Source organism: Gordonia prachuapensis, assembly GCF_036350515.1.
GTDB lineage: Bacteria > Actinomycetota > Actinomycetes > Mycobacteriales > Mycobacteriaceae > Gordonia > Gordonia prachuapensis.
The window spans coordinates 1-56230 of record NZ_JAZDUE010000015.1; the positions used below are offsets into that span (position 1 = coordinate 1).

Below are 56230 nucleotides of genomic sequence, written 5' to 3' on the forward strand. Positions count from 1 at the left end.
GACATCAAGAACTGGATCGCCGGATGGAACGCCAACCCCAAACCATTCATCTGGACCAAAACCGCCGAAGACATCCTCGGCTCCATCGGCAGACTTATTCAACGAATTAACGGCGCAGGACACTAGCCGAGGACGTATCGAGATCCGGTGACGCGATCTCGATACGGCCACTCGCGGCCGCTCGCCCCCTACTCGATCAGCGGGACCAGGGCGAGCTTGCGAGCATCACGAAGGGTCGCCCACCACCGACGCGAGGAAATGCATGGCCGCAACGGTCGACAACAACCGCACGTTGGCGCGATCACCGGGGAAGTAGCGCGTCCACGTCGACGTCGGTCGGCCCGCGACGGCCACCCCGAAGCACACCGTGCCCACCGGTTTCGCGTCGGAACCGCCGCCGGGGCCGGCAATTCCGGTGGTGGACAACGCGACATCGGCGCCGAGCCTTGCCACGGCACCTTCGGCCATCGCCGCCGCGACCTGTTCGCTGACCGCGCCGTGTGCCGCGATGAGTTCGGCGGGAACGTCGAGTTGGCCGATCTTGGTCTCGTTCGCGTAGGCGACAACACCGCCCATAATGTACGCCGACGATCCGGCCCGATCGGTGAGTCGGGCCGCGACCATTCCGCCGGTACAGGATTCGGCGGTGGCCACGGTGCGTCCCGCGAGCGCGGCCACGACCTGATCGTCGATGGTGGACCCGTCGGTCGAGAAGATGTGGCGCTGATGGCGATTGGCGATTGCGGCGGCCAACGTGGAGTACGCGGAGGAGGCGCCGTCGGGGAAACGGGTGACCATCTCGACTTCGCCGTTGCGCAGGCACGTGGTGATCTCGAGGTCGTCGAAACCAGCCACGTCGTGTTCGGCGTCGCGCAGTGTCTCGGCCAGGTCGGCCTCGGACAATCCGTATGCGCGGATGATCTCCTGCCGGAAGTCGTCGCGCCCCGCCAATGCGGCGGTGACCTCGGAGGTGGCGATCGCGGTCGGCCACATCGCCTGCAGCTCGCGCGGGGGTCCGGGCAGCACCAGTATGGTCGGGCTGCCGGATTCCACATCGGCCGGGATGGCCACTCCGGGTGCGGTGCCGGTGGGTGGAATCGGTTGTGCGCCTTCGGGAACAAGCGCCTGCTTGCGGATTCCGGCACGCAGTGGTCCCGGGTCCGGGTCGGCGTTGCGGCGCTTCATCCACCGGCCGATGATGTCGGCGATGTGTGCCTCGAGGTTGGTGTCGAGGTGCAGCGCGCGTCCGGTGAACTCGGCAACGGTGGCGACCGTCAGGTCGTCGGCCGTGGGTCCGAGTCCGCCGGTGGTGACGATGAGGTCGACGCCCTCGGCGGCGAGGAAGCGTAGTTGCGCTCGGAGGTCGTCGGGTCGATCGCCACACACGGTGATGTGTGCGACGCCGACCCCGAGGTCGAGCAGTCGGCCGGCCACCCATGGCCCGTTGCGGTCTGCAACTCGCCCGGTCAGCACTTCGGTGCCGGTGACCACGATGCCCGCGCGCGCACTCATCTGACCGAGTCTATCGACGGCGACGGCGGGCCGAGGCGACGCAGGGGTCTCGATACGCCGGCTCGCAAGCTCGCGCGGCTACTCGACCAACGGGGGATGCCGGCTCGCAGGCTCGCGCGGCTACTCGACCGGCGGTTGGGGTTGCGTCGGTTCGCGCGACGCAGGGGTCTCGATACGCCGGCTCGCGGGCTCGCGCGGCTACTCGACCAACGGGGGCACGCCGGGTCTCGCGGCTACGGCACCACGACCGCTCGTCCGCGCAATTCGTTGGCGGCCAGCTTGCGGTAGGCATCGACGCCGTCGTCGAGGCTGAACTTCTCGACGGCCACGTCGAGGACGCCGTCGCGCGCGAGGTTGATGACCTCGATCAGCTCGCTGCGTGAACCCCAGTACGGAGCCCGCACCGACACCTCTTGCGGCTGGGCGAACATGCCCACCTTGGCGGCCGCCTCGCCATCGCCGAGTCCGACGATGACGACGTCGCCCAGTGTCCCAACGACACCCATCGCGATGTCGATGGTCGGCTGGAAGCCGACGAAGTCGAACACCGCGGTGGCGCCGTCACTTCCGGTGATCTCGCGGACATTGTCGATGGCGTCGTCGTTGCTCAGCACCACCTCGTCCGCGCCGACTTCCTTCGCGAACGCCAGCTTCTCCTCGGTGACGTCGAGCGCGATGATCCGGGACGGGGTCAGGCGCTTCAGCAGTTCGATGCCGATGTGCCCGAGACCACCGGCGCCGATGACCACGGCCGTGGTGCCACCGACGAGCTTCGGCAACGACGGCTTGATTGCGTGATAAGGCGTGAGTCCGGCGTCGGTCAGTGGTGCGGCGCGCACCGGGTCCAGGTCGCCGATGGGGACGAGATGCCGCGGGTCGTCGACGATCATGAACTCCGCCATCGCACCGTCGACACCCAGTCCGGGCGGGGTGATCTGCAGATCCTGTGCGCGACTGCAGTAGTTCTCCATCCCGCGCGAACAGAACTCGCACACACCACAACCCCACGGGCCGTACACGGCGACGGCTGTGCCCTCGGAGATGCTGTCCACGCCACTACCGGTTTGCTCGACGACGCCGACCCCCTCGTGCCCGAGCGTCATCGGGAGTGGGTACGGAAAATTGTCCGCGGGTGTGTTCAGAACGAAATCGTCGGAGTGGCATGCACCCGCCGCGGTGACCCTCAGCAACACCTGGCCCGGCCCGGGCGTCGGCTTCTCCACCTCGCGGAGTTCGGGCTCGGCCCCAGGCTTGACGATCTGGATGGCCTTCATGCGATCACAACCTCTCGGTTCGTCAGTAGGTCATCCCCCTCTTTCCGTCCTACGCTCTTATGGCCGATGACGCATGTGAGGGTGGGAAATGCCACTTCGTCGAACGCGGCAGCGAACTACAGAGCTAGATCGGCGCAGCCGAATCCGCGATGATCAGCAGCGCCTCTGCGGGCCTGTTGTCCACCAGCAGCCATCGGTGACGCAGTGGCGAGGGATGCGTGATGAGGTCGCCGGGACCGACACGATAGGTGCCTGCGCCCTCGACGGTGATGTCGAGTTCTCCGTCCATCACATAGAGCGCGAGGACTCCAGGTGTCTGAAACCATTCGCCGATGTACTGGTCGGCGGCGATCTTGTACTCGATGACCTGCAGTAGCGACTGCGGATTCATGAGCAGCACGCGACCGAACGCCGCGTCGGCGCGGTCGGCCACCGGCAGCACGCGGCCTTCGCCGTTGCGCACGATCTCGACCTGACTGTCGGTGCTGGCCGGCAGCAGATCTCCAGGTGTCACATCGAGCGCTTCCGCCAACCGATACACGGTGATCATCGACGGCATGTTCTGCCCGCGTTCGATCTGACTGAGAAACGGTTGGCTGATCCCGGCACGGGCAGCCGCCTCGCGCATCGATAGTCCTGACTTCTCACGCAGGGCACGAATCGCGCCGCCAGCACGAACCGCCAGAGCTTGTTCGTCTAGTGAAATGCCCGCACCATCCGATCCGTGGGCGATCCCGGACCTGCACCGAGTCGCGATAGCGATAACTGTGGCTTATACTCTAGCAGGAACGCGCCTGACCCTGGACGTGGAAGTGGAGTATGACGACATCGGAATTCGAAGTACCCGCGATCGACATCTCGCCATATGTCGCCGACGGTTCGCCCGAGGCGCGTCGCGCAGTGGCAGCGGCCGTCGACGATGCCTGCAGCCGTGTGGGTTTCATGCAGATACTCGGCCACGGTATCGCCGACTCGGTCGGTGATGGACTCGGCGCCGCGATCGACGACTTCTTCGGCCTCGCACTCGAGTCCAAGAAGACCTACCGCGTTGACGGGGCCAACCGTGGGTACAGCCCGCCGAAGAGCGAGTCGCTGAGCCTCAGCCTCGGCGTCGAATCGGCCACCCGGATGAACGACTTCTTCGAAGCCTTCAACGTCGGCGTCGAGGCGCGGTCGTTCACCGAGCTCGACCTCGACGAGGCCGACTACGGGATCAACGTCTGGCCCGACGCGGTGCGCGGCTTCGAGGACCGTGTCGGAGCGTATTTCGACGAGGCGAGCCGCGTCGCACGCACCCTGACGTCCATCTTCGCCGATGCCCTGAGTCTGCCCGCGGGGTATTTCGATGCGATCACCGATCACTCGATCGACGTGCTGCGGATGAACAACTACGCGCTGCCCGAGGGCACCGTCACCCTCGACGGCGACCTGACGGGGATGGGTGAACACACCGACTTCGGGATCGTGACCGTCCTGTGGGCGGATCAGGTTGCCGGACTGCAGATCCTGGGAACCGATGGGCACTGGCATGATGTGTCGCCCATCGACGGCGCATTGCTGGTGAACCTGGGTGACCTCACCGCCCGGATCACCAACGACCGCTGGATGTCGACCCTGCACCGTGTGAAGCCGCCGATCATCGACGGCACCATAGCGCGACGCCGATCCGCGGCATTCTTCCACGACGGCAACGTCGATGCCGTGATCGAAACCGCAGCAGACTACCTCGGCAGCGACAACGGCCTGGCCTACGAGCCGATCACCGTGCGAGCCCACATCGCCGCCAAACTGGCCGGGTCACGTCAAGGCAAGGCGAACGTCCATGCGGTGCGGGAGGCGGCGCGGGTGCTCGCGGCGAAAGGTTGACCGGTCGGCCTGGCTGCGATCAGCTCGGTACCCCATCGGGATACCCGGCGAGCATCAGCGACGACACCGCGGTGAGGGCCTCGGTCCACGCCGCACTCATCTCGGGTGTCCAATCGTCACCACCGATCTCGGCCATCGCGGCTATCATGCATTCGCCCACGGCCGCGTACATGGGCGCGGTGACTCCCAGGTCGGCGTGACGTCGACCGAGGGAACCCAGGTTCGACGACAACCATTCTCCATCGTCGAGATTGTCGATGACCGACACGATGGCGGTGCGCAGCATCTCCGCCTGGAGCTTGGTGTCCCGGCGGAACATCGGTTGCACAGCCGGGTATCGCTCGAACAGGATCTCGTAGAACCGCACTGTCAGGCCGTCTTCGGGCAGGTCGACCGCTGTCAGACTCCGCTCGAGCAGCTGCTTGTCCATCTCGTACCTCTCAGGTCACTGGTGCTGCGTCGAGAGCCCGGCGAGGAACTGCTGCGCCCAATCCACGGCGCTCACCCCGGGCTGCACTTCGAACGCGGCGTAGTTGGTGTGCACTCCGGACTGCAGGAACCGGTTGAACACGATGATCTGTTGGCGTGCACGCTGATTGCTGACCTCGCGGCCGAGCGCTCCGATCCCACCCTTGGCGAGGAGTTCGTCGAGGATCGCGCTGGCCTCGGCGTGATATTGGTGCATCTGGCTGGGATTGGGATCGCTGGTCTCGGCGAGGTAGCCGACGATCCGGGTCACGTACGAATCGCGCGGGGTGTTGCAGTACAGGTCTCGCGGTGCGCAGATGCTGAACGTCTTGTGACTCAACCAGCCCATGCCCGTCAGGCGAGGGCCGCCGCTGCCCTGTCCATCCAACTGGTAGCCGACGAGATTGTCTTTCCGTGATCGGCGCGGATCGGAGAGCAAGACCACTCCTGCCACCTGCTGCGGTCTGATCGCCGCCCGGCCGCTGCCGATCTCGGCAGCCACATCGCCTGCCGCATCCGCGCCCTGGCTGTACCCGGTCAACGCGAGTTGCGTACGGGGACAACGGCGGAGCATCGTCGTCGCCAGTCCCACCGTGTTCGCGACGGCCTGGGCCTTGGACTTGCCGTAAATGGCCTTCTCCCAGGGGAAGGCGGTTGCGGAGTAGCCGACGAAGTGGACCAGCGTCCGCGGCCCGAGGCCACTCGTCACGTCGCGGAGGATGCCCGGTTCAGCGATGTCGGCCCATGTTCCCGGGATGGCGAGGACGTACAGTTCCGGGCAGTGTGGACGGTTGAAGGTCGACGGTGACGCCGCCGCCGTGGCCGGTGCGACGAGCCCGGCCACGACGGCGATGAGCACCACGAACCACTTGCGCATGGTCATGCTCGATTCCCCGACATTCGTGTTGGCGCAAGTGCAGCGGATCAGTTGTAGCGCGGGTTGTTCAACACCGGGATGGTGATGTTGATCGGCATGCGCAGTTCCGACATGTAGAAGAGCACGAACTGCCGCAGGAACTCGTCGAACAGCCAGTACGCCTCCTTCGGCATACCCAGGTCCAGCACCCCTTCGCGGACGATGACATAAGGGCCCCAGGCGGTTTCGAGGAGCGGACTCCATACTGGTTCCCGCGGGATCTGATACCAGTCGGCCATCTGGTCGCCCAGCATGAAGCGGGTGAGAGCGCCGAGCACCCCTCGTGACAGCAGACTGAGGTCCAGGTTCATCCCCAGATCGAGGAGGGTGTCCGCGAGCTTCTTACCCTCTGGTGTGGGGGAGAGGATCGGGTCCAGCACCTGCTGGGCCTGGGCATCCGCCTGTCCCCACGTCGCTGGGATGTACTCGTCCTTCACACCCAGCATGTAGGCGCTGACCTGCCATGAGTGCAGGAAGCCCTCGGACTCGTCCGGTGCGATGCGGACGTTCCACTTGTTGAGCATCCGCATGACCGTGGTCGGCAGGCTGTGCCAGGTCACCATGATGTCGGCCTGGCTGATCGGCTTGCTCTCGTCCGCCGAGTGGGTCCACCACGGCGACTGGGGTAGCAGATGCCGCACGGCAGCGTGCGCCAGACGCGTCTTGACACAGGTCACGATCATCTCGCCATCGGGACGGTACGCGTTGAGCGAACCGATGTCGTAGCCGAGCTTCGCGGTCTTGGTGATGCGGTCCTTCATGTCCGCACCGCCCTTGGAGTAATAGACGGCGCGGGCCTCGCGGGGGATGACCGTGCTCATCATGCCGCTGGCGAAGCCGTACAGTACGCCCAGATAGGTGCCGCGCTTCTGGTTGAACCGGACCGCGGTCTCGAGTTTGGAGCGGTCGGTCCACGGTGGCAGCTGGCGCGCGTACTCGATGAAGTCCCGCAGATCCTTGGGTAGCCCGGCCGGCAGCGGCTGGCCGTTCTTGGTCCAGCCGCGCAGCAGTTCGTTGACCCTCGGGACCTCGCCACGGTCGAGCAGCGACGCGACCACCGGATCGGCTTCCACGTCCCACACCGTGAGCGGGTTCGCGCCGGTGCCGCGACCGGGCACCGATCCGGCCGGCGACCACGTCCACGGCGTCGCCTGCCCGACAGTCGCCAGCGCGCCGACTGCTCCGACGGTTCCGCTGGCCTTCAACAGATTCCGCCTGCTCACATTGTCCATCTTCTTCACTCCCGTCTATCGCCACCCGACTCGATGACGCGATGTAACAAAGGCTGTAACTCTGTTACATAGACTTAGCACAGTGTGACACCACTCACAAGCTGGCATTTCACCAGCTGAACTCACCCTCGGGCAGTCGGGTGGATGAGCTCACAAAAGGGTGGCGGCAACCGGTCTGTACTCGCGGTATGCTTCGCCCACGACCGGCGGAGGAGTACCAGTGAAACCAGGCCAAGCCGCCGCGACGCCGGAAACGCAGTCGCCGGACTCGAGGTCCCAGTCCCTACTGCAGCGAGCTTACGTCGCGGTGGTCGGCGGTGACTTCGCCGAAACCGACGACCCGACCAGGACCAGGCTGCTCGACGCGGCGTTCGACCAGTTCTGCCGGATGGGCATTCAACGATCCTCCATGGAGGAGGTCGCACGTCGCGCCGGCCTCTCCCGGATCACCATCTATCGCAAGTTCGACACCAAGGACGCGCTGGTCGAACAGGTGCTCCTGCGTGAATTCCGCCGCTACTTCCTCCGCTTCCTCGCCGACATCAGGGAAGCGGACACCGCCGCCGAACGTGTCGAGCTCGGGTTTGTCAGCTCGTTGCGGTCGATTCTCGGCAACCCGCTCATCGGCGGTCTCATCGAAACCGAACCGACATTGCTCGCCGGTTCGATCGGCGCCGACGACGGCAGGATGCTTGCCGCGGTCCGTCAGTTCGTCGCCGCGCAGCTCCGCAAGGAACAGATCGCGGGCAACATCGCCGCCGAACTCGACACCGAACTGACCGCAGAGGTGATGGTCCGGGTGTCGAATTCATTTCTCACGGTGCCGAGCCAACTCATCGACGTGCACGACGACGAACAGCTCGCCGCGGTCGCGCGGCAGTATCTCGTCCCGATGCTCGAGCCGCGCCCGACCTGACCTGTCGTGCACGCGTATGGATTTCGAAGTGAACAGTCGGCCTGACCGGGCCGGCGCAATCAAAGGGGGAATCAGAATGACCAACGCATATGACTTCACCGCGAAGGACATCGACGGCAACCCGGTGCCGTTGTCCACCTACGCGGGTCTGCCGCTGCTGATCGTCAACACCGCCTCGAAATGTGGCTTCACCCCGCAGTATCAGGGTCTCGAGGCGCTGAGTCGCGAATACGGAGACCAGGGACTACGCGTGCTCGGATTTCCGTGCGACCAGTTCGCGCACCAGGAACCCGGAAACGCCGAGGAGATCAAGAACTTCTGTTCGCTGACCTACGACGTCACGTTCCCGATGTTCGCGAAGGTCGATGTCAACGGCCCCGATGCGCACCCGCTCTACGAGTGGCTTCGCTCGCAGAAGCGGGGCCTGCTCGGTGGCCGAATCCAGTGGAACTTCACCAAATTCCTGATCGGCCGTGACGGTACCGTCGTCGACCGCTTCGCTCCGGCAACCAAGCCGGAGAAGCTGACCGGTGCCATCGGCAAGGTTCTCTGACGGCGACATGAAACGCGCACGCTCCAACCAAACGCGCAGTGTGCCACCTGCGCGGGTGGTTGGAACCTGAGCGTCCGTATTCGGCCGTCGCCAAAGGGCAGAACGTGTCAGGGTGATTCGAGGAAGCCAGGCACGGAAGGCGGGCGATGAACGGACGCACGATCGCGACAGCGGCACTGGGGCAGTTCAAGAAGGCGCGCGTCGCGTACCTCAAGATGCGCGGCCAGACGCCCGACAGCGTCGCCGAACAGCGCGTCGTGACCGGGGCGTCGTGGGAGGAGTTCTGCGACACCCTCAAGTCGGCGGGCGCGGCCGTCGTGTTCCCGGGCACACCCACCGACCCGCTCACCCAGGCCGAAGGCTATCGGTATCTGAGCCGGCTCACCCGAGCCGGGCTCGAGGCGTTCGTCGAGTACGCAGATCCGCGAGCGCCCGTGCTGCGGCGCATGATCCACGAGACCGCGAAGATGGGCTCGGACAACCCCGACAACCACTACATGAACGCCACCCTCGACGGTTCGCTGGAGTACCGCATCATCGGGACACGCGGCACCGTCGACTACCTCGGGTTCGGTACGCAGGAGGGCAACTACGGCGAGGGTGGGCAGATGCCGACGACCGGCTACGTCGAGGCCGCCGACCTCGAGATCGGCCCCGACGGACGATTCGAGATCATCGTCAGCGCAACCGAACACGACGGCAACTGGCTGCCGATGACGTCCGCGACCGGCCTGCTCATCGTCCGGCAGACCTTCGCCGATCGCACCAGTGAGGTGCCGGCGGAACTGCGAATCGAATTGCTCGACGGGGCCACGTCCCCGGAACCGTTGACGCCGGCCGCGCTCGACACCGGTCTCGGCAAGGCGAGCCTGCTCGTCGCCGGTGCATCGATGCTGTTCGCGAAGTGGGCCCGCGACTTCCAGAAACACACCAACGAGCTACCCATGTTCGACCCGGAACGATCGACCAAGGCGGGCGGCGATCCGAACATCATCTATTACCACAGCTATTGGCGCCTCGAACCCGACGAGGCCCTCGTGATCGAGAGCGAGATCCCCGATTGCGACGGATGGAACTTCCAGCTCGACAACCACTGGCTCGAATCGCTGGACTACCGCTATCACACCGTGCACGTCAACAAGCACACCGCGACGTACCGGTCAGACGGCAGTGTCCGAATCGTCGTCGCCCATCAGGACCCGGGCCTGCCGAACTGGATCAACACGACAGGACACGAGTGCGGTGCGATGACGTTCCGCTGGATTCGCGCGGCAACCCACCCACAACCCACGACGCGGGTGGTCTCGACGGCCGAACTGCCGCAACTGATCTGACGGTTGTCGGATATGGCAGCGTCCTTCGTCCCGTTCCAGCGGCGTCCGATCCGCGTGGTCAACCGAATCGGGGAGATGCTGGACTCGCGCGGTATCCGGAAGGTCGATCTGTCGGCCGCCACCTTGCGTCGGCGGGCGGAGAAGGCCACCGGGTTGGTGTGGGCCGCTGACCCGCTCACCGACGAAGCCCTTGATGTGCTGTGCACCTCGATCGTCGACGAGGCGCAGCTGTCGACGTTCGGCTCCTTGGTCATCCGCGCGCGGATGCACGGCATCCTCACCACCCGTCTGCGGGTCGCCGAGCTCATGCGGCGCCGTCCCGACATCGCCGACATCGAGATCACGCCACCGATCGTCATCGCCGGTCTGCAACGTAGCGGCACGACGATGCTGCACCGGCTCATCGGCGCCGACCCGCGAATGCGCTCCGTCGGCTCCTGGGAGGTCATCCATGTGCTGCCAGGAAAACGTGAACGACCGGGCCGCCCGACGGTGCGCGTCGCGCAGACCAAGGTGGCCGAAGTCGCGCTGCGCTACCTGAACCCGCAGTTCTTCGCGATCCACGCGGTCGAGGCCGACGGTCCCGAAGAAGACGTGCTGCTGCAGGAGTATTCATTGCTGTCCCAGGTGCCGGAGGCGATGCTCGACGTGCCGACCTATGCAGTGTGGCTGCAGCAACAGGACATGCTCGGTTCGTACCGCTACCTGAAGCTGTTGTTGCAGATCCTGCACGACCAGAACCCGAGACCACACTGGGTGCTCAAGACGCCCGCGCATCTCGAGCACCTGGACACCCTGCTCGAGGTGTTCGGTGACGCGGTGATCGTGCAGACCCACCGCGACCCGGTGCGCACCACGGCGTCGTTCTCCAGCATGCTGGCGCATGGACACTCGATGTTCAGTGATCATGTCGACGCGGAATCCGTTGCACGACACTGGCTACGTCGCAATGCGGCGATGGTTGACCGCGCACTCGACGTCCGTGCGAAGCGCCCCGAGGTGTTCGTCGACGTGCGATACGACGACCTCGTCGACGACCCGATCGGTGAGGTCCGACGGATCTACGATGCGGTCGGTCTGGACCTCACCGACGACATCCGCGCGCAGATGGAAGCGCACCGCGCCGGTCACGCCCAGCACGCCCATGGGGTGCACACCTATTCGCTCGACGACTTCGGTCTCACCGAAGCAGAGGTGAGCACCGCGTACGCACGCTATCGCGCGGCCTTCGAACTGTGAGGTGCACGATGCGGTCTCACAACGGCCAGGCTGTTCCCGTCAGCATCTCCGCTCTCGACCACAGCCGTCCGGCCACCTCGAAATCGCAAGCCGCCGAGGACCGCCCGAACAGAACCGGTTGGCCGCGCAGCGCCCAGATCCCATCCACGCCGACATAGCTGCCCGGCGGGATGGGCTCGGTCAGGCAGTACAGGGTGGTCTGTGCGCCGGCGTCGATGTCGTTGGCGAATCGCGAGGCGGCGCCCTGGACCAGCTTGTGTGCGATGCCCAGGCGTGGCTTGTTGGAGATGTTCGAGGCGACCCATCCCGGGGTCGTCATCATCGCGGTCACCGGTGAGCCCACCGCGCGCAGGCGTCGATCGAGTTCGAGTCCCCACAGCATGACGGCCAGTTTCGAGCGCGCGTACGCGCGTGGTGGACTCCATCGAGCCTGCTCAAGGTCCAGGTCGTCGGGATCGAGCGCCTTGGCGCCGCGATGGGCGTCGGAGGCCACCATCACGATCTGCCGTTCGACCCGGGGCAGCAACAGATTCGTCAGCGCGAACGGTCCGAGGAAGTTGGTGCCGATCCCCAACTCGAATCCGTCGGCGGTACGCCGATGCTGATGGGGGAACACGCCGGCGTTGTTGATCAGATAGTCGATCGGGCCGTCGAGTAGCTCGGCGAAGCGGCGCACGGACGCGAGGTCCGCGAGATCGAGCGGCAGCACCTCGCAGTCGCCGCCGAACTCGCGCGCTCGTTGCGCGCCGAGGTCGGTGTCGCGGACGGCCAGCACCACACGCAGCCCCGCATGCGCGAGTCGGCGAGCGGTGGCCAGGCCGAGTCCGTTGGTTGCGCCGGTGACGACGGCGCGATGTCCGGCAAGGGCGGTCAATCGGTCGTCCATGCCACGAGGGTAGGGGAGTGCTTCGATCAGAACAGGCGCGCCGCACGACGCTCGGGCGGCTCCTCGAGGTCCAGGAGAAGTCGTTTGCGCGCCAGACCACCGCCGAACCCGGTGAGTGAACCGTCCGCCCCGATCACCCGATGGCACGGGATGAACACGCCGATCGGGTTCTGGCCGACCGCTCTCCCGACGCGCCGTGCGAGCGCGGGACCACCGAGTGCAGTCGCGAGTTGTCCGTAGCTGACGGTCTGGCCGAACGGGATGTCGCGCAGTGCGGTCCATACGCGTTGCTGGAACTCGTCGCCCTCGGTGCGTAACGGCAGGTCGAACACCGTGCGCCGGCCGTCGAGGTACTCGCGGAGCTGCGTCGCGGCGGGTCCCAGGACAGCGTCATCCATGGGCTCGACCACGTCGCCGGACGGCGACGTGTCGGCCGGCGGAAATCGGCATCCGACCAGGTCGTTCTCCTCGGCGACCAGTGTCATGTCGCCGAGGGTTGTCGGGATGATCGCGTGACGTCGACCAGTCATCGCCCACTCCTCGTTCGGTCCGTGACCCACGGTACGACGCCGGTACGACAGCACGGCTGACGTTCTGGCCGCACCTGCAGCTTCTGGCCGCAGGTCCTGCTCCAAGCCGGAGCCTGGAAGTGCGGCCAGAACGAATTCAGACCGCGCTGTCCCGCTGCGACTCCATCCACCTCTGCTGATCCGGGCTGACGGTGTTCAGTGCGACCTCTCTGATGAATGCGATCGCGATCAGGCTCAGGGCCGACATGGCCGCGGCGATCAGGAAGATCCGTGCGGTGCCGTCGCCGTAGGCGCCACGAACGATGTCGGCGATCGGACCCGGCAGTTCGTTCAGGTTCGAGAGGCCCGCGGACGTGCCACCGGTTTGCGCGGCGCCGACGCCGATCGCGTCGAGCGCCCGCGCGATCAGGTCAGCCACGTGATTCGACAACACCGCACCCAGCACGGAGACCCCGGCTGCACCACCGAGCGAACGGAAGAACGCCACCGTCGCAGTCGCGGCACCGAGGTCGTCGGGCCGCACGTTGTTCTGGACCGCGAGCACGAGGTTCTGCATCGACATCCCCATCCCGCAACCGAGTACGAAGAGATACCCGCTCACCAGAACCATGTCCGTGTGCCCGTCGATCGTCGACAGGAGGCCGAAGCCAACCGTCATGAGCGCAGCGCCGGAGACCAGGTAGATCTTCCACCGGCCGAAGCGGGTGATGAGATTGCCCGACACCGTGGCCGACAGCATCGACCCGATCACCATCGGCAGCGTCAGCAGGCCGGCCGCGGTGGGTGAGAAGCCGCGGGCGATCTGGAAGTACTGGCCCAGGAACACCGCGCCACCGAACAGCCCGACCCCCACCGCGATGCTCGCGAGAGTCGCCAAGGCGGTGGTGCGGTCGCGGAAGAGGTGCAGGGGGATGATCGGGTCGGGCACACGCGACTCGACGATCAGCGCACCGACCAGGAGCACGATGCCGAGGGCGACGAGACCATACGACAGCCCGGATGCCCAGTCGAAGCTCTTGCCGGCCAGGGTCACCCAGATGAGCAGGGTGCTGACTCCGGCGGCGATGAGCGCCGCTCCGGCGTAGTCGATCGTCACGTCCTTGCGGACGACCGGCAGGTTGAGGGTGCGCTGGATGACCGCCAGGGCGATCACCGCGAGCGGGACGCAGACGTAGAAGGTCCATCGCCAGCCCAACCAGCTGGTGTCGACGATGACGCCGCCGATCAGTGGGCCCGCGACGGTCGCGATCGACATGACCGCGGCGATCGGGCCCTGGTAGCGGCCGCGTTCCCGTGGGCTGAACATCGATGCGATGACGATGACGACCAGCGCCTGCAAGCCGCCGAGGCCGAGGCCCTGGATCGCGCGGAATCCGATCAGCATGCCGACGCTCTGGGACAGTCCGGCGAGGATCGAACCGACCGTGAACAACGTCAGCGACAACTGGACCAGCAGCTTCTTGCTCACCAGGTCCGACATCTTGCCCCAGATGGGGGTGGTGGCCGTCGCCGTGAGCAGGGTGGCGGTGACCACCCACGTGTACTGGTCCTGCGTGCCGTGCAGGTCGGTGATGATGACCGGCAGCGCGTTGGACACGATCGTCGACGACAGGAACGCCACGAACATGCCGAGCAGGAGTCCGACCAGGGCTTCGATGCGCTGGCGGTGTGTCATCGGGGAGTCCGCGGTCGCGGCCGACGTCGCGGCGGTCTGTGAAACCGACGAACTCATACGACAACCTCCTCGGGTTTCGGCGCGGGCTGGGCGCGAGACGCGCACACCCAAACAGATAGTTGAGTGACGCAACTATAGGGTCGGCCGTTGCAACGCGCAACTACCGCTCGGTATTCCGCTCATCGGTGGTCATGTCCGCGGTGTCGTCGCCGAGCCGTCGCAGAAGATCGGCGAGGCGCCGGACGTCGTCCTGGTCCCATCGGGAGAGGCGTTCACGCCACAGTGCGGCCGCCGTGGTGGCCACCGCCTCGAGCCGGGATCGCCCTTCGTCGGTCAACGCCACGAGACGCGCACGTGCGTCGTCGGGGTCCGGGTGTCGTTCGACGAGCCGTAGGCGGACCACCGAGTCGATCTGACGGGTCAGCGTCGACTTCTCCAGCCCGAGGTCGGCGAGCAGGTCCGACATCCGGACCGCGTCATGCCGGGACAGCAGAATGAGAAGCGGGTAGCAGGTGGGGTCGAGCCGAGGGTGGATCGCGCGGGACCGCTCGCGCATCTGGACGCGGCCGCGGCGCCAGATGTCGGTGAGCTCGGCCTCCAGGTCGGTGATCGGATCCGTTCCCATCGTCGCTGCGGCCCCTTCCCCCGATGGCGATCGGCGTCGCCGTCGTCGACGGTGAACGTTCACAGAGTACCGGTGGTGTTCGGGAATCCGGACGGCACTGAATCCGACAATTCAGACCTCTTGGGCGACACGGTCTCTCTCCCACAGACGATCGCCTGCGGATATCGCGACCCGCTCTTAGAGTTGTCGGAAGTCCACAACTGGAGAACCGGGTCGGATGAAGGGGTCGCCGTCATGTCCACGTCAGGCTCCACACTCAAGGGTTCGTCGGCGGGACTGCGGGAACTGACGATCCGCGGCATCGTCCTGGGCGGCGTGATCACGCTGGTGTTCACGGCCGCCAACGTCTACCTCGGACTGAAGGTGGGCCTCACCTTCGCCACCGCGATCCCGGCCGCCGTGATCTCGATGAGCATCCTGCGATATTTCGCCGATCATTCCGTCGTCGAGAACAACATCGTCCAGACGATCGCGTCGGCCGCAGGCACGTTGGCGGCGATCATCTTCGTGCTGCCCGGGCTCATCATGATCGGCTGGTGGACCGGCTTTCCGTACTGGACCACGGTGGCCGTGTGTCTGATCGGCGGCGTCCTCGGCGTGATGTATTCGATTCCGTTGCGCCGGGCGCTCGTCACGGGATCGGACCTGCCGTATCCGGAAGGTGCTGCCGCGGCTGAGGTCCTCAAGGTCGGCGACACCGCGCAAGGGGCAGAAGAGAACCGCCGCGGGCTGCGTGTGATCGTCGTGGGTAGCGTTGTGTCGGCGGCCTTCTCGATCCTGACGCAGACCAAACTGATCGCCGGGACGATCTCCGGTTTCGTCCGCGTCGGGCAGGGCGGAACGATGTTCGGCGCGGGACTGTTGTTCTCGCTCATCGGGGTCGGGCATCTGGTCGGGATCATGGTCGGCATCTCGATGCTGATCGGCCTCGTGATCTCCTACGGCGTCCTGCTGCCGATCCGCACGTGGGGTGATCTCCCGTCGACCGGATCGATCGCCGACGTCATCGACGACACCTTCACCAACGACGTCCGATTCATCGGTGCCGGCGCGATCGCCATCGCGGCGATCTGGACCCTCATCAAGATCATCGGACCGATCGCCCGCGGTATCAAGGCGGCCATGGTGTCCACTCGCGCGCGGCGTGCGGGCACGAGGGTCGACGTCACCGAGCAGGACATCCCGATCACCATCGTCGGCGGGGTCGTGCTGGCGTCGTTGATCCCCATCGGATTCATGTTGTGGGACTTCGCCGAGAACACCGTGCTCCATGGGAGCGCAGCCGGGATCATCACCGCCAGCATTCTTTTCGTGTTCCTCATCGGACTCGTGGTCGCCTCGGTGTGCGGCTACATGGCCGGCCTGATCGGGTCGTCGAACAGTCCTATCTCCGGTGTCGGCATCGTCGTGGTGCTGGTGGCTGCGGTCGTGTTGAAACTGACGTTCGGGACCGCTGACGACGACCAGTCCGCGGCACTGGTCGCCTATACCTTGTTCACCGCGGCGATCGTCTTCGGAGTCGCGACCATCTCGAACGACAACCTGCAGGACCTCAAGACCGGCCAGCTGGTCGGCGCGACGCCGTGGAAACAGCAGGTGGCCTTGGTGATCGGAGTGTTCTTCGGGTCGGCCGTCATCCCGCCGGTGCTGCAGCTGATGCAGACGGCGTTCGGCTTCGTCGGCGCACCGGGCGCCGGAGAGGATGCGCTTCCCGCGCCGCAGGCCGGTCTGATCTCGTCGTTGGCCGAAGGTGTCTTCGGCGGCGACCTCGACTGGGCGCTCATCGGTCTCGGTGTCCTGATCGGCGTGGTCGTCATCATCGTCGACGAGGTCCTGGCCAAGACCAGCACCAGGTTCCGGGTGCCGCCGCTCGCGGTGGGTATGGGGATGTACTTACCGATGTCGGTCACGTTGATCATCCCGATCGGCGCCTTCATCGGACGGGCCTACAACAAGTGGGCGGAACGCACCGGCGGCCATGTGGAACGCAAGAAGCGGATGGGCGTGCTGATGGCCACGGGTCTCATCGTCGGCGAGAGTCTGTGGAACGTGGTCTTCGCCGCGATCGTCGCGTCCAGCGGCAACGACGAGGTGCTCGCCCTGCCGTTCATCGGCGACGGCTGGGAGACGTGGTCGGAGATCCTCGGGGTGGTCGCGTTCGTCGCGGTGCTCGCATGGCTGTACCGGTGGACGCGTCAGTGGGCGGTGAAGGGCGAGACCGCTGTCGACGATTCTCAGTCGTCGCCGCGATAGAACTCGGCGTCGCCGAACTCGTTCGCCCGCCCGGGCGGAGTGAGCGCGGCGATGTAGCGATGCGGGAAATGGTCGTCGATGTTGTACGGCAGCGGAATACCGGCCAGCAGCGGTATCTGGCGGGTGACGAAGCCGATCGGTGCCCAGAGCAGTCTGCTCGGAAAGAGCTCTTGGCCGGTGTTTCTGCAGGCGACACGAATTCGGTCGTCGCCGGACTTCGACAGGTGGAATTCCTGTCCGTGGTGGGCGAACTCTCCCGTCACCCGGGGAGGCAGGTGTGGCACCGGATCGTGCCGATACTTGTAGCGGAACGTGTTGTGGGCCAGTATCGGAAGTCTGTCGCACTGCGCGGCGAACTCCGGTGATCCGACCATCGGTTGGCCGAACGTGTAGAGGCCCTTGAACTGCTTGCCGAACCTCTTGTGGTAGCGATCGTCGGTCATCAACATCACCGCCAACAGGTCCGCCTGTGCGCCACCGAAGCTGTGGCCGGTCACGTACAGCGACTCCATTCGATGAGCCAGTCGCCGGGTCGCTGAATCGCCACTGGCGCCGCTGCTGTGGATGGCCAGTCCTTGTGCGGCTCGCTTCAGCGCCTCGATGACGACATAACGGGTGCGCCGCACGTTGCGGTAGAAGCCGCCGTGGATCGGATAGCGCTCGGACGGGTCGGCGACGTCGCGGCCGAACTGGAAGGCAATCGGGTCGGTGTTGACGTCGGCGTCCGCGACCCAGCTGATGGGGTTCGTCAGCTCGGTGCCGCGATAACTCAGGATCACGACCCGGCCGTCGGCGCTCTGGATGATGTATGCGGTGGTGTCGATGAACATCGCGTCCACCGACATCGTGGCCGCCACACAGAGGTTGTCGGTCAACCCCATGCGCGCCATCATGGTCGACTCGGTCTCGACGTCGGAGTACACGTAGCCGGCTGCGACCGAGAGCGTATGCGCGATCACCGCACGATCCCGTCTGTCGGCGAGGACCGACGTCAGATCGGGATACACGGGGAAAGTGGAACGCACCTGCGCCGACTCCGACGTGTCGATCGGCTGGACCGGCCGCAGCTCCGTCAGGGCGGGAGCTTCTGCGGTCGTGATCAACATGGCCGCAGACTACGTCGCCGTGCACTCCCCGATGGCCTGATCGAGCATCTCGAGTCCCAACCTCAACTCGTCGTCGGAGGCGGTCAGCGGTGGAGCGATCCGGAAGATGCCGCCCATGCCGGGGAGCTGCACGACGTTCATGTGTAGGCCGAGCTCGTAGCATCGGCGCGTGACCGCTGCGCCGAGTTCGTCTGCACCGGTTTTGGTTTCGTGGTCGGTGACGAGTTCGATCCCCTGCATCAGTCCGCGGCCGCGGACATCGCCGACGACACGATGGCGATCGGCGATGGCGATGAGTCCGTCGCGCAGGAGATCTCCCGCGCCTCGCGCGCGAGCGTCGAGGCCGTCGCGGACGAGGACATCGAGCACGGTGTTGCCGACCGCCGCGACCAGCGGATCGGAGACATGCGTGGTGAAGAACAGAAAGCCACGCTCGTGTGCGATCGCCTCGATCTCCGGCGAGGTGATCGTGGCAGCCAGTGGCAGTCCGGCGCCGAGCGTCTTGGAGAGCGTGAGGATGTCGGGCACCACGCCGTCACGCTCGAACGCATACCACGTGCCGGTCCGGCAGAGGCCGGTCTGTGCCTCATCGAGGATGAGTAGCATCTCGCGCTCGACACATTTCTGTTTCAGCGCCGCCAGGTAGCCGGGCGGAAGGTCGATCACGCCTCCTGACGACAGGATCGGTTCGACGATGCACGCCGCGAGCGATCCGACCGACTGGGCGTCGATCATCTCGAAACCGAAGTCGAGCTGGCGTCGCCAGTCCAACGAACCGTCCGCGTTCATGAAGTCGGGGCGGTAGGCGTTCGGGGTGGGCAACGCGAGGTTGCCTGCGGCGACCGGACCGTACCCTTTGCGCCCAGAGCTGTAGGTGGCCGCGGCGGCCGCATGGGTCATCCCGTGCCAGGACCGCGTGAAGGACACGATCTCGTGCTTCCCGGTGACGAGCTTGGCCATCCGCACCGCGGCCTCGTTGGACTCGGCACCGGTGGTGAGCAGCAGCACCTTGTCCAGCGGGTCGGGCAGCGACTCGGCGAGGCGGCCGGCCAACTCCACGACGGGCTCGGAGAGCATCCCGCTGAAGAGGTGGTCCAGGGTGGCGACCTGACGCTGCACGGTGGCGACCACGTCGGGGTGGGAATGGCCGAGAATGGCCGACATCTGGCCCGACGTGAAGTCGAGCAGCCCCCGACCCGAGGTGGTGAAGACGTAGGAACCTTCCGCTCGCCCGATGAGGTCAGGTGAGAATGTGCCGCCGTAACGGATGAGGTGGCGGGTGGACGAGCTCGACATGCCACCACCGTACGGCCGGCCCCACCGTAGGCTGCAGTCAGACCATTCGACGCGGAAAGGCCCACGACGTGCAGGAACCCCTCGACATCGACATCTCCGACGGTGTGGCCGTCTGGACCATCAACCTCCCGGATGTCGGCAACGCCATCACCGGGACCGACGTGATCGCCGCGTTCGAGCGTGCGGTGGACGACACGAACGCCGACAACGCCGTGCGAGCCGTGATCCTCACCGGTGCGGGACACATCTTCTCCGCCGGCGGCAATGTGCGGGAGATGGCCGATCGGCAGGGTCTGTTCGGGCTGGACGCCGTCGACCAGCGCCACGGCTACGCCGATGGCATCCAACGGATTCCACGAGCCCTGCAACGGTGCGAGGTCCCGGTGATCGCCGCGGTCAACGGGGCCGCGGTCGGCGCCGGCTGTGACCTCGCGATGATGTGCGACCTGCGCGTGGCCGCCGAATCATCGTTCTTCGCCGAGAGTTTCGTCCAGGTCGGGCTGATCCCCGGGGACGGCGGGTCGTGGTTCCTGCAGCGCGCCATCGGTTACGAACGGGCCGCGGAGATGACCTTCACCGGCGACCGCGTCGACGCCGCGACCGCACTCGAGTGGGGGTTGGTGAGCCGGGTCGTCCCCGACGACGTGCTCCTCGACGAGGCCAAGGCACTGGCGGCCCGGATCGCCAAGAACCCGCCCCACGCACTGCGGATGGCCAAGCGGCTGCTGACCGAGTCGCGCAGCGGTTCGCTGGACTCGGTGCTCAACCTCGCGGCGGCCATGCAACCCCTGGCCCACCAGACGTCAGAGCACAAGGAGCGGGTGGCGCGCTGGGCCAAGCGCTGAGTCTCCGTCTCACTGGTCGAGTCTTTCCCCTCGCTGGTCGAGTAGCCCGAGGCGCTAGCCGAGGGTGTATCGAGACCCCCGAGCCTGCGGAGGTCTCGATACGTCCTCGGCTAGCGCCTCGGACTACTCGACCAGCGAAAAAAGTGGGCGCCTCGGACTACTCGACCGTCGGAGGGCGGCGTGCGACGTGGGCGGTCGCAGCCGCGGCGGCCTGTTCGGCGGCCTCGACGAGACCCGTGTCGTGGGCGAGATGCGCGGCCAGTACGCCGGCGAAGACATCGCCTGCTCCGGTGGTGTCAACGGCGCGGACCCGATCCACGTCGATGAGCGTAACCGCGCCGTCGGCGGCCACGACGACGCCGTCGGCTCCGAGGGTGATCACCGCGGACGTGGCGACCTCTAGTAGCGCATGTGCCACGGCGACGGGGTCGTCGCTGTCATCCGACGCATAGAACCGTGCCTCGTGCTCGTTCACCACCAATGGGTCCGCGGCGGCCAGGACCGTCTCGGGCAGCTCGGCGACGGGGCTGGGGTTGAGTAGGAGACGACGAGAGCGTCGCGCACACCAGGCGGCGACCGCCGCTGTCACCTCGGATGGCGATTCGAGTTGGGTGAGAACAACTCTCGGCAGCGCGGCAGCGAGCGCGTGCTCGACATGGGCCGTCGACAGGTTCGCGTTGGCCCCGACGAGTACGACGATCCGGTTGTCGCCGGCATCGTCGACCTCGATGATCGCCTGACCGCTGGCTTCGTCCACCCGGGACACGTACACGGTGTCCACCCCGCCGGCGTCCTGCACGGCGAGGAGTCGGTCCCCGGCGTCGTCGCGGCCGACCACACCGACGAGCATCGTCGACGCGAGACCGGCAGCCGCCAGTGCCTGATTGGCGCCTTTGCCGCCGGGACGCTCCGACACCGATTGTCCCAGAACCGTTTCACCGACTTCCGGCATCCGCGTGACCTGCACGATGACATCCATGTTGAGCGTGCCGACGACGGCGACGTCGACCGACGAGGTGTCCATGCCTGGGAGGGTATGCGGTGGCGTTCTCAGTGGAGGTCTCGTTTGAGGAACTTGGGATGATCCAGGCGCCAGGTGAGCGCGGCGATCGCGACAGCGACAACGGCGAGAGTCCGCAGCGAGTTCTGCACGTTGAAGGCGTTGAACAGCAGGCCACCGACGCCCGCTCCGGCGACGAAACCCGCGTACGTGCTCGCGTGGGCGACCCACCCCCATCGCTTCTTGCCGGCAATGTGCAGCCCCACACCCTGGCCGATCTTGACCAGGGTTCCGGTCACGTACGACAACGGCATGACCACTTCGCCCTTGCGGCTGATGGAGGTGTTGAGGGCGCCGAGTCCGAAGGCGAGACACAGGACGGGGCCGACGCCGAACTCCTGACTCGCCGAGTTGAACGATCCGTCCCATGCAGACGCCGCGACGGTCGAACCCGCGGTCAGCACCGTCGCACCGTGGCGTGCCTTGCGCCAGAGGTGAACCCTGGCGAGGGTCGCGACGATCACGCCGAGGACGAAGACGAGCACGGTCACCAGTGCGGTCAGCCCCAGCGCGTGTGCGCCCTTGATGTGCTCGAGAACCAGGCGCTCGGTGTTGCCCGTCATGAAGGTGACGTACCAGCCCGAGGAGTACAGCCATGCGGCCGCGCCGGTCGCTCCGGCCAGCGCCGCGAGTACCGCGGCCAGGATCATCTCGCGGCTGTCGTAGAAGGGGCCCAGGAGTTCCTTGCGCGTCTGCGACGGGGGCGGCGCGTGGGTGGTGGTCATCTCGTCGACTCCAGTCGTGGTCGGTGGTCGAGCGTCTGGCCTTCGCCGACAATCGAACTCGTCGGGCAATCTCCAGCCCACCCGAAGGGCGCCACCCGCGCCACGTGAAACCGCCCACAGACTGTCCACGCAGAAGTCGTGTCACACATTCGACAATCGCCGGTCCACCGGGGGTGGACGATGTTTTACATCACTAAACGGACCTGTCATCGTCGCGTAACACGTGCTGGGTTTCATGAGATCGAACAAAGTCCACTGATGTTAGCCATGCGCGTTGGTGGTCGGAAACATCGATCGAGGAGGACCTATGAGCGTCGACAGCACCGAGACCACCGCGGCACCGTTCCTGGTGACCAGCGACGCGTGGCAGAACCTGCCCAAGATGCCCGAGTCGGAGTATCCCGGCACCCAGGGGTTCATCGGCGACGTCTACGAGAACCCGCAGGGCAGCGTCATGTGCTCGGGATACTTCGAACTGCGCCACACCGACGAACCGCTCTACTACGAGTACGAATACGACGAGATGAAGGTCGTCCTCGAGGGCGAGTTCCTGTTGGAGAACAAGGAGACGGGACAGACCCAGGTCGCGAAGGCCAAGGACGCCATCTTCTTTCCGAAAGGCTCCAAGATCTACTTCAGCACCCCGAGTTACGCGCTGGCCTTTTACGCCGGCCACCGCGACGCCGACCTGCTCTGAGGTTCCATGTCGCAGATCGCCTACTCCAGCATCCCGGCCTGGGCTCGGCCCGCCGCACCGATCGATGATGTGCCGTTCGACCTCTCGGGTCGTTCGTACATCATCATCGGCGTGGGTCCGGCCGCGACCGAACCCGTGCAGCGCTGGGCCACGACTGTCGGTAGCGACAACCTCTGTTGTGCACTGACATTCGAAGACGTCGACCAGGCGGCAGCCACGCTGCGTCACGAACTGGTCCGGTCGCGGGTCGGGGTGCGGGTGGTGATCCTCGCCCCGCGCGGCGCGGCGCTCGCACTACGCGGAGTCGCCACCAGCGCCGGTCTCATGGATGACGAGATCGGCGTGACCGTCGTCGGCGTCGATGCGATCGAGGTGTTCTGTTCGCATTGCACGGCGCTGACCCGCACCGACCTCGGCGTCGACGACATCGTCGACTGTGCGGGATGCGGCCGCCACCTGCTGATCTACCACCACGTCTCACGCCGGTCCGGGCACTACCTCGGTTTCATGGTCGACGCCGAGACCGCTTCGGCTGCACAAGGAGTGACGCAGTGACCATCGCCATCTCCGGAGCGTCGGCCGGTACCACGCGTACCGAATCGTCGACGCTGCGCCTCGTGGTCAGCGCCATCGAGGATGCGGCACCGGGTATTCGGAGCTTCACCTTCGCCGACCCCGATGGGGCCGAGCTTCCCGGCTTCGTCGCGGGCAGCCACCTCGTCATCACCGCGGGCGAACGCACCAACGCCTACAGCCTCACCGGCGACGGAGTGGCGCCGAGGCACTACTCGATCTCGGTGCTGCGTCTGCACGACGGTCTGGGCGGATCACGCTGGATGCACGATGCGGTGGAGGTGGGCGACGTGGTCGATGTCGAGATCCCGCGCAGTGCCTTCGCACCCGAGGCGCGCGCCGCCAAACATCTGCTCATCGCCGGTGGCATCGGGATCACCCCGATCCTGTCGCATCTGCGTGCCGCGCGACGATGGGGACGTGATGTCCAGGTGCTGTACTCGTTTCGCGAAGGCCGGGCTGCGCACGTCGACGACATCGTCGCACTGGCCGGTTCGCGTGCGGAGCTGTTCACCGATCAGCCGGCCTTCGTCGAGCGACTCGCCGAGACCCTGATCGATCAGCCGATCGGGACACACCTGTACGTGTGCGGGCCGGCGGGGATGATCGACCACGTCGTCGACACCGCGGCCGGACTCGGCTGGCCGGCGTCGCGGATCCACTTCGAACGCTTCGGCACCGACGCGCTCGACGCGGGCGACCCGTTCACCGTGCACCTCACCGAGTCCGACACCACCATCGACATTCCCTCCGGCACCTCGGTTCTCGAGGCGCTCGAGGCCACCGGTCGTGACATCCCCAATCGCTGTCGGCAGGGGGTGTGCGGCGAATGCCGCCTGCCGCTGTCGGGGGGCGCCGCACTACACCGAGATCTGTACCTGACCGATGCGGAGAAGAGCGCCGGGGACGCATTCATGCCGTGCGTCTCCCGCGCCGCCGAAGGCACCATTCTGGAGGTACCACTGTGACCACCGCGCCGACCGAGTCGCCCACCGCCGATTCCGCTCTGGTGACGGGTTTCCCGTTCCCGTTCGTCGATGACCACTACCGCTACAGCACCAACGTCGAGCCGGCCGACCACACCGTGACCACCGCCGCCGGGCAGTGGGGCGATGTCGTCATCGACGTCGACTCGGAGTACCAGACCGAGATCGACGAACGCGCCGCAATTCTAGCGGTCGATCCCTCGCGTTCGGCCATGCTGCCCCATATGCGCCCGGCCGCGTGGGACGCGATGGTCACCATCATGCGTGAGTTGGCGACCGCGTACCCGGACGAGTTCGCCCTCCGCACCGCAGGCGACCACTGGCAGTGGGAGAACCACAAGCTCGGGATCGCCGACACCTTCTCCTATGGCGACGACACCACGCTTCCGAGCGACCCGCTGAGCTACATCTGCGGACAGATCCAAGAAGACGTCGTCCTCCTCGACCAGCGCGACGGCCAACTCTTCGCCGACGCCGGGGTGGTCACTTTCGCCGCGGACTGGAGCTTCGGATTCGACGTGGGTATGGCCTTCCTGGAGATCCACGGTCCGGTGCCGCGGGTGCGCAAGGAAGGGGTCATCACCCGAGCCCACGAGTTCATCAAACGCCTTCAGCCGCATCGACCGTATCGTCGCACCAACTGGACCCTGACGATCGGACGCCGCCTCGACGTCTCCACCGAGCGTTACCCGGAGTGGGGACCGGACCGGGAGATGATCCAGCAGGTCGACGACGAGACCTTCGGCCGACTCGTCCACCTGCGGGTGGAGGTGCAGCACCTCATCCGGTTGCCCGACTCCGGCGCGGTGATGTTCCTCATCCGCACCTACATGCTGCCGCTGGAAACCCTTGCCGCCGTCGAACCATGGCGGCTGCGCACCGCCGAGGTCGTCGCCGAGCTCCCCGACGACATGGCCGACTACAAGGGAATCATCAAATACCGCAGTCGTACTGCGGAATGGTTACGCGCTGCGCGGCCGGCTCCGGCGGCCCCCGACATCGATGAACGACCCGGCGAGGGTCTGCCGCAGTGGCCCGTCGAACCCGACCCCATCGATCCGGGCGCCGCATCATTTCTGATCGTGTCGATCGGCGACGACCCGACGATCGGCGAGGTGGCCGGCGGCTGGGTCGGTGCGGCCGAAGAGATCGGCCCCACCCGACTCGTGGTCCTCGACGCACTGACCGACGACGCCGATCGCGCCGTCCTGCAGTCCGCGTTGGACCAGGCGACCACCGGTGTGCGCATCCACGTGGTCGGGGGACAGTACGACGTGCTGACCGCATTGGCGGTGGCCCGCGAATCCGGTGCGGTGGCAGCGGAACTGTCCGCTTTCGTCGTGCACACCCGTGACCTGCCCGTCTACTGCGCGCAGTGCCGGGACACCTTCCGCGTCGTCGGCGCGCCCGGCGAGACCGCCGCATGTCCCGGATGTGCGCGCACTCTGGAGATCCACGAACACCACTCCGCCGTCCGCGGCGGATTCCTCGCCTCCTCGGCCGAGTCCGGAGCCGTTTCATGACGGTCGCCGCCGAGGCGCCGACCGGTCACCCGCACCCCGGCTACACCACCTCGACCCGACCCATGCGAGTGGTGGCCATCACCCGACTCACCGATGCCATCAGCCACTTTCGGTTGGTCCCGGCCGACGGGGCGCCGCTGACACCGTTCGTGCCGGGCAGTCACCTCATCGTCACAGCCGGCGCCCACCGCAACGCCTACTCCCTGGTCGACGACGGCTTCCTGCCCACGAGTTACGGCATTTCGGTGCTGCGCCGGAGCGGTAACGACGAGACGGACCGTGGTGGCTCGGACTGGCTGCACCGCAACGTGTCCGAGGGTACGGTGCTCGACGTCGAAGGTCCGCGGTCGATGTTCGCGCCCATCTGGAATCAGCGTCACGCACTGCTCGTCGCCGGCGGGATCGGGATCACCCCGGTCCTGTCGCACCTGCGCTCGGCGCTGCGGCGCGGCACCTCGGCCGAGGTGATCTACTCCTACCGCCGGGCCGGTGGCGCCCACCTCGATGAACTGCGAGACCTGGCCGCCCATCCCGACATCACTCTGTACGAGGTGTCCGGCGCCGACGACACCCGTTGGCTGCTTGCCGAGCGATTGGCCCACCAGCCGCTCGGCACCCACGCCTACGCCTGCGGTCCGGCGCCGATGTTGGCGGCCTACCTCGAACTCGCTGCTGCCGCAGGGTGGCCAACGTCCCGAGTCCACCTCGAACGCTTCGCCGCGCCCGAACAGGACCCCGGCGATCCGTTCACCGCGACCGTGCGCTCGACCGGCGTCCGAATCGACATCCCCGCCGGCGTGTCCCTCCTGCAAGGGCTGCTCGATCACGGCGTGCCGGTGCCGAGCCTGTGCCGGCAAGGCGTGTGTGGGGAATGCCGGATCGGCGTCCGGTCCGGCGTCATCGAGCATCGTGACTTCGTGCTGACCGACGAGGAACGAGTCGCCGCCGACAGCATGCTGTGTTGTGTCTCCCGCGGGCAGGGCATCGAGGTGGACCTGTGACGATCGCGTCGGAGAACTCCGAAACCGCCGCTGCAGATGTGGTTGTCGACGGCGTGGACCATCTGGCGAACCTGCCGTGGCCGTTCCCGGACGACCTCGAGCAGTTCCGGTACAGCGTCAATGTGGAACCCGCCCGGGTGCCCCGCGCAACGCGTGGCGGCGAGTGGGGTCGACATGTCGTCGACCTCGGTGGTGCGGAGTATCCGGCGATCATGGCCGAGCGTCGCCGCATCCTCGACGCCGACCCGCACCGCGTCAAGGTACGTCCGGGCATGGAACCGGCCTGCTGGGACCTGTTGCTCTACTACCTGCGTGATCTGTCCCTGAGCTATCCGTCGGTGATGCATCTGGCCGAGCATCCCGATCATCGATTCCATTGGCGCAACGACCTTCTGGGGACCGACCAATACTTCGTGCTCGGCGACGAGGCATCCCTGCCGGGCGGTCCGTTGGAGTTCCTGGCCCGGGAGGTGCCCGACGACCTGCTCCTGGTGATCGAACGCGACGGCCACCTCTACTTCGATGCCGGTGCGGTGACCTTCGCCGCGGCGTGGTCGGTGTCCTTCGACGTCGGTATGGACATGTACGAGATCCACGCCCCGGTACCAGGATTGACCCGCCAGGGTATCGTGGCCCGCGCCGAACAGTTCCTGCGCCGCCTGCCTGCCGACCAGGTCTACCGTCGCCTGAACTGGACTCTGTCCGCATCGGACTCACCGAAGTTGGACGTGAGTCTGGAGGAGCTGCCGGAATGGTCCGGCGACATACCGCAGATGGTGCGGGACAGGGCGTTCGGGCGTGCGCGTCTGCGCATCGAACTCGAACACTTCATCCGGCTTCCGATGACCGGTGCGGTCACCTTCAACATCCGCACCTTCATGGCCTCACTCGAGGAGGTCAAACGGATTCCGGCATGGGCGGAGCAGTTGGCCACCGTCATCGAGAGCCTGAGCGAACCGATCGCCGAGTACAAGGGTTTCCTCGGCTACCGGGACGACGTCGTGGGCTACCTGCGCTCCGAGTGACATCCGCGGCGAGTGACGTCCGCCTCATCTCATTTCCCCGATTTGCAAGTCCACCAACCCAACCCGAGGATTCTCTGAATGGAACCGATTCTCGCCGCCAACGCCGACCTGGCGTGGATGCTCGCGGCCTTCGTCTTCGTGCTACTGATGTTTCCCGGCCTCGCCTTCTTCTACGGCGGCATGGTCGGATCCAAGAACGTGCTGAACACGATGACCATGGTGTTGTCCACGCTCGGCATCACCGCCGTGCTCTACGTCCTCGTCGGGCACGGGCTCGTCTCCGGGCCGTCGATCAACGACTGGGGCATCATCGGCAACCCGATGGACTATCTGGGGTTGACGAACTGGATGACCGACGACGGCTCGGGCTCGACCCAAACACTGTACTTCGCAGCGTGGTTCATCCTGTTCGCGGCGATCACCATCGCCATCGTCGCCAGCGGTGCCGCGGGGCGAATGAAGTTCTCCGCGTGGCTGGTCTTCGCGCCCATCTGGCTCACCGTCGTGTATTTCCCGATCGCGCACTGGATCTTCGCCGCCGACGGTGACGGTTTCAGCGGTGGCTTCATGCTCAACGACCTGGAGATCGTCGACTACGCCGGCGGCACAGCCGTGCACATGAACGCGGGAGTCGCGGCGTTGGCACTGGCCCTGGTCCTCGGTGCCCGCCGGCGCCGGATGGAGCGCCCGCACAACGTGCCGATGACGCTGCTCGGCGGCGGCATCCTCTGGTTCGGCTGGTTCGGTTTCAACGGCAGCTGCGCGCTCGGCGCCAGCTTCCTGACCCAGGTGGTCATCCTGAACACGCTCCTCGCCGGCTGTACGGGCATGATCGGCTTCTGCGCGATCGAACGCTGGCGAGAAGGTCATGCGACCTCCCTCGGCCTCATCACGGGTTCGGTTGCCGGACTGGTCGGTATCACACCTGCGGCGAGCTCGATGACCCCACTGGGTGCCCTCCTCGTCGGCCTGTTCGCGTCGGCCGCGGTCGCGTTCCTCCTCAGCTTCAAGTCGCGCCTCAAGGTCGACGACACCCTCGATGCGTTCGCCGTCCACGGGGTCGGCGGAATGATCGGCACCCTGTGCATCGTGCTGTTCGCCGCCGAGTCGGCGCCGGCCGGAGTCCAGGGCATCCTGTTCGGCGGGCCGATCGACATCGTCTGGCGCGAACTGGCGGGCATCGTCATCACCTGCACCTGGTCGTTCGTCATGACCTGGTTGATCGCGAAGGGGATCGACAAGGTCATGGGCATGCGTGTCGACGAGGAGACCGAGATCGCCGGCCTCGACACCACCATCCACGCCGAGTCGGCATACGAGATCCCGGCCGCCGGGGTGGGGCATGTGCCGGGCCTGTCGAACACCGCGTTGCCCAGGACGAGCACCACGCAGTCCGCGACCACGGAACCGGCTCCAACCCACTAGGCACGGCGACGAACGGCCATCGGGGGCTCACCGTATGACGGTGGGCCCCCGATTTCGTGTCGGGAGCTCTGCCGACACGTAGCCCTCACGGTTACGTAACGACACCGAAATACAGCGAGTGTCTACTCAAAGTAGACAGAGTTTCATAAAGGCAGACATACTGTTCGTGACCACACCCACTGGAGAATCACCATGACCGACCACAACGAACTCGCCGACCTCTGTGCGGCCACCGGGACGAAGTTCATCCTGGCGCTGTTCGTCGACCTCCGGGGCAAGCCGTGCGCAAAGCTCGTCCCGGTCGAGGCCGTCGATGAATTGGCCACCGAGGGTGTCGGTTTCGCCGGCTACGCGGTTGGTGCCATCGGTCAGGAGCCCAAGGACCCGGACCTGATGGCAATCCCCGATCCGGCTTCCTTCACTCCCATCCCGTTCATCAAGGAGGGGCTCGCGATCGTCCACTGCGATCCCCACGTCGAGGGCACGCCGTGGCCCTACGCGCCGCGGAACATCCTCAAGTCCCTCGTGGCCCAAGCCGCCGACGCCGGTTTCGAACCATGGGTCGGCGCGGAGGTCGAGTACTTCCTGCTCAAGCGCGCCGCGGATGGGACGCTGGTCACCGCCGACGACGCCGACGACTCCGACCAGCCGTGCTACGACGTCCGCGGACTGACCCGCATGTACGACCACCTCACCGCGGTCTCCACCGCGATGAACCAGCTCGGCTGGAGCAACTACGCCAACGACCACGAGGACGGCAACGGCCAGTTCGAGCAGAACTTCAAGTACGCCGAGGCGCTCACCACCGCCGACCGGGTGATCACGCTGCGGTACCTGCTGTCCACCATCGCTGCCGAGCGCGGCATGGTGGCCACGTTCATGCCCAAGCCGTTCGCCGAGCGCACCGGCTCGGGACTTCATCTGCATCTCTCGCTGACCTCTGCAGGCGCCCCGGTGTTTCCCGGCGCGGGCAGCGAGGACGAGCGTGGTCTCGGTCTGTCGCCGACCGCCTATGGATTCGTCGGTGGCGTCCTGGAGCATGCCTGCGCTCTGCAGGCGGTGATGGCCCCGACGGTGAACTCCTACAAGCGAACCGGCGCCACGGCGACCCGATCGGGTGCGTCGTGGGCGCCGCGTCGGCCCACATACGGCGGCAACGACCGCACCCACTACGTGCGCGTGCCCGACGATCAGCGCGTCGAACTGCGGGGCGGCGACGGCTCGGCCAACCCCTACCTGGCGATCGCGGCCGCGCTCGGCGCCGGACTCGACGGGATCAAGCGCAGCCTGGACCCCGGAGATCTCGGCGGCTGCCCGCAGCACATCGAGTCGCTGCCGCTCACCCTGCTGCACGCGGTGGAGTCACTCGAGGCCGACCCGGTCGTCACCGGCACGCTGAACGCCGCCATCCCGGACGACTGGTCCGATCGGGAAACAGCCGTCTCGGAATACTTCTCCCGGCTCAAGCGAGAAGAGTTCTTCGCCTGGCACTCCGCGGTCTCGCCGTGGGAGATCGACAACTACCTCACCGCCTTCTGACAGCACCGCAGTTCGCGCGTGGAAAGGACCACAACAACAATGTGCGGAATCGTCGGGTTGCATCTGCGCAACCCCGAACTCCATCCCCGACTCGGGGAACTCCTCAGTGACATGCTGGGCGAGATGCAGGACCGCGGCGCAGACTCGGCCGGCATCGCCATCTACGGCGACGACACCTGGTCACCGCCCGGACAGGGCTGCGTCTCGCTGCTCGAAACCGGCGTGCGTATCGGCGACACCGATACCGCCGCATCGCGGGTCGCCGAGATCGCCGGTGTGGATGTCGGTGCTCAGTTGGTGGCCGACACGCTGGTGCTCTCCGCGCCCATCGGATCCGAGGAACTCCTCGCCGCCGCCCGCACAGCCCTCCCGGACGCGCTCGTCGCCGGCTTCGGCGCCGACCTCACCGTCCTGAAGGGTGTGGGAGCGCCGCGAGATCTGGTGCAGTCGTGGGGACTCCGCGGCGCCAGTGGATGGCAGGGCGTCGGCCACACCCGCATGGCCACCGAGTCGGCGGTCACCCCGTCCGGTGCTCACCCCTATGCCGTCGGTCCGGAACAATGCCTCGTGCACAACGGATCGTTCTCCAACCACGCCACCATCCGGCGTGAACTACGGGCCACCGGAATCGAATTCGACAGCGAGAACGACACCGAGGTCGGCGCGCGGTTCGTGGCGCATCAGCTGGCTCAGGGCAAGGACGTGGAGACAGCACTCAAGGAGGTGTGCGCCACCTTCGACGGCTTCTACACCCTGCTGGTGTCCAACCACGACAGCTTCGCCGTGGTACGCGACGCCATCGCCTGTAAACCGGCGGTCATCGCCGAAACCGACGACTGGGTCGCCATGGCCAGCGAGTACCGTGCGCTGGCCAACCTGCCCGGCGTCGAGAACGCACGAATCTGGGAACCCGAGCCGGAGGTGGTCTACGCATGGACACGCTGAACCCCAGTCACACATTCGATCTCGCCACCATGACGCTGCGCGAGGTGAACGCCGCCCTACACGGCGACATCTCCGGCGAGGTCGTCATCGATCACCCGTCCGGTGCTCACAGTGTCGCCGCCGGCGTCAATGCGCCGGTGAAGATCACCATCAACGGTCATGTGGGTTACTACGCCGCAGGCATGAACCAACAGGCCGAGATCATCGTCAACGGCAATGCCGGCACCGGCGTCGCCGAGAACATGATGAGCGGCACCGTGGTGGTCAAAGGGAACGCATCCCAGTCGGCGGGCGCGACCGCCCACGGGGGGCTGCTCGTCGTCGAGGGCGATGCGGCCGCCCGGTGCGGCATCTCGATGAAGGGCGTCGACATCGTGGTCGGCGGCAATGTCGGCCACAACAGTGCGTTCATGGCGCAGGCCGGCCGGATGGTGGTGCGCGGCGACGCCGGTCACGGTCTCGGCGACTCGATCTACGAGACCCGGCTCTACGTACGGGGTTCGGTGGGCTCGCTGGGTGCCGACTGTGTCGCGAAGCCGATGCGCGCCGAGCATCTCGACGAACTCGCCGGTCTGCTGAAGGCTGCCGGTTTCAAGGACGACGACCCCGCCGAGTACACCCGCTATGGCTCGGCGCGCGAGCTGTACCACTTCCACTCGGACAACTCGTCTGCGTACTGACTCCCGTCCGCACCAAGGTTTCGATACGCGTCGGGCTCGCAAGCTCGCTCGTCGCTACTCAACCGGCGGAGACTTTCCGCTGATCGAGTAGCGCACCAAGGTTTCGATACGCGTCGGGCTCGCAAGCTCGCTCGTCGCTACTCAACCAGCGGAGACTGTCCGCTGATCGAGTAGCGCACGCGGGGCAGATACGTTGCCACACCCCATCACCACGGAGAGACACCATGACCGACAACCTCAGCGTCGAACAGCGCGGACTCCGCGAGTCCGCGACCTTCGACCGCACCACCATCGCCGCCATCCAGCGCGCCGCTGACACCGGCGTCTACGACATCCGCGGATGGGGCGCCAAACGCAAGCTGCCACACTTCGACGATCTGCTCTTCCTCGGCGCATCCATGTCGCGGTATCCGCTCGAGGGTTACCGCGAGCGCTGCGACACCGATGTGGTCCTCGGCACCCGGAACGCCAAGTACCCGTTGCATCTCGACACCCCGGTCACCATCGCCGGCATGAGCTTCGGTGCGCTCTCGGCCGGTGCGAAAGAGGCCCTCGGTCGCGGTGCATCGGAGGTCGGAACCTCCACCACGACGGGCGACGGCGGCATGACCCCCGAGGAGCGGGGCCAGTCGAAGAACCTGGTGTACCAGTACCTGCCGTCGCGCTACGGCATGAACCCCGACGACCTCCGCAAAGCCGACGCCATCGAGATCGTCCTCGGACAGGGCGCCAAGCCCGGAGGTGGCGGAATGCTGTTGGGGCAGAAGATCTCCGAGCGGGTCGCTGCCATGCGGACACTTCCCGAGGGCATCGACCAGCGCAGCGCCTGCCGGCACCCCGACTGGACCGGCCCCGACGACCTCGCGATCAAGATCAACGAACTGCGCGAGATCACCGACTGGGAGAAGCCGATCTACGTCAAGGTCGGCGCCACCCGCACCTACTACGACGTGAAGCTCGCCGTGCACTCCGGTGCCGACGTCGTGGTGGTCGACGGGATGCAGGGCGGCACCGCCGCCACCCAGGACGTGTTCATCGAACATGTCGGCATCCCGACCCTGGCTGCAATCCCGCAGGCCGTGCAGGCGTTGCAGGAACTCGGAGTGCACAGGGAGGTCCAGCTGATCGTCTCGGGCGGTATCCGCAACGGCGCCGACGTCGCCAAGGCAATGGCGCTCGGCGCCGACGCGGTCGCCATCGGGACAGCAGCACTGATCGCCTTGGGAGACAACGACCCCCGCTACGCCGAGGAATACGCGAAGCTTGGTTCGGCCGCCGGCTACTACGACGACTTCCAGGACGGCAAGGACCCGGCGGGCATCACCACCCAGGACCCGGAGCTGTCGGCGCGCTTCGACCCGATCGCCGGCGGGCGACGCCTCGCCAACTACCTCCGCGTCATGACCATGGAGGCACAGACGATCGCGCGTGCCTGCGGCAAGGCCCACCTGCAACACCTCGAGCCCGAGGACCTGGTGGCCGTCACCATCGAGGCCTCCGCGATGGCACGCGTCCCGCTGGCCGGCACGTCGTGGATTCCGGGGGCGGGGCTGTGAGCGACCAGACCGCGTCGATCGTCATCATCGGCGGTGGACTCGAGGGCGCGGCCACCGCCTGGGCGTTGGCGCAGCGCGGGATCACCGACGTCGTCGTGTGTGAACGCGACACCGTGGGGGCCGGGATGACCGGCAAGTCGTCGGGCATCATCCGCTGCCACTACGGGGTCGGCTCGCTGGCTGCGATGGCGGCGGTCGGGCTGGAGGTGTTCGAGAAAGCCGACGAGATCTTCGGCACCGACATCGGATTCCGCCAGACCGGCTACGTCGTAGGCGTCGGCGAACCCAACGTCGACAACCTGCGCCGCAGCCTCGCGGCGCAGCGCGAGGTAGGGGTGCAGACCGAAGAGATCGCGCCGTCCGACGTCGCCGAGTTGTGGCCCACGGCCGATCTCGAACCGTTCGCCGCATTCGGCTGGGAGGAACGAGGCGGCTACGGCGACGCGTACCAGACCGCGCAGGCGTTCGCCGCGTCGGCACGGGCCGACGGGGTACGCGTCCGGCAGTCGACCACGGTGCAGGAACTCGTCGTCGACGGCGACAAGGTCACCGGGGTGCGGTTGGCCGACGGGTCGACGATCTCCGCCGACACCGTCGTCGTCGCCACCGGTGTGTGGACCAAACCGTTCCTCGCCGCACATGGCATCGAGGTACCGATCCGGGTGCACCGTGAGCAGATCGTCATGATCGACCCGGGCACCGCCCTCGGTGACGTCCCGGTGTTCTCCGACCTAGTCTCACTGCAATACGTGCGGCCCGACGTCCGCGGCGAAATACTCTTCGGCAACAGCGATCTCGCCGAGCTGGAGCTCGCCGACCCGGACAACTACCTCAACCGTGCGAACGAGGCGTTTCTCGAACTGACCGTCGACAAGGTCGGCACCCGGTTCCCGGGTTTCGGCGACCCGGCCATCACCAGCACCTACGCGGGCTGTTACGACGTTACCCCCGACTGGAATCCGATCATCTCGGCCGGCCCGCTCGAGGGCCTGATCATCGCGGCCGGGTTCAGTGGCCACGGGTTCAAGATATCGCCGGCGGTCGGGCGGCTCGTCGCGGATCTCGCGATCGACGGGCACAGCACCGACCCCCGCATCCCCGAGACGGACTTCCGGCTGTCCCGATTCGCAGAGGGCGACCTCCTCACGACTCGCTTCCCCTATGTGGGTGCGGGAGAGATGCGTTGAGCCGCCGCTTCACAGGTGGCTGTACGCACTCACCGGCGGCGGCCCGACCATGGTGACGTCGAGATCGGAGATCTGACCGAGCTTTGCCATCAGCGATGCCGGGTCGACGAGCCCCTCGGTGTACACGTTGTCGGCGGTGGGCACGCCGGTTCGGTCGAAGAACGGCTCGAACACGTCGGTGGTCAGCACGCCCAGCATCCGGGTGTTGTGGGCGCCCAGCGCGTAGCTGTGGATGGTGCCGGGCGGTGCGTGGACGAAGTCACCGGGAGTGAGGAGCACCTCGGTGCCGTTGACCCACAACCAGATACGGCCGGACAGGCAGAAGAAGTTCTCGGTGTGCAGCTGATGGAAGTGCTGTGGGATGTAGGGTTGCCGGTTCCCGAGGGTCGTCACCGAGAAGTACCGACGATCGGTGTTCGCGGCGCGCGCCGAGAACGTGTTGACGGCGTCGGGCCAGGCCCGATGATCCCCGGTGTGGGCCCGTTGGACGTAGGGCCGGGTGTCGGTGGGCAGCGTGTCGTCCCAGGTGTCCGACGCGTCGTGGAGTGGTAGATCGTGTACCGCCCACCCGGCCGGGATGCCGGGCGCGTCACTGCTCCGACCGGCGCGGTAGATGTGTTGCGTCACAGCGGTATCGGAGCTACCCAGATCGGCGAGCGCGCCGCCCGGCGCGGAGAACAGCAGAAACCGCGACATGTGATGTGCGAACCGGTACGCCACGGGCACGCCTGCGGGAACGTGGACGGAGTCCCCGGGACCCAACAGCTGGCTCTCACCCGGCAGCCAGAACTGGATGGCCCCGTCGAAGACGTAGAACGACCGCTGGAACGGCACGCTGTGGAACGGGGCGCCCGAACCACGGGGTCCGAGAACGAATGCGGCGTCAAAATCGCCTCCGCTGTCGGCAGAACGGGCGACGACGGTCCACAGCTGGTCGCCGATCTGGTGGCGCTCACCTTCCCCGCTGGGCATCAGGTACGGGACCTGCTCGCCGGGCAGGTCGCCGACGACCGGCGTCAGTCGGTGGATCGATTCGAGGTCGTTGACGGTCACGGGTTCTCCTGAACTGGGGTGGTGGAATCGGTTGGTGTGGAGAGCAGATGGTGCTCGAAGAATCGGCCGACGATCGCGAATCCGTACTCGCTGGGTCGGGTGGCTGCCGGGTCGGTCGAACGACGCAGTGATGCCGTCACCGGTTCCTCGGCGGCCAGTCGACCGTCGTCCATGACCTTCGTCATCGCGACGTCGAGTCGGCCGGCCGGATTGAGGAACCCGTGCCGGTAGCCGTCGAGCAGGTAGAGCTCGGTGGGTATGCCTTGTGCGACAAGGCAGTCGAACAGTAACTCGCTGTGTGCGTGCGGCACCAGAACGTCACCGGTGCCGTGTGAGATGTGGAAGGCAGGCGCGGCCTGGGTCACCCGCAGGTGGGGCGACGCGGCACGTGCGAGGTCGGGGACGTCGACGGCGAGGCCGCCGATCAGCCGGGCCTCGGGCGAAGTGCGTGGATCGGTGCCGGGGAGCGCGGCGCCCGGCACGACCCGGTCCCCGACGAGGTCGACCGGCGGGTACGACGCGGCCACGGCCTGCACCTAGCAGCCGGTATCGGTCGGTGTCACGGCCTCTCCGGCCAGCCGTTCGATATGCCCGGTCACGCCGGCGAGCGCGGCCAGGTGGCCGCCGGCGGAGGCTCCCCACAGGCCGATCCGGGTGGGGTCGACGCCGAGCTCCCCGGCACGTGAACGCAGGAAGCGGACTGCCGCGCGAACATCGTGCAGTTGGGCAGGGAACGTCGCGTCGCCACTGAGCCGGTAGTCGATCGAGGCCATCGCGATCCCGCGTCCGGCGAAATGGGTCGCGAGATCGGGTGCGAGAGTGCGGTCGCCGGTGAACCATCCGCCACCGTGCAGCCACATCACCACCGGCGGGCGGCCGTTCGCCTCCGGGAGGTACAGGTCCATCAGCAGCGGACCGGCGGCGCGGTCGGCGTACGCCACGGTCCGTGTACGAACACCGGTCGGGGTCGTCGAGGTCGATGTCACCCGGACATGGTGCGACGCCGATCACACCGGCGTCCATCGGGAATTCCGGAACGCGGCGTTCGGTCGGACCGAACGATCAGTCGTCGACCGTGCGCGCGGCAGCGGAAATGACCTGTACGAATCGATCAAGGCCCGGATCCGGTGGGTCGGTTCGCCGGTAGAGATAGGTGGTCAGCCGAGGAAGATCGGTGATCGGGACGTACCGCAGACCCGGACGCGCATAAGCTTCGGCTGCCGACTCGCCGGCGATGTTGATGCCCGCGCCCATCCCGCACAACTCGAGGATCTCGTCGAAGTTCTGGGCGATCGGTCGGATGTGCAGATCGGCGGTGTCGCCGAGCAGTGCGTGCGTCCAGACGGCCGACGCGCCCGTCGTCGGGCCCGTGATCACGGTCTGGCCCGCAAGGTCGTCTCGCCGGATGGCATCGTTCCGCGCCAGCGGATGGTCGTCGCGTAGGACCACGACGCTGCCTTCGTCCCACAGGCGTGCCGCATCGAGTTGTACGGGACCGTCCCCGGCCTCGGTGAGGAAGGCGCAGTCCACCTCGTTGTGTGCGAGGGCGCGGTGGCTGCCATCGAACCCGAGGTGCTTGATCTCCCACGTGACTTCCGGCATCGCCGCGGTGGCGTGCGCCATCACGGTCCGGAACCGGCGGCTCGACACCATCAATCCGACTCGGATCGTCGTGCGCGAGCGGGCGGCGGTACCCCAGGCGCCCACCGCGTCCAATGCGGACAACGCCTGCCGGGCCAATGGCAGCAAGTCCTCGCCATCCGCGGTGAGGGACACCGATCGCGAGCGTCGGAGCAGGTCGCGACCGGTACGCCGCTCGAGCGCGGCGACGTTCTCGCTGACCGTGGACGGACTGAGGTGCAGCGAGTCGGCCGCCCGGCCGAAGTGCAGGTTCTCGGCGACGGCGACGAAGCATCGAAGCTGTTGGGGCGTGATGTCCATGGAGTGGACACAATCCTATGCAGCGGGTCATCCACGCGAGATCGGTCCGCCACAACTTTTCCGACGCTTCCACTGAGTGAAAGCTGAGCATCGACTTCTGTGATCCCGACCTCCTACGGTCAACGCAATCGCATCACCTCACAGCACCATCACCACACACGAGCATCACCACACAGAAAGCGGAGACGATTGATGAGCACTGTCGCTCATACCCGCACCCGGGTGGCCATCGTCGGCGGCGGCCCCGCCGGCCTGATGCTGTCGCACCTGCTGCACGTCGCCGGGATCGACAGTGTTGTCATCGACAACCGCACCGTCGAGCAGATCGAGACAACCCATCGCGCCGGCATCCTCGAACGCGACAGCGTGCGACTGCTCGTCGATTCGGGGGTGTCCGACCGGGTCCTCACCGACGGCCACGAGCACGAGGGCATCGCCCTGCGCTTCGGCGGCGTCAGTCACCGCATCGACTTCCAGAAGCTGGCCGGCGCATCGTGCTGGCTCTATCCGCAGACCGAGGTGTTCATCGACCTGCACCGGGCACGCACCCGCGATGGTGGCGACGTCCGATACGGCATCACCGACACCGAGGTCACCGATGTCCTCGACACCCCGACGGTGCGGTACACCGACGCCGACGGCGCGCGACACGAGATCACCGCCGACCTCGTCGTGGGCGCCGACGGGTCGCGCAGCATCTGTCGCAAACTGGTCGCCGACCCGCACATGTATTACCGCGAGTACCCGTTCGCCTGGTTCGGTGTCATGGTGCAGGCGCCGCCCAGCGCGCCCGAGCTCATCTACAACCGCTCGCCGCAGGGTTTCGCGCTGATCAGCCAGCGCACCGACACCGTGCAGCGCATGTACTTCCAGTGTGATCCGGGAGAGAACCCCGACGACTGGTCCGACGACCGGATCTGGGAACAGCTGCACACACGGCTGTCCGGTGCCGACGGATTCCGGTTGAAGGACGGCCCCGTTCTGGAACGGACGGTGCTGCCGTTCCGCAGCTTCGTCCAGTCACCGATGCGCCACGGCCGCCTGCTGCTCGCCGGCGATGCCGCCCACACGGTTCCGCCCACCGGGGCCAAGGGGCTCAACCTCGCACTGTCCGATGTGCGGGTGCTGGCCGAGGTCCTCGAGCGGGCGATCACCAAGGGTGAGGACGACGCGCTGGACGCCTACACCGACCGGGCACTGGCTCGGGTGTGGAAGGCCCAGCACTTCTCCTACTGGATGACGACGATGCTCCACAACAGCTCGGACGCATCGGATTTCGACGAACAACGGCAGCTCGGCGAGTTGGCGACCCTGGTCGCCTCCGAAGCCGGGTCCACTTATCTCGCAGAAGGATACACAGGATGGCCACACCACTGATCCCGGATACCGATGTGTCGGAGGTGTTCACCGACCACGGTCAGATCTCCTCGGATGCCGCGCACGGAACACAGCAGCAGATCAGCGACGAGATCGCGCGGATCGGCGATCGGTACGCGTCGGCCCTGTCGTCGGGTGGTGCCCCGGAGACCGCACCCCGACTCGACTACGCCCCGTACCGGTCGAGTCTCCTGCGCCATCCCACCAAGAGCTTCGTGCACAACGACCCCGAGGGCATCGAGTTGTGGTCACCGGCATTCGGGCACCGCGACGTCGACCCGCTCGAAGCCGACCTGACGATCCAGCACGGTGGCGACCCCATCGGTGAACGGATGGTCGTGACGGGACGAGTACTCGACGGCAACGGCCGACCGATCCGCAACCAACTCGTCGAGGTGTGGCAGGCCAATGCGGCCGGTCGCTACATCCACAAGCGCGACCAGCATCCGGCGCCCATCGACCCCAACTTCACCGGCGTCGGGCGTTGCCTCACCGACGACGACGGCTGGTACCGATTCACCACCGTCAAGCCCGGCCCGTATCCGTGGAAGAACCACCACAACGCCTGGCGCCCTGCGCACATCCATTTCTCGGTGTTCGGCACGGCGTTCACGCAGCGGTTGGTCACGCAGATGTACTTCCCCGGCGACCCGTTGTTCGCGTTCGACCCGATCTACCAGGCGATCGTCGACCAGCAGGCGCGCGACCGCCTCGTCGCGACCTACGACCACGATCTCACCCAGCACGAGTGGTGCACCGGATACCGTTGGGACATCGTGCTCACGGGCGGCGCCCAGACCCCGATGGAGGAGGACCAGTGACCCTCGCCCCGACCCCGGGCCAGACCGTCGGCCCGTTCTTCCACTACGCACTGCCGTTCGACGGCGGCTCCGAACTCGTCGCGCCCGGAGATCCGCAGCGGATTCGACTGCACGGCACGGTGTTCGACGGCAACGGTGACCCGGTTCCGGATGCCCTCATCGAGATCTGGCAACCCGACGCCGACGGCAACGTCAGCCGCCAACCGGGGTCGCTGCGTCGTGACGGATTCACCTTCACCGGGTGGGGACGGGTTCAGACCGACCGGGTGGGCCACTACTCCTTCGCCACCGTGCCGCCCGGCGCCATGACCGACGGGGCGGCACCGTTCTTCGCGGTCTGCGTGTTCGCCCGCGGCCTGCTCGACCGGTTGTTCACCCGGGCGTACCTGCCCGAGAGTGTGCGCGCACTCGCCGCGGACCGGTTGCTGTCGACGGTTCCCGACGATCGTCGCGACACCCTCATCGCGACCAAGGACGACGACGGGTACCGGTTCGACATCCACCTGCAGGGCGCCGACGAGACCGTCTTCCTCGATCACGGCGGCCGATGAGTGGTCTGCTGTGGCCAGGCGATCATCGCGCCGGTGACATCTTCACCGACGCTGCGTTTCTCGACGCGATGGTCCGGGTTGAGGCCGCGTGGAGCGTGGCACTGGTCGCGGCCGGCGTTGCACCCGCCGGCGCCGAACTCGATGTGGATGCCCTGCGCTCTCTCCTCACCGATGCCGATCTCGAGTCGGTAGCGGTCGAGGCCGAGTCCGGCGGCAACCCGGTGATTCCGCTCGTGCGTCTCCTGAGGTCGCGGCTGGGCGCCGGCCCCGCGGCGACCTGGTTGCACCGCGGACTCACCAGTCAGGATGTCGTCGACAGCGCGCTGATGTGTTGTGCCGCCGACGCGGTGGCGGCGATCTCGTCGGCACTCGACTCGCAGGTCACGATCCTCACGCGGTGCGCGGTCGAGCACCGTCGCTCGCCGATGGTCGCGAGAACACTGACCCAGCAAGCAGTTCCGACAACATTCGGCCTGAAGAGCGCACTGTGGCTGCGTGGCGTGCTCGATGCCCGGGAGCGACTCGAGCTGCTCCGCTTCCCCGTGCAACTCGGTGGTGCCGGCGGGACGTCGGCGGCGGTCGTGGAGCTCGCCGGGGCCGACGCGGACATCGCAGCGGTGGTCGCAGAATGCACGACCGTGGCCGCACGCGAACTGGGCCTCGAGCCGACCACTCCGTGGCACTCGGTGCGGTCGGCGCTCACCCGCATCGGCGACGCCGCGGTCGAGTGCACCGATGCCTGGGGTCATGTCGCCAACGACGTGATGGCGCTGTCCCGGACCGAGATCGGTGAGCTGTCCGAAGGGGCGGGCGGGGGGTCGTCGACCATGCCGCACAAGTCCAACCCCGTGCTGTCGGTACTGATCCGCCGTGCCGCGATCGCCGGGCCGCCGCTCGCCTCGGCCCTGCACCTGGCCGCCGCGGACGCCGTCGACGAACGGACGCCGGGCGGATGGCACGTCGAATGGGACACGCTCCGAACGCTTCTGCGACGAGCCGTCGTCGCGGGTGATCAGACCACGAGTCTCCTCGACGACCTTCGAGTCCACACCGAACGGATGGCCGAGAACCTGGCGTCGGCCGGCGCGGCGGTGACATCTGAGCAGTCGACGATGGCCGAGATCGCGGGACACCGGGCGGCATCGGAGTATTTCGGCGCCGCGGACCAATTCATCGACGCACAGCTCGAACGTGCGCACGCGACCACGCAGAAGAACGGGTAATGAGGAAAGGGACTCGAGGAAAGCGACGATGAGCCGATACGACGACGGAATGGCGGTGCGACGCGAGGTTCTCGGTGACGCACATGTCGACCGGGCAACCAACGCGATCACCGACCTCACCCGCGACTTCCAGGAACTCATCACCGAGTATGCGTGGGGCAGCATCTGGACCCGTCCCGGGCTGGATCGCCGCAGCCGGTCGATGATCACGTTGACCGCACTGATCGCCCGTGGGCACCACGAAGAGCTCGCGATGCACCTGCGCGCTGCGCTGCGCAATGGCCTGACCCGCGAGGAGATCAAGGAGGTGCTCCTGCAGTCGGCGATCTACTGCGGTGTGCCCGATGCCAATACGGCGTTCCGGATCGCGAATGGGGTGTTCGCGGAGGTCGATGAGGAGGCCTGACTCGCTTCACTCCTCCCTCCGTCGGCGGTTGCGCTCTCGTTCCTGTTGTCTGCGAGCATGTTTGGCCGCCAACCGCGACACACGTCGGGCCGGTGGGACGGTGGGTTCCGGGGGAGGCGCGGGTTCGGTGTCTCCCGGTGGTTCCGGCGATGTGAACCGGATGCGCAGGAGCCCAGGGAACATCGTCTCCAGGTTGTCCGGATCGCCTTCGATCACCAGGCCTTCAGGGGTGGTGAACTCGGTGCGCAACCGGCCGCGGCCGTCGCGGTACATGTCGTCGACCCACTGGCCGAACGTCTTGAGGATGTGGAAGAAGCGGTCCTTGATGTTCAGATTCTCCGGCACCGTTTGTCCGCCCGCGGCCGGGTCGGCGTGGTTGTATTCGTGGACGTGTTCGACATCGCCCTCGAACGCAGGGGTGGCGTTGCCCGGCACCACGCTGTAGCCGTCCCGCACCCGGATGTAGGTGTCGAGCGCGGTTGAGGGCCGGTAGGGATCTGACGGCAGGTGTGCCGGCAGGGTGAAAGTGCCATCCGGATTCTGCGGAGTGCCCTTCGGTACCAGCGGCTTGATCACTGCGTCCTTCCGTGCCGCGAGGTCACGCACATGCTCGTCGGAGATCACCCCGTGGCCGTCGACGAAACCCGCATGCTCGGCGTCGCCGGTGAGCGTGGACTCGTCGCAGACGACGTGGATCACGATCTTGGCGTCCGCAGGCGGTACGGTCCCCGGCTCCGGAATCTGCGCGGTGCAATCCTCCTGGCCGCAGAGACATTCGAATCGGGTGCCGGACAGCAGCGCGAACATGGCATCGGACGCGCGCTGTTGTTTCGTACGGTCGTCCTGGGCGCACACTGTGGCCGCGAGCGCTTTCACCGCCGACGCGGCGATCCGCACGTTCTCCGCCGACATGGTCCCCGCGATCTCTGCCATCCCGTCCGGCTTCGGCGTCGTCGACATCCGGCGGTCGGCTAGCGCGCGTCTGCGTGCTTCCCGGACCGCGTCCGGATCGTGACGGAACACGATGCGGTCTGTCATGTTGCGAAGCCGTTCGGCCGACCACGCCCCTCGATGCAGATCCAGTTCGGCGGCGATCTCGGCATCGACGGCTGCCATGCATTCCTGTCCGCTGAGCAGATCGGTGCGCGCGATGATGGTCGAGACGCGGGCCTGCGAGATCTGCCCGTTGCGGAGACGCTCGGAGACCTCGGGAAGGCGATCGCGCAGCGCCACCGCCTCGTGGATCAGTTGCTCTGCGCTGCGTTGGGAGATGCTCAGTGCCAGGGCGATCCGGGCGGCACAGTCGGCGAAGCCGTCGACGACAAGAAGGTCCTCTGGCCGCTCCTGTTCACCGACCAGACGCCGGTGGAGTTCGGCGGCCAGTTGATAGTCGTGCCAGGCGAGATAAGCGCTGCCGCGTTGCGTCGATGCCATCGAACCGAGGAGTTGATTCGTGTCAGCCTGGGGCACGTCGTCGGCGTGCACATTCCCGGTGAACAAGGGCGCGAGGTCGGGCCACGGCGAGGCCTCTCCCCACCACGACGACAGCCGCCAATCCGGAACCGACACCCCAACACCCTTCGGAGACACTGTGGACAACGCGGAACCGTAGGCCCGCATATCTCAGAAGGTGGATCGGCCGCTCAGGGCCGGTCCGGTGTGACATCACTTGTTTGATTCCGCTGACAACCAATGTACGACAGGGGTCCGACAGATTTGATCGCAGCAGGTCAGGACGGATGTACGGCGTGTACGAGGATGTCGATGAGTTCGCGTTCTTCGGCGGGATCGTGCGCGGGCACGGTGAGGATCGACAGAATCGCGCGAATCGCGAAGCGAACCGTCACCGCGTTCCCGGGATCGCCACCGGGATCGAGTCCCATGAGTTCTGAAGCCGCCGCGATGATCGTCGGTGAGTGGATGACGGTATCGGCCGCGGCGAGGATCTGACGCGATTCGACGAACTGGCGGATCACACGGTCGGACCGGATCGCTTGCACGGCCACCGTGATCGCGACCGACGTTCGCTCGCGTCCTGCGACACCGGCGGTCGCCGCTTCGACCTCGGCCACCACGGCCGCCGAAGAGAATGCCCACACCGCCTCGAGCAACTGCTTCTTCCCGCCCACATGCCGATAGACCGTCGCCCTCGAACAGTGAGCACGACGAGCCAGGTCGTTGAGGTCGAACCGATCGAGTCCATCGCGACCGATCATCTCCGTGGCCAGCGTGTAGAGCCTGACGCGCGCAGTGTCGTTGCGGTCGTCGCTCACCAACCAGTCGCCCGTCACGGTCTCAGTGTGAGACATCTGCCTGGAATGTTTCACCGATTCGTCGAGGTCGGTCGATGGGCGTGGGACACCCTGCACGTGAACCGCCGCGCCCGAGGTGTCGACTTTCCGTCTCCGGTTGATTTCGGTGTCGTGTGGAGTCGACGCTGGTCAGATGCATGATCTGGACAACCCCTACCCGTACTTCGAACATCTGCGCAGCGTGGCGCCGGTGGCCCGGCTGGACGATTCGCCCTTCTATCTCGTGTCGAGCTGGGACCTCGTCGCCGAAGCGGTCTCCCGGCCCGACGACTTCTCGTCGAATCTCACCGCGACGATGGTCTGGACTGCGGACGGCACGGTGACGGAGTACCCGATTCTCGAGCTGGGTTCCCCGCTGCATGCGCTCGCGACCGCCGACGATCCGGTACACCGTGATCATCGAAAGCTGGTCATGCCGTCACTGGTGGCGAAACGCATGAAGGATCTCGAACCGTTCATCGATCGGACGCTGACGCGTCTCTGGAACGACGGGGTAGGCAGCGTTGGACTCGGCAGCGGCCGGATCGATTGGATGACGGCGGTCGCGCAGCAGTTGCCCATGGCCGTCGTCGCGGAGCTCCTGGGATTCCCGACATATGACATCGACGATCTCGTCCGCTGGTCATTCGCGGCGACCGTCCTCCTCGACGGAGTGGTGACCGCCGAGCAGCTGGAAGCGGCCGGCGTCGCGGTAGGAGAGCTCAGTAGCCATGTCGCAGCGGCATTTCGAGAAGCGATCGAGGGATCCGGAAAAGGCGTGATGGGTGACTTGGCCACGGTGGTGCGCCGAGGTGACCTCGAGGAGGAAACCGCGGTCGTCATGCTGATCCAACTGGTGGCTGCCGGGGCGGAATCCACGGTCAGCCTCCTCGGCAACGCCGTCTGGCTTCTGGGACAGCAACCGGAACTGGTTGGGCAGCTGCGCGATGATCGCGATCTCGTGCCGACCTTCATCGAGGAGGCCCTCCGCGTGGAGTCGCCGTTTCGCGGTCCCTATCGGCACGTCGTGACGGACACCACTCTGGGCGACGTTACGTTGCCGGCAGGCTCACACCTGTACCTGGCGTGGGGTTCGGCCAACCGCGATGCCGAGCAGTTCGACGAACCGGACCGCGTGGTCCTCGATCCGTCGCGGCGTCGGCCCCATCTGGGCTTCGGCAAGGGGATGCATCTGTGTGTCGGCGCGGCCGTCGCTCGTCTCGAGGCGCGGACGGCGATCAACTTCCTCCTGGATTCCACGACGGAGTTCGTCGTCCACGGCGACAACCCGGAGTGGGAACGCAGTCTGCTGGTACGGCGGCTGAGAACGCTGCCGCTCACCGTGTCCTGATCGCCATGCGCAGCCCCTACACTCGATTCCACTGAGTGAACGATTCCACTGAGTGAAAGGGCCGGCGATGGCGGGGAACACGAGCCGACCGGGGCAGTCGGTGGCTGCCCGGACGTTGGAGGTGCTCGGAGCCTTCGACCGAACCCATCGGGCGCTGACCCTCACCGAGATCGCCGAGCGTGCCGAGCTGCCGGTGCCCACGGTGCATCGTCTCGTCCGTGAGTTGGAGACCTGGGGTGCGCTGACTCGCCGGCCCGACACCCGCTACGTCATCGGGCGACGTCTGTGGGATCTGGGCCTGCTCGCGCCCATCCAATCCGGCATCCGGGAGATCGCGGCGCCCTTTCTGCAGGACCTGTACGCAGCGACCTTCGCGACCGTGCACCTCGCGGTGCGCGACGGGGTGGAAGTGCTCTACCTGGACCGGCTGTCGGGTCGGGCCTCGGTGCCGGTGGTCAGTAGGGTCGGTAGTCGACTTCCGTTGCACTGCACCGGTGTCGGCAAAGTGCTGCTCGCCCATTCTCCCGACGAGGTGCGCCGCGAGGCGATGGGTGACCTACGGGCGATGACCCCGCACACGATCGTGGCGCCCGGGGTGCTGGACCGGCAGCTTCGTCAGATCCGTCAGCAGGGCTACGCGACCACCACCGAGGAGATGACGCTTGGCGCGTGTTCGATAGCGGTGCCGATTCGTCGGGGTGACGAGGTGGTCGCCGCACTGGGTGTGGTGGTGCCGTCACTGGGCCGGAATCGGGCGACCCTGGTGGCGGCGGCGCAGGTGGCCGCGCAGGGAGTCGGCCGCACGTTGGGCGGGGGCATGCCGTCGCCCGCGATGGTCTGACAGGTTCAGGCGACCGCGCTGTCCAGGCCGGTCAAGAATCCGTCCACCCTCGGCCACGTCTGCGCGCTGGCCTCGCTGCCGGCGATCAGGCCCAGGTGGCTGGTCTCGACGGTGGTGAAGTGCACCTCGGGAGAATCGGCGAAGATCTCGACGCCATGGCGTGCCGCACCCCAGCTCACGATGGCGTCGCGATGGCTGCCGAACAGCTGGATCGGCACCGCGATGGATGTGAGGTCGATGCTGCGATCGCCGAATCGCACGACGCCACCGGCGATCTCGTCGCGGTAGACCAGGTTCTGCCACATCTGCTCGGCGAGCTTACCCGGATAGCCGGGCAGGGCCTCCTGGAACCAGTCGATGACCTGCATCCGCGCCAGCGCCTCGGTGTTGTCGGCGTTGCGGAGGATGTAGCCGGGCTTCTTGATCTCGCGCTCCCACGCCGTCGCGCGGTAGGCCAGGCGAACCAGCGGTGCCGGGATGCCGCCCATCGCTTTCAGCGAATACGTCACCGGTGCCGGCCCGATCGGCCGGATGAGCCGCTTGACCAATGGATACGGCTGCACCAGAGAGTAATTCAGCGGGGTGCCGATAGCGGTGATCGATCGGATAGGCAGCTCGGGGTGGGCGGCGGCGGTCAGGAACGCCACGGTTCCGCCCAGACTCCACGCCGCGAGATCTACGGTGCTCGTGGTGTCGCAGTAGTCGGCGAGCACCTGTGCGATCGCGGCGGGGACGATGTCGTCGGCGAAGTCCTCGAATCCGAGATGTCGATCGGCATAACCCATCTCGCCGAAGTCGACGACGTACGGGATGCGTCCGGTTGCCAGCAGGGACGCCACCACCGACATGTCCGGTGCGAGGTCGTAGCAGCGGGCGGGGACCGCGAGTGGTGGCACCAACAGGACCGGCGTGCGTTTCGCCGCGCGTGCCGCGTCGACCTCCGCGTCGGTGCCGTAGCGCCGAAGTGTCTGGTGATGGCCCTCGGACAGCGTCCTGTGTGGGGTGGGCTGGTCCTCGGCCACACGCTCGCCGCGCGTCAGCCGATACAGGGTACGGACGCCGTCGAGCATGGGCACCTTCCGGTCTCGTGGGATACGGGGTGCGATCCTACGGGAGGCGCCGGGCGCGTCGGCACGTTGGTCGGTGCGGCGACGTGTGGTCACGGGGATCTCGATACGTCGACTCGCTGCCGCTCGCCGACTACTCGATCAGCGGGAGGGGTGACTTGCTGCCGCTCGCTGGCTACTTGATCGGCGGGTGGGGTGACTTGCTGCGGCTCGCTGGCTACTTGATCGGCGGGTGGGGTGACTTGCTGCGGCTCGCTGGCTATTCGATCGGCGGGTGGGGTGACTTGCTGCGGCTCGCTGGCTATTCGATCGGCGGGTGGGGTGACTTGCTGCGGCTCGCTGGCTGTTCGATCGGCGGGTGGGGTGACTTGCTGCCGCTCGCCGACTACTCGATCAGCGGGTGGGGTGACTTGCTGCCGCTCGCCGACTACTCGATCAGGGGGAGGGGGGAGTCGACGCCAGCACGGCCCTCAGATACGCATCGGACCGGTCGGACCCGATGATGCCCGGCGCCATCTTGTTCATCACGTAGGAGACGGTCATCTTGCGCAGCGGGAACATGACCGTCACGGATCCGCCCCACCCGCCCCAGAAGCAGATGCGTTCGTCCGGGAGAGCGGGCACCGTGACGGGTTCGGGAAGCCCGAATCCGATGCCCCACCGCAGCGGCACACCGAGGACCAGGTCGTCGCCGCGAGCCTGTTCGTCGAAGATGTGATCGATCGTCCTCGCCGACAACAGGTTCACCCCGTCGACGGTTCCGCCGCGCGAGATCACGGACATGGTCCGGGCCAGGGCGCGGGCATTGGAGTGTGCATTGAGTGCACCCAGGTCGGCGCGCCGCCAGGCGATCGTGTTGGCCGCGGCCGCACTCGCGGGCGGGCCGGTGAACGTCTTGAACATCGGCGAATCCGTCGGCAGCGCCGCGACATCGATCCGCGTCGGCGGTGGCGGGATCACCTCGGCGATCCGATCGTCGTCGTCGGGGCCGGCACCGATCCGCAGGTCGACTCCCAGCGGCCCGGCGATCTCCTCGGCGACGAAGTCCTTGAGGTGCTTCCCGGTCACCCGACGCACGATCTCGCCGAGCAGATGCCCCTGGTTCTGTGCGTGGTACCCGGACGCGGTCCCCGGCTCCCACCACGGCGCCTGCCGGGCGAGATGCTCGACGGCCTTGTCCCAGTCGTACATGTCGGTGAGGTCGAACGGCTGGTCCCAGCCGGAGACCCCGGACGTGTGCGCCATGACGTGGCGAACCTCGATCGCGGACTTGCCGTTCTGCGCGAACTCCGGCCAGTACGTGGCGACCGGGGCGTGCAGGTCGACCTGTCCGCGTTCGACCAGGACGAGGATCGCCAGTGCGGTGATCTCCTTGGTCGTCGACCACACGTTGACGATCGTGTCGCGTTCCCAGGGCAGGATCTTCGCGCCGTCACGGTGGCCACCCCAGATGTCGACGACGGTCTCACCGTCGATGTCGACCGCGATGGCTGCGCCGACCTCCTCACCGGATGCCAATTGTTCGGTCAGGGCGTCGCGGACCGGGCCGAATCCCTCGTCGACGTGGCCGTGGATGATCGGGTCATTCATGTCTGGGCTCCTCGCCGTTGGTGAGACGCGACGATGACAAAAATCGGCTCCGTGAGGGCGTGCCGAGGGCACATTCCCCTCGGTCGTTCCTCACGGAGCCGATTGTCGTCAACTGTGGTGGATTATCCGGCCTAGAGACCCAGATCCTTGCCGATGATGTCCTTCATGATCTCGGTGGTGCCACCGAAGATCGTCTGGATTCGCGAATCGGTGTAGGCGCGGGCGACACGGTACTCGTTCATGTAGCCATACCCACCGTGTAGCTGCACGCACTGATCGATGACGCGCTTCGCCAGCTCGGTGCACCACCACTTGTTCTTCGACGCGTCGACCGCGGTGAGCTCACCGTCGACGACGGCCTTCAGGCAGCGGTCGATGTACTGCTCGGCGATGTCGAGTTCGGTTGCCATCTCGGCCATCACGAACCGGTTGTGCTGGAAGGTGCCGATTGGCTTGCCGAATGCCTTGCGGTCCCGGACGTACTGCAGCGTCTCGTCGAACACGGCACGGGCACCGGCGATTGCGCCGATGCCGATGGAGAGGCGCTCCGACGGCAGGTTGTGCATCAGGTGATAGAAGCCCTTGCCCTCTTCGCCGAGGAGGTTCTCGACCGGCACGCGGACGTCGGTGAAGTGCAGCTCGGCGGTGTCCTGTGCCCTCAGTCCCATCTTGTCGAGCTTGCGACCACGCTCGAAACCTTCCATGCCACGTTCGACGACGAGCAGCGAGAAGGCCTTGTGTCCTGCTGCCGGATCGGAATTGGTGCGGCAGACCACGACGACGAGGTCGGAGTTGATGCCGGCGGAGATGAAGGTCTTGTTGCCGTTGAGGATGTAGTGGTCGCCGTCGCGCTTGGCCGACGCCTTGATCCCGGCGAGGTCGCTGCCCGCGCCGGGCTCGGTCATCGCGACCGCGAGAATGGTCTCGCCGGTGGCGATCCCGGGCATCCAGCGCTTCTTCTGCTCCTCGTTGGCGAGGTGCAGGAAGTACGGTGCGACGACGTCGTTCTGCAGGCTGAGGCCGGGTGCGGCACCGCCGAAGCGGGCGAACTCCTCGACGACGACGGCGTTGAAGCGGAAATCGTCGGATCCGCCGCCGCCGTACTCCTCGGGCATGTTGAAACCGAGCAGACCGGCCTCGCCCGCCTTCTTGTACGCGTCGCGGTCGACCTGGCCGTTGGCCGTCCACTCCTCGACGTACGGCGCGCATTCGCGGGCCAGGAACTCACGGGCGGTTTCGCGAAGCTGTTCGTGCTCCGGCTCGAAGATGGTGCGTTTCATGGTGTTCCCCTCAACTCCTCTGTCGATGATGGTCAGGTGTGATCGGTGGTGGTGTCGGACGATGCGCCCACAGCGCGCAGCGACGTCGCCGCGTAGGACTCGGCGACCTGCGCAGGTGACCGGGCACCCTCCGGGCGGTACCAGGTGGTGACCTCCTGGCAGGCTCCGAGCAGATACCGCAACACTTCTCGGACATTGCCCGGGATCTGGAAATCCCCACTCGCCATGCCACGACGCAGGACGTCGGCGAGCAGGTCCTCCATCTCGGTCCGCATTCCCACGTAGTGCTGCCGGTGCGGGTTGTCGCTGTCGAGGTAGCGCAGTTCGCGGCCGACGCTGGCTAGCTGGAGGTCCGCAGTCATGTGCAGGACGATCGTCTCGATGGCGTTGGACAGCTGCTGGCGCGGGGTGTCGCCATCGGCGATCGCCGCACGGACCCGGTTGAGGATCGACGATATCCCCGCCTCGAGCAGCGCCACCAGGATGCCCTGTTTGTTCTCGTGGTGGTAATACAGCGTCGGCAGGGAAACCCCTGCCCGCGAGGCGATGTCGCGGATCGACGTGCCGTGGAACCCGCGCTCGTGGAACGCGTCCTTGGCGGCGGCCAGGGTGACCGGCAGGTACAGCGGTTCGACGTGGCGCCAGTCACCCGATGCGGTCGCAACCGCATCGGGTTCGTCGGTCGCGGCCGTCGACATGGCGTCAGACACGCTCGATGATCGTGGCGTTCGCCATGCCGGCGCCCTCGCACATCGTCTGCAGGCCGAACCGACCGTCGGTTGCCTCGAGGTGGTTGACCAGCGTGCTGAGCAGGCGGGTGCCCGACGAGCCGAGGGCGTGGCCCAGTGCGATCGCGCCGCCACGCGGGTTCAGTTTGGCCGGATCGGCCCCGAACTCGTTGGCCCAGGCCAACGGAACCGGCGCGAACGCCTCGTTGACCTCGTAGGCGTCGATGTCGTCGATCGACAGACCGGACCGCTCCAGGATCTTGCGGGTCGCCGGGATCGGCGCGGTCAGCATGAACACCGGGTCGTCGCCGGCCAGCGAGAACGAATGGAACCGTGCGCGCGGGGTCAGGCCGAGCTTGGCGGCCATCGTGTCGCTCATGATCAGTGCCGCCGAGGCGCCGTCGGTCAGCGGCGACGAATTGCCGGGGGTGATGTGCCAGTTGATCTCCGGGAACCGCTGCGCGTATTCCTCGCTGTAGAAGGACGGCTTCAGTCCGGAGAGGCCCTCGGCGGTGGTGGTGGCGCGGACGGTCTCGTCGGCGGTGTGGGTGACGGTGTTGCCGTCGGCATCGGCGACGTCGATCGGGATGATCTCGCGGTCGAAGAACCCGTCGGCCGCGGCAGCGGCGGCGCGCTGGTGCGACTGTGCGGCGAACGCGTCGAGCGTGTCGCGGTCGAACTTCCACTTCGCGGAGATGAGTTCGGCCGAAATGCCCTGGCCGACAAGGCCGTCGGGGTAGCGGGCCGCGATGCTGGGGCCGTACGGGCTGCGGCCGACGGTGGTGAAGCCCATCGGCACGCGGCTCATCGACTCGACACCGGCGGCGATCACCACGTCGTAGGCGCCAGCGATCACACCTTGGGCGGCGAAGTGGGCGGCCTGCTGGCTCGAACCGCACTGGCGGTCGACGGTGGTCGCGGGCACGGACTCGGGGAAGCCCGCCGACAGCAGTGCGGTTCGCGAGATGTTGAGGGCCTGTTCGCCCGCCTGGCCGACACAACCGCCGATGACGTCGTCGACGAGGGCGGGATCGATGTCGCTGCGTTCGACCAGGGTGCGCAGCACGTGGGCGAGCAACTCGACCGGCTGGGTCTCCGAGAGGGCGCCGCCGGGCTTGCCCTTCCCCGAGGCGAGGCGGACGACGTCGACGATGACTGCTTCAGGCATGTGGATCCTCCCGGAGATGGCGGTGAGTCGTATCGGCTGGTGACACGCGCTCCGTGACGCGCCGATCTAACGCTCGTTCTACCTGTCTAGCACGCCGCAACCCGCCGGATCAACAAGATCGGCGGGCCCGGTCGGTGCAGGGGCTAAATGGCGCCCAGGTCCGTTTCTCCTGCTCGGATAGGCGTGAAGGTCTTGACGTCGAGAGGTGCGGCCAGCAGATTCGCGATGGCCTGGCCGAGTTCGGCGAGCGCCGGCGCCTGGCCGTGCGTGGCGAGGGCGTCGATCGATTCCCACTTCTCGATCATCACCAGGTCGGTCGAGTCGCCGGTGGCCTCGTGCAATGCGTACTTGAGGCATCCCTTCTCGGCGTGGACCTTGGGGATGGCGTTCAGGACGGCTTCCTTGACGGCCTCCTCCTCGCCGGGCTTGGGGGACAGGGTGGCAACGACGACTACGGGCGACATGTGGTCGAACTCCTGGTGGTTGAGAGACGTAACGATCTGCGCCTGACGTTAGGCCATGGAGCGCGGGCGAATCCGTGCTTCCCGAAACATCTCACCGGTCGAGGTAGGCCACGATCGCATTCGTCAGTCCGCGGCGCGCCTCATCGAGGTCCGAGTACGTGCCCAACCGTGCCTCGGATACGAGGCCACGCATCGCGCCGGGGATGAACGCGGCGACCTCGCGCACACGCACCGGATCGACATCGAGATCCGCGAATGCCTTCTGGCAGGCGTTCGCCCAGCTGTCCTTCCAGGATGCGAGCTCCGCCGCGGTCGCCGGGTACGACCGCTCCAGTTCGGTGGGGTCGCGCGGCAGCGCGGCCCGCAGGTTCTCGATGGCGCGCGCCTCGGTTGAGGTGAGACCGACGAACAGGATGTCGATGATGTCGGCGACCCGGTCCGCCAGCGGTGCGCTGTTGTTCTCGCGGTAGGGCAACTCGCCACGATGTTCGGCGGTTCGGCGCAGAAACGCCGCCCACAGTCCGTCGACGTCGCCGAACTGGTACTTGACGGTTCCCCAGGTGGCACCGGTCTCCTTGGCGATGCGATTCGCCGACACCGAGCCCGGCTCCCCGGAGGCCAGCGCGGTGACGGCGGCGTCGAGCATCGCCTCCCGGGTGGAGCGCCCACGCCGGTTGGTGCGTCGCCCTTCGGTGCCGGCCTCGCTGGTCATGACGCCCGATCCTAATCGGGTCACGCGCGACGTCTCGGTCCGTAGCATCGGGTACATGCGGGAAACGGACGGCGAGTACTACGTCACGGCCGACGAGCTGAAGGCGTTCTGGGAGTCGGGCAAGAAGTACTGGTACATGCGCGAAGACGGCTCGACCGACCTGTACTCCGATGAACTCGAGATCACGCACGGGTGGCCGATCTACCTGCGTGACCGTGACGAGCAGTGGCTCGCCGAGTGGGACGGCGACTTCCAGAAAGCCGTCGAGCAGGAGCTCAACCCCAACCTGGTCCGACATTTCGAAGAGCTCACGACCCAGGGCAACTGGCCGCACGAGCAGGACTGAACGACAGGTCGCGGCGAGGACCCCAAGTCAACCCCAAGTCGGGTCGGTGATGCTTCTCCTCGATCATCGCCAATCGAGGAGAATCCATGACCGCCGTCGATCCGTCCGCCCACCCCGTCGTCACGCCGAATCCGGTGCCCACCTTCCGGGTGGGCCTGGCTCTGGCGGTGAGCGCACCGATCTGGGCGATCACCCTGGCCGTGGTCGGCGACGACGAGGGCTTCGGCCTGTCGTCGCTGGTCGGCGGCGTGGCCGGGTTCGCCTTCCAGTTCTCGCTGCTGGCGCTCCTGGCGGTGCAATACCGCACGCGGGCGATGGGGACCGGCCGTGTCGCCCGGGTCGGGTACCGCATCGAGTTCGCGCTGATCGGGGGAGCGCTGGTGTCGACGTTCCTGGACATGTTCTGGCTGATCCAGGACTCTGTCGTCTGGGCGATCTTCGACAGTTGCTGGCCGCTGTCGATGCTCGGGATGGCGATCATCGGCATCCGCATCGCCATCGCCGGCCGATGGACCGGAGCGCTGCGGTGGCAGACCCTGTTCGCGCAGTGCTGGTTCCTGTACTCGATCCCGCTCGTCGCGGTCCCGGCGATCGGGCTGTGGGGTGCTGCGGCCTTCACCATCCTGGGGTACGGCGGGCTCGGGGTGCTGTTGGCGCGGCGGCGTCAGATCTGAGGCAACGACAGATCTCGGGCCAGACCCCTACCGCAGTTTCGTAGAACCCACTACGATCCTTTTCGACGCATCGTGACCCGCATGCACGAGGAGGTCGAGTGGCCAGGATTCCGCTCTCGATGGAGCCGACCGGGTGGTTCCAGGTCGCGTGGTCGGCGGAGCTCGCGGTCGGCGCGGTACGCCGGATGACGTACTTCGGACGCGAGATGGTCGCGTGGCGTGCGGCTTCCGGGACCGTGGCGGTGTTCGACGCGTACTGTGAGCACCTCGGTGCGCATCTGGGGTACGGCGGACACGTGGAGGGCGAGAACATCGTCTGCCCGTTCCACGGCTGGGAGTGGAATCGCGAGGGCCGCAACGTCTGCATCCCGTACGAGAGCCGCCCGAACAAGGGTCGCCGCATCCGCAGCTATCCGGTCGTCGAGCGCAACGCGGCGATCTGGATCTGGTACGACGTCGACAACCGGCCACCACACTTCGACGTGCCGGACATCTTCACCGATTTCGGCGACAACAAGACGGCCGACGACTACTACCCGCCGGTTCCGGCGGCCACGCTGTTCCGGCAGCAGTTGGAGATCCATCCGCAGTACATCATGGAGAACGGCGTCGACTTCGCCCATTTCAAGTTCGTGCACAAGACCCCGTTCATGCCGGAGTTCACCCGGCACGACTTCTCCGGCCCGGTCTCGTATGTGGACTTCACCATCGCGTTCGACGAAGGGGCCACCCTCGAAGAAGCCACCAGCGGAGTCGAATCCATCAACGCCGGCCTCGGCTGCTCGGTCACGAAGAGCTGGGGAATGGTCGACAACCGGACGATGCCGGCGGTGACCCCGGTCGACGAATACACCTCCGACGTCCGCTTCACCGTGTGGATCGGCCGAAAACCCGGCGA

General features: G+C 66.6%; 54 protein-coding genes and 1 pseudogene (1 of these 55 cut by a window edge). 29 read left to right on the forward strand and 26 right to left on the reverse strand.

Going from position 1 to position 56230, the window contains the following annotated elements; translation table 11 throughout:
- Positions 1-225 precede the first annotated feature (225 nt).
- From V1Y59_RS17320 to V1Y59_RS17330, 3 genes are all read right to left on the reverse strand, one after another.
- Complete coding sequence (locus V1Y59_RS17320; protein WP_330506189.1) at positions 226-1512, reverse strand: competence/damage-inducible protein A; 1287 nt, start codon at positions 1510-1512, stop codon at positions 226-228.
- 233 nt (positions 1513-1745) lie between these two features.
- The gene (locus tag V1Y59_RS17325; protein ID WP_330506190.1) at positions 1746-2786 is read right to left on the reverse strand and encodes an NAD(P)-dependent alcohol dehydrogenase; all 1041 of its coding nucleotides are present in this window, start codon (positions 2784-2786) and stop codon (positions 1746-1748) included.
- Positions 2787-2910: 124 nt separating this feature from the next.
- Positions 2911-3549, reverse strand: coding sequence for a helix-turn-helix domain-containing protein (locus tag V1Y59_RS17330; protein ID WP_330506307.1), 639 nt, complete (start codon positions 3547-3549; stop codon positions 2911-2913).
- 56 nt (positions 3550-3605) lie between these two features.
- Here V1Y59_RS17330 and V1Y59_RS17335 point away from each other — a divergent pair, with 56 nt between their 5' ends.
- The gene (locus tag V1Y59_RS17335) at positions 3606-4652 is read left to right on the forward strand and encodes an isopenicillin N synthase family dioxygenase (RefSeq protein ID WP_330506191.1); all 1047 of its coding nucleotides are present in this window, start codon (positions 3606-3608) and stop codon (positions 4650-4652) included.
- Between the two features lie 19 nt (positions 4653-4671).
- Here V1Y59_RS17335 and V1Y59_RS17340 read toward each other — a convergent pair whose 3' ends face one another.
- Genes V1Y59_RS17340 through V1Y59_RS17350 form a run of 3 tightly spaced genes read right to left on the reverse strand, consistent with a single transcriptional unit; the run spans position 4672 to position 7268 of the window.
- Positions 4672-5082 (reverse strand): globin domain-containing protein, encoded by a 411-nt coding sequence (locus V1Y59_RS17340; RefSeq protein ID WP_330506192.1) that lies wholly within the window; start codon positions 5080-5082, stop codon positions 4672-4674.
- Between the two features lie 15 nt (positions 5083-5097).
- Positions 5098-5997: a cutinase family protein gene (locus tag V1Y59_RS17345; protein ID WP_330506308.1), complete on the reverse strand. Its 900-nt coding sequence runs from the start codon at positions 5995-5997 to the stop codon at positions 5098-5100.
- Positions 5998-6044: 47 nt separating this feature from the next.
- On the reverse strand, positions 6045-7268 hold the full coding sequence (locus tag V1Y59_RS17350; protein ID WP_330506193.1) for an oxygenase MpaB family protein: 1224 nt from the start codon (positions 7266-7268) through the stop codon (positions 6045-6047).
- 220 nt (positions 7269-7488) lie between these two features.
- Here V1Y59_RS17350 and V1Y59_RS17355 point away from each other — a divergent pair, with 220 nt between their 5' ends.
- The 4 genes from V1Y59_RS17355 to V1Y59_RS17370 all read left to right on the forward strand — a co-directional run bounded on the left by V1Y59_RS17355 (position 7489) and on the right by V1Y59_RS17370 (position 11310).
- Positions 7489-8184, forward strand: coding sequence for a TetR/AcrR family transcriptional regulator (locus tag V1Y59_RS17355; protein WP_330506194.1), 696 nt, complete (start codon positions 7489-7491; stop codon positions 8182-8184).
- Between the two features lie 76 nt (positions 8185-8260).
- Positions 8261-8737 (forward strand): glutathione peroxidase, encoded by a 477-nt coding sequence (locus V1Y59_RS17360; RefSeq protein ID WP_330506195.1) that lies wholly within the window; start codon positions 8261-8263, stop codon positions 8735-8737.
- A gap of 146 nt (positions 8738-8883) precedes the next feature.
- Entirely contained in the window at positions 8884-10071 is a 1188-nt protein-coding gene (locus V1Y59_RS17365) for a DUF1214 domain-containing protein (protein WP_330506196.1), read from the forward strand.
- 12 nt (positions 10072-10083) lie between these two features.
- The gene (locus V1Y59_RS17370) at positions 10084-11310 is read left to right on the forward strand and encodes a sulfotransferase family protein (protein ID WP_330506197.1); all 1227 of its coding nucleotides are present in this window, start codon (positions 10084-10086) and stop codon (positions 11308-11310) included.
- A 16-nt stretch (positions 11311-11326) separates the two neighbouring features.
- Here V1Y59_RS17370 and V1Y59_RS17375 read toward each other — a convergent pair whose 3' ends face one another.
- The 4 genes from V1Y59_RS17375 to V1Y59_RS17390 form a co-directional block, all read right to left on the reverse strand.
- On the reverse strand, positions 11327-12196 hold the full coding sequence (locus V1Y59_RS17375) for an SDR family NAD(P)-dependent oxidoreductase (RefSeq protein ID WP_330506198.1): 870 nt from the start codon (positions 12194-12196) through the stop codon (positions 11327-11329).
- Between the two features lie 26 nt (positions 12197-12222).
- Positions 12223-12726 carry a methylated-DNA--[protein]-cysteine S-methyltransferase gene (locus V1Y59_RS17380; protein WP_330506199.1) on the reverse strand — a complete coding sequence of 168 codons (504 nt, stop codon included), beginning with the start codon at positions 12724-12726 and terminating at the stop codon, positions 12223-12225.
- 136 nt (positions 12727-12862) lie between these two features.
- Entirely contained in the window at positions 12863-14401 is a 1539-nt protein-coding gene (locus V1Y59_RS17385) for an MFS transporter (protein ID WP_488803377.1), read from the reverse strand.
- Between the two features lie 160 nt (positions 14402-14561).
- Positions 14562-15026, reverse strand: a complete 465-nt coding sequence (locus V1Y59_RS17390; RefSeq protein ID WP_330506201.1) for a MarR family winged helix-turn-helix transcriptional regulator — start codon at positions 15024-15026, stop codon at positions 14562-14564.
- Positions 15027-15260: 234 nt separating this feature from the next.
- Here V1Y59_RS17390 and V1Y59_RS17395 point away from each other — a divergent pair, with 234 nt between their 5' ends.
- Positions 15261-17279 carry an OPT family oligopeptide transporter gene (locus tag V1Y59_RS17395; protein ID WP_330506202.1) on the forward strand — a complete coding sequence of 673 codons (2019 nt, stop codon included), beginning with the start codon at positions 15261-15263 and terminating at the stop codon, positions 17277-17279.
- On the opposite strand, the gene V1Y59_RS17400 is transcribed toward V1Y59_RS17395, so the two are convergent.
- Both V1Y59_RS17400 and V1Y59_RS17405 read right to left on the reverse strand, forming a co-directional pair.
- A complete protein-coding gene (locus tag V1Y59_RS17400; protein WP_330506203.1) occupies positions 17261-18385 on the reverse strand; it encodes a lipase family protein in 1125 nt (374 codons plus the stop codon). The two genes, V1Y59_RS17395 and V1Y59_RS17400, sit on opposite strands and share 19 nt — an antisense overlap.
- Positions 18386-18394: 9 nt before the next feature.
- Complete coding sequence (locus V1Y59_RS17405) at positions 18395-19681, reverse strand: aspartate aminotransferase family protein (protein WP_330506204.1); 1287 nt, start codon at positions 19679-19681, stop codon at positions 18395-18397.
- A gap of 68 nt (positions 19682-19749) precedes the next feature.
- Here V1Y59_RS17405 and V1Y59_RS17410 point away from each other — a divergent pair, with 68 nt between their 5' ends.
- The gene (locus tag V1Y59_RS17410) at positions 19750-20526 is read left to right on the forward strand and encodes a crotonase/enoyl-CoA hydratase family protein (RefSeq protein ID WP_330506205.1); all 777 of its coding nucleotides are present in this window, start codon (positions 19750-19752) and stop codon (positions 20524-20526) included.
- A 157-nt stretch (positions 20527-20683) separates the two neighbouring features.
- Here the strand turns inward: V1Y59_RS17410 and V1Y59_RS17415 are convergent, their stop codons facing one another.
- On the reverse strand, positions 20684-21550 hold the full coding sequence (locus V1Y59_RS17415) for a ribokinase (protein WP_330506206.1): 867 nt from the start codon (positions 21548-21550) through the stop codon (positions 20684-20686).
- A gap of 26 nt (positions 21551-21576) precedes the next feature.
- Positions 21577-22311: a YoaK family protein gene (locus tag V1Y59_RS17420; RefSeq protein ID WP_330506207.1), complete on the reverse strand. Its 735-nt coding sequence runs from the start codon at positions 22309-22311 to the stop codon at positions 21577-21579.
- 307 nt (positions 22312-22618) lie between these two features.
- On the opposite strand from V1Y59_RS17420, the gene V1Y59_RS17425 reads away from it, so the two are divergent.
- The 12 genes from V1Y59_RS17425 (at position 22619) to V1Y59_RS17480 (ending at position 35448) form a co-directional block, all read left to right on the forward strand.
- Positions 22619-23008 carry an ethanolamine utilization protein gene (locus V1Y59_RS17425; RefSeq protein WP_330433890.1) on the forward strand — a complete coding sequence of 130 codons (390 nt, stop codon included), beginning with the start codon at positions 22619-22621 and terminating at the stop codon, positions 23006-23008.
- Between the two features lie 6 nt (positions 23009-23014).
- Positions 23015-23563, forward strand: coding sequence for a dimethylamine monooxygenase subunit DmmA family protein (locus V1Y59_RS17430; RefSeq protein WP_330506208.1), 549 nt, complete (start codon positions 23015-23017; stop codon positions 23561-23563).
- A 2-nt stretch (positions 23564-23565) separates the two neighbouring features.
- Positions 23566-24549 (forward strand): PDR/VanB family oxidoreductase, encoded by a 984-nt coding sequence (locus V1Y59_RS17435; protein ID WP_431309218.1) that lies wholly within the window; start codon positions 23566-23568, stop codon positions 24547-24549.
- On the forward strand, positions 24546-26090 hold the full coding sequence (locus V1Y59_RS17440; RefSeq protein ID WP_330506210.1) for a DUF3445 domain-containing protein: 1545 nt from the start codon (positions 24546-24548) through the stop codon (positions 26088-26090). The genes V1Y59_RS17435 and V1Y59_RS17440 overlap by 4 nt, the downstream gene beginning before the upstream one ends.
- Positions 26087-27091 (forward strand): PDR/VanB family oxidoreductase, encoded by a 1005-nt coding sequence (locus V1Y59_RS17445; RefSeq protein WP_330506211.1) that lies wholly within the window; start codon positions 26087-26089, stop codon positions 27089-27091. Before V1Y59_RS17440 ends, V1Y59_RS17445 begins: the two co-directional genes overlap by 4 nt.
- Positions 27088-28116, forward strand: a complete 1029-nt coding sequence (locus tag V1Y59_RS17450; RefSeq protein ID WP_431309210.1) for a heme-dependent oxidative N-demethylase family protein — start codon at positions 27088-27090, stop codon at positions 28114-28116. The genes V1Y59_RS17445 and V1Y59_RS17450 overlap by 4 nt, the downstream gene beginning before the upstream one ends.
- A gap of 78 nt (positions 28117-28194) precedes the next feature.
- A complete protein-coding gene (locus V1Y59_RS17455; protein ID WP_330506212.1) occupies positions 28195-29541 on the forward strand; it encodes an ammonium transporter in 1347 nt (448 codons plus the stop codon).
- A 192-nt stretch (positions 29542-29733) separates the two neighbouring features.
- Positions 29734-31080 carry a type III glutamate--ammonia ligase gene (glnT, locus tag V1Y59_RS17460; RefSeq protein WP_330506213.1) on the forward strand — a complete coding sequence of 449 codons (1347 nt, stop codon included), beginning with the start codon at positions 29734-29736 and terminating at the stop codon, positions 31078-31080.
- Positions 31081-31119: 39 nt separating this feature from the next.
- The gene (locus V1Y59_RS17465) at positions 31120-32025 is read left to right on the forward strand and encodes a class II glutamine amidotransferase domain-containing protein (protein ID WP_330506214.1); all 906 of its coding nucleotides are present in this window, start codon (positions 31120-31122) and stop codon (positions 32023-32025) included.
- Entirely contained in the window at positions 32013-32705 is a 693-nt protein-coding gene (locus tag V1Y59_RS17470) for a GltB/FmdC/FwdC-like GXGXG domain-containing protein (protein ID WP_330506215.1), read from the forward strand. The genes V1Y59_RS17465 and V1Y59_RS17470 overlap by 13 nt, the downstream gene beginning before the upstream one ends.
- A gap of 224 nt (positions 32706-32929) precedes the next feature.
- Positions 32930-34261 carry an FMN-binding glutamate synthase family protein gene (locus V1Y59_RS17475; protein ID WP_330506216.1) on the forward strand — a complete coding sequence of 444 codons (1332 nt, stop codon included), beginning with the start codon at positions 32930-32932 and terminating at the stop codon, positions 34259-34261.
- Complete coding sequence (locus V1Y59_RS17480) at positions 34258-35448, forward strand: NAD(P)/FAD-dependent oxidoreductase (RefSeq protein WP_330506217.1); 1191 nt, start codon at positions 34258-34260, stop codon at positions 35446-35448. The genes V1Y59_RS17475 and V1Y59_RS17480 overlap by 4 nt, the downstream gene beginning before the upstream one ends.
- A gap of 9 nt (positions 35449-35457) precedes the next feature.
- On the opposite strand, the gene V1Y59_RS17485 is transcribed toward V1Y59_RS17480, so the two are convergent.
- From V1Y59_RS17485 to V1Y59_RS17495, 3 genes and pseudogenes are all read right to left on the reverse strand, one after another.
- Positions 35458-36501 carry a quercetin 2,3-dioxygenase gene (locus tag V1Y59_RS17485; RefSeq protein WP_330506218.1) on the reverse strand — a complete coding sequence of 348 codons (1044 nt, stop codon included), beginning with the start codon at positions 36499-36501 and terminating at the stop codon, positions 35458-35460.
- Positions 36498-37406, reverse strand: a pseudogene (locus V1Y59_RS17490) (alpha/beta hydrolase fold domain-containing protein). Before V1Y59_RS17490 ends, V1Y59_RS17485 begins: the two are co-directional and overlap by 4 nt.
- Before the next feature lie 157 nt (positions 37407-37563).
- Positions 37564-38442 carry a LysR family transcriptional regulator gene (locus V1Y59_RS17495; protein WP_330506219.1) on the reverse strand — a complete coding sequence of 293 codons (879 nt, stop codon included), beginning with the start codon at positions 38440-38442 and terminating at the stop codon, positions 37564-37566.
- A 192-nt stretch (positions 38443-38634) separates the two neighbouring features.
- Between V1Y59_RS17495 and V1Y59_RS17500 the strand changes: the two genes are divergently transcribed.
- Genes V1Y59_RS17500 through pcaC form a run of 5 tightly spaced genes read left to right on the forward strand, consistent with a single transcriptional unit; the run spans position 38635 to position 42820 of the window.
- Positions 38635-39819 carry a 4-hydroxybenzoate 3-monooxygenase gene (locus tag V1Y59_RS17500; RefSeq protein ID WP_330506220.1) on the forward strand — a complete coding sequence of 395 codons (1185 nt, stop codon included), beginning with the start codon at positions 38635-38637 and terminating at the stop codon, positions 39817-39819.
- Positions 39804-40640, forward strand: coding sequence for a protocatechuate 3,4-dioxygenase subunit beta (gene pcaH, locus V1Y59_RS17505; RefSeq protein ID WP_330506221.1), 837 nt, complete (start codon positions 39804-39806; stop codon positions 40638-40640). Before V1Y59_RS17500 ends, pcaH begins: the two co-directional genes overlap by 16 nt.
- Positions 40637-41191, forward strand: coding sequence for a protocatechuate 3,4-dioxygenase subunit alpha (gene pcaG, locus V1Y59_RS17510; RefSeq protein ID WP_330506222.1), 555 nt, complete (start codon positions 40637-40639; stop codon positions 41189-41191). The genes pcaH and pcaG overlap by 4 nt, the downstream gene beginning before the upstream one ends.
- Positions 41188-42414: a lyase family protein gene (locus V1Y59_RS17515; RefSeq protein WP_330506223.1), complete on the forward strand. Its 1227-nt coding sequence runs from the start codon at positions 41188-41190 to the stop codon at positions 42412-42414. The genes pcaG and V1Y59_RS17515 overlap by 4 nt, the downstream gene beginning before the upstream one ends.
- Before the next feature lie 28 nt (positions 42415-42442).
- Positions 42443-42820: a 4-carboxymuconolactone decarboxylase gene (pcaC, locus tag V1Y59_RS17520; RefSeq protein ID WP_330506224.1), complete on the forward strand. Its 378-nt coding sequence runs from the start codon at positions 42443-42445 to the stop codon at positions 42818-42820.
- A gap of 6 nt (positions 42821-42826) precedes the next feature.
- On the opposite strand, the gene V1Y59_RS17525 is transcribed toward pcaC, so the two are convergent.
- Together V1Y59_RS17525 and V1Y59_RS17530 are read right to left on the reverse strand one after the other, a co-directional pair.
- Positions 42827-44389: a DUF222 domain-containing protein gene (locus tag V1Y59_RS17525; protein ID WP_330506225.1), complete on the reverse strand. Its 1563-nt coding sequence runs from the start codon at positions 44387-44389 to the stop codon at positions 42827-42829.
- Between the two features lie 161 nt (positions 44390-44550).
- On the reverse strand, positions 44551-45111 hold the full coding sequence (locus tag V1Y59_RS17530) for a TetR/AcrR family transcriptional regulator (protein ID WP_330506226.1): 561 nt from the start codon (positions 45109-45111) through the stop codon (positions 44551-44553).
- Between the two features lie 154 nt (positions 45112-45265).
- Between V1Y59_RS17530 and V1Y59_RS17535 the strand changes: the two genes are divergently transcribed.
- The gene (locus V1Y59_RS17535; RefSeq protein WP_330506227.1) at positions 45266-46462 is read left to right on the forward strand and encodes a cytochrome P450; all 1197 of its coding nucleotides are present in this window, start codon (positions 45266-45268) and stop codon (positions 46460-46462) included.
- 67 nt (positions 46463-46529) lie between these two features.
- Positions 46530-47303: an IclR family transcriptional regulator gene (locus V1Y59_RS17540; protein WP_330506228.1), complete on the forward strand. Its 774-nt coding sequence runs from the start codon at positions 46530-46532 to the stop codon at positions 47301-47303.
- 5 nt (positions 47304-47308) lie between these two features.
- On the opposite strand, the gene V1Y59_RS17545 is transcribed toward V1Y59_RS17540, so the two are convergent.
- The 7 genes from V1Y59_RS17545 to V1Y59_RS17575 form a co-directional block, all read right to left on the reverse strand.
- Positions 47309-48373 (reverse strand): alpha/beta hydrolase, encoded by a 1065-nt coding sequence (locus V1Y59_RS17545; protein ID WP_431309219.1) that lies wholly within the window; start codon positions 48371-48373, stop codon positions 47309-47311.
- A 432-nt stretch (positions 48374-48805) separates the two neighbouring features.
- On the reverse strand, positions 48806-49960 hold the full coding sequence (locus tag V1Y59_RS17550) for a serine hydrolase domain-containing protein (RefSeq protein ID WP_330506229.1): 1155 nt from the start codon (positions 49958-49960) through the stop codon (positions 48806-48808).
- A 131-nt stretch (positions 49961-50091) separates the two neighbouring features.
- On the reverse strand, positions 50092-51240 hold the full coding sequence (locus V1Y59_RS17555; protein ID WP_330506230.1) for an acyl-CoA dehydrogenase family protein: 1149 nt from the start codon (positions 51238-51240) through the stop codon (positions 50092-50094).
- A gap of 32 nt (positions 51241-51272) precedes the next feature.
- Complete coding sequence (locus tag V1Y59_RS17560; RefSeq protein WP_431309211.1) at positions 51273-51950, reverse strand: TetR/AcrR family transcriptional regulator; 678 nt, start codon at positions 51948-51950, stop codon at positions 51273-51275.
- Positions 51943-53136: a thiolase family protein gene (locus V1Y59_RS17565; protein WP_330506231.1), complete on the reverse strand. Its 1194-nt coding sequence runs from the start codon at positions 53134-53136 to the stop codon at positions 51943-51945. The genes V1Y59_RS17560 and V1Y59_RS17565 overlap by 8 nt, the downstream gene beginning before the upstream one ends.
- Before the next feature lie 143 nt (positions 53137-53279).
- The gene (locus V1Y59_RS17570; RefSeq protein WP_330506232.1) at positions 53280-53600 is read right to left on the reverse strand and encodes a putative quinol monooxygenase; all 321 of its coding nucleotides are present in this window, start codon (positions 53598-53600) and stop codon (positions 53280-53282) included.
- 91 nt (positions 53601-53691) lie between these two features.
- On the reverse strand, positions 53692-54312 hold the full coding sequence (locus V1Y59_RS17575; RefSeq protein WP_330506233.1) for a TetR/AcrR family transcriptional regulator: 621 nt from the start codon (positions 54310-54312) through the stop codon (positions 53692-53694).
- Positions 54313-54367: 55 nt separating this feature from the next.
- On the opposite strand from V1Y59_RS17575, the gene V1Y59_RS17580 reads away from it, so the two are divergent.
- From V1Y59_RS17580 to V1Y59_RS17590, 3 genes are all read left to right on the forward strand, one after another.
- Complete coding sequence (locus tag V1Y59_RS17580) at positions 54368-54658, forward strand: hypothetical protein (RefSeq protein WP_330506234.1); 291 nt, start codon at positions 54368-54370, stop codon at positions 54656-54658.
- An 86-nt stretch (positions 54659-54744) separates the two neighbouring features.
- Positions 54745-55332, forward strand: a complete 588-nt coding sequence (locus V1Y59_RS17585; protein ID WP_330506235.1) for a hypothetical protein — start codon at positions 54745-54747, stop codon at positions 55330-55332.
- Positions 55333-55430: 98 nt separating this feature from the next.
- Positions 55431-56230, forward strand: partial view of a Rieske 2Fe-2S domain-containing protein gene (locus tag V1Y59_RS17590; RefSeq protein WP_330506236.1) — the 5' portion only. 229 nt of this gene lie beyond the right edge of the window; 800 of the gene's 1029 nt are visible here — the first part of the coding sequence; the start codon lies at positions 55431-55433; its stop codon lies off the right edge, out of view.

Bases quoted from the DNA above. Each gene is read 5' to 3' on its own strand.
- V1Y59_RS17320 (WP_330506189.1), bottom strand. From the start codon at position 1,512: ATGAGTGCGCGCGCGGGCATCGTGGTCACCGGCACCGAAGTGCTGACC.
- V1Y59_RS17325 (WP_330506190.1), bottom strand. From the start codon at position 2,786: ATGAAGGCCATCCAGATCGTCAAGCCTGGGGCCGAGCCCGAACTCCGC.
- V1Y59_RS17335 (WP_330506191.1), top strand. From the start codon at position 3,606: ATGACGACATCGGAATTCGAAGTACCCGCGATCGACATCTCGCCATAT.
- V1Y59_RS17340 (WP_330506192.1), bottom strand. From the start codon at position 5,082: ATGGACAAGCAGCTGCTCGAGCGGAGTCTGACAGCGGTCGACCTGCCC.
- V1Y59_RS17345 (WP_330506308.1), bottom strand. From the start codon at position 5,997: ATGCGCAAGTGGTTCGTGGTGCTCATCGCCGTCGTGGCCGGGCTCGTC.
- V1Y59_RS17350 (WP_330506193.1), bottom strand. From the start codon at position 7,268: ATGGACAATGTGAGCAGGCGGAATCTGTTGAAGGCCAGCGGAACCGTC.
- V1Y59_RS17360 (WP_330506195.1), top strand. From the start codon at position 8,261: ATGACCAACGCATATGACTTCACCGCGAAGGACATCGACGGCAACCCG.
- V1Y59_RS17365 (WP_330506196.1), top strand. From the start codon at position 8,884: ATGAACGGACGCACGATCGCGACAGCGGCACTGGGGCAGTTCAAGAAG.
- V1Y59_RS17370 (WP_330506197.1), top strand. From the start codon at position 10,084: ATGGCAGCGTCCTTCGTCCCGTTCCAGCGGCGTCCGATCCGCGTGGTC.
- V1Y59_RS17375 (WP_330506198.1), bottom strand. From the start codon at position 12,196: ATGGACGACCGATTGACCGCCCTTGCCGGACATCGCGCCGTCGTCACC.
- V1Y59_RS17380 (WP_330506199.1), bottom strand. From the start codon at position 12,726: ATGACTGGTCGACGTCACGCGATCATCCCGACAACCCTCGGCGACATG.
- V1Y59_RS17385 (WP_488803377.1), bottom strand. From the start codon at position 14,401: ATGACACACCGCCAGCGCATCGAAGCCCTGGTCGGACTCCTGCTCGGC.
- V1Y59_RS17390 (WP_330506201.1), bottom strand. From the start codon at position 15,026: ATGGGAACGGATCCGATCACCGACCTGGAGGCCGAGCTCACCGACATC.
- V1Y59_RS17395 (WP_330506202.1), top strand. From the start codon at position 15,261: ATGTCCACGTCAGGCTCCACACTCAAGGGTTCGTCGGCGGGACTGCGG.
- V1Y59_RS17400 (WP_330506203.1), bottom strand. From the start codon at position 18,385: ATGTTGATCACGACCGCAGAAGCTCCCGCCCTGACGGAGCTGCGGCCG.
- V1Y59_RS17405 (WP_330506204.1), bottom strand. From the start codon at position 19,681: ATGTCGAGCTCGTCCACCCGCCACCTCATCCGTTACGGCGGCACATTC.
- V1Y59_RS17415 (WP_330506206.1), bottom strand. From the start codon at position 21,550: ATGGACACCTCGTCGGTCGACGTCGCCGTCGTCGGCACGCTCAACATG.
- V1Y59_RS17420 (WP_330506207.1), bottom strand. From the start codon at position 22,311: ATGACCACCACCCACGCGCCGCCCCCGTCGCAGACGCGCAAGGAACTC.
- V1Y59_RS17425 (WP_330433890.1), top strand. From the start codon at position 22,619: ATGAGCGTCGACAGCACCGAGACCACCGCGGCACCGTTCCTGGTGACC.
- V1Y59_RS17430 (WP_330506208.1), top strand. From the start codon at position 23,015: ATGTCGCAGATCGCCTACTCCAGCATCCCGGCCTGGGCTCGGCCCGCC.
- V1Y59_RS17445 (WP_330506211.1), top strand. From the start codon at position 26,087: ATGACGGTCGCCGCCGAGGCGCCGACCGGTCACCCGCACCCCGGCTAC.
- V1Y59_RS17455 (WP_330506212.1), top strand. From the start codon at position 28,195: ATGGAACCGATTCTCGCCGCCAACGCCGACCTGGCGTGGATGCTCGCG.
- glnT (WP_330506213.1), top strand. From the start codon at position 29,734: ATGACCGACCACAACGAACTCGCCGACCTCTGTGCGGCCACCGGGACG.
- V1Y59_RS17465 (WP_330506214.1), top strand. From the start codon at position 31,120: ATGTGCGGAATCGTCGGGTTGCATCTGCGCAACCCCGAACTCCATCCC.
- V1Y59_RS17470 (WP_330506215.1), top strand. From the start codon at position 32,013: ATGGACACGCTGAACCCCAGTCACACATTCGATCTCGCCACCATGACG.
- V1Y59_RS17475 (WP_330506216.1), top strand. From the start codon at position 32,930: ATGACCGACAACCTCAGCGTCGAACAGCGCGGACTCCGCGAGTCCGCG.
- V1Y59_RS17495 (WP_330506219.1), bottom strand. From the start codon at position 38,442: ATGGACATCACGCCCCAACAGCTTCGATGCTTCGTCGCCGTCGCCGAG.
- V1Y59_RS17500 (WP_330506220.1), top strand. From the start codon at position 38,635: ATGAGCACTGTCGCTCATACCCGCACCCGGGTGGCCATCGTCGGCGGC.
- pcaH (WP_330506221.1), top strand. From the start codon at position 39,804: ATGGCCACACCACTGATCCCGGATACCGATGTGTCGGAGGTGTTCACC.
- V1Y59_RS17515 (WP_330506223.1), top strand. From the start codon at position 41,188: ATGAGTGGTCTGCTGTGGCCAGGCGATCATCGCGCCGGTGACATCTTC.
- pcaC (WP_330506224.1), top strand. From the start codon at position 42,443: ATGAGCCGATACGACGACGGAATGGCGGTGCGACGCGAGGTTCTCGGT.
- V1Y59_RS17535 (WP_330506227.1), top strand. From the start codon at position 45,266: ATGCATGATCTGGACAACCCCTACCCGTACTTCGAACATCTGCGCAGC.
- V1Y59_RS17540 (WP_330506228.1), top strand. From the start codon at position 46,530: ATGGCGGGGAACACGAGCCGACCGGGGCAGTCGGTGGCTGCCCGGACG.
- V1Y59_RS17545 (WP_431309219.1), bottom strand. From the start codon at position 48,373: ATGCTCGACGGCGTCCGTACCCTGTATCGGCTGACGCGCGGCGAGCGT.
- V1Y59_RS17550 (WP_330506229.1), bottom strand. From the start codon at position 49,960: ATGAATGACCCGATCATCCACGGCCACGTCGACGAGGGATTCGGCCCG.
- V1Y59_RS17555 (WP_330506230.1), bottom strand. From the start codon at position 51,240: ATGAAACGCACCATCTTCGAGCCGGAGCACGAACAGCTTCGCGAAACC.
- V1Y59_RS17565 (WP_330506231.1), bottom strand. From the start codon at position 53,136: ATGCCTGAAGCAGTCATCGTCGACGTCGTCCGCCTCGCCTCGGGGAAG.
- V1Y59_RS17570 (WP_330506232.1), bottom strand. From the start codon at position 53,600: ATGTCGCCCGTAGTCGTCGTTGCCACCCTGTCCCCCAAGCCCGGCGAG.
- V1Y59_RS17575 (WP_330506233.1), bottom strand. From the start codon at position 54,312: ATGACCAGCGAGGCCGGCACCGAAGGGCGACGCACCAACCGGCGTGGG.
- V1Y59_RS17580 (WP_330506234.1), top strand. From the start codon at position 54,368: ATGCGGGAAACGGACGGCGAGTACTACGTCACGGCCGACGAGCTGAAG.
- V1Y59_RS17585 (WP_330506235.1), top strand. From the start codon at position 54,745: ATGACCGCCGTCGATCCGTCCGCCCACCCCGTCGTCACGCCGAATCCG.